We start from the raw sequence: 57,494 nt of genomic DNA on the forward strand, positions 1-57,494 counted from the left end.
TCTGCAAGGCGTGGGTCTCACAACCGGAACGTTTCAAACTCAATCCGCTCCAGCAAATGCCGGGACCAAACAACTAGTCTGGGAAAATTTCAGCGAACGGCAGCTTCACGTCTCCATGCCGGCACAGAGTTAAGCTTCGTCGTGCCTGAAGGCAGACAGCGGGCCAGCACCTTTGACGCGCAGGGTCGGGCTCTCAAGTTTTATCTCGCCGATAAACCATCAACTGGTTGTCGCCCTCCTGCACGATCCGTCCCCACTGATTGCGAACGACGAAACGCAGGCGAAGGATCGCGCGGGCCGGATCGCGTGTGGTCCGCTTGTCGGCGACCGCTACCTCGGCGCGGATGGCATCGCCGGCGAGCAGCGGGGCCGAAAACCGCCACGTCCAGCCGAGCGACGCTACCGCCCTGAACCGGGCGACGGCATTGTTCTTCAGTCCATCGACAAGAGACAGCACGAGCAAGCCATGAGCTACACGGGCCGGGAAGCCATGCCGCCGCGCCGCCTCGTCGCTCATATGGATTTCGAACCGGTCACCGGTTATTTCCGCGAATGCCTCGATGACAGTTGCCGTTACTTCTCGGGAAGGCGTTTCGAAATGGTCGCCGATCTCCACGTCTTCGTAGCTCAACCCGAAACCTGTGAGCGATTTCCCCTTGGGCTCGACACTCATGCCGGCACCGGAGCATCCTCTCGCAACAGTCCCTTCTTCTTCAGGTCCCTCCAGAAATCGCCCGGGATAGAGTAGCTGAACCAGGAGAGATTCTGCTCGAGTTGCTGGACGGTGCGGGTGCCAGCGCAGAAGGAGGGGATGGCCGGATGCGCTACCACGAACTGCAAGGCGGCGGCCGGCAGCGGCACGCCGTGTGCGCGGCAGACCTCTTCGATTTTCGCGACTTTTTCAACGATGTGGCTTGGCGCGGGTGAGTAGTTGTACTTGGCGCCGGGAACGGCACCCGTGGCCAGAATGCCGGAATTGAATCCCCCGCCGACGAGCACCGCCGCGCCACGTTCGACGCAAAGTGGAAGAAAAGCGTCCAGGGCCTGCTGTTCGAGAAGCGTATAGCGACCTGCCAGCAGGAAGCAGTCGAAGTCGCGCTGCTTCAGGGCTTCGTGGCAAACCTCCCATTCGTTAACGCCAACGCCGATCGCCTTTATAAGGCCTTCCGAACGCAGCTTCTCCAGCGCCTTCCAGCAGCCATCCATCGCCTGCCGGAAGACCTCCGGCTGCTCGTCCCCGCGGGTGAACCGATCGATGTCGTGGATAAAAAGCATGTCGATGCGTTCGAGGGCCAAGCGCTGCAGCGAATCCTCGAACGACCGCATGGTGCCGTCGTAGGAGTAGTCGAAATTCATGGTGTTCGGCGCGGCGTTCGACCACGGCGCGAAGTCGATCTGCGAGCGCTTTGCCGGTTTCAGCATCCGGCCCACCTTGCTGGCGAGGACGAACTCGTCGCGCTTCTTCCACCGAAGCGAATGCCCGGTTCGCAGTTCCGAGAGGCCGTGGCCGTACATCGGCGCGGTGTCGTAGAAGCGCACGCCCGCATCCCATGCGGTCTGGATCATGGCGTCCGCGGTCTGCTCCTCTATGGGCTGAAGGAAATTTCCGATCGGAGCGGTTCCGAACGCGAAGGCCGTAACCTCGAGCCCGGACCGGCCGAATACACGCTTGCCAGACGGCTTCATGGTATCCTCCATTAGTAACCATCTGGTTATTTATATTTAAGTTCACGCGGCGCCGCAAGCACTTGATAGCGGCAACGCCTCGCGATGCAAAAATCCGCCGCTTGACGTCGGCGGCGATTCCGGCATAGTAGTAACTAGATAGTTACATACGGAGGTCGACCGTGCCGCTGAGCGAAACGCAGCAGCAGGTGCGCGAGATGGCGCGCCAATTTGCCGAGGATGTCATTCGTCCGGTTGCCGAGGCGCTCGATCGGGATGAGCGCTTTCCCGGCGAGATATATGAGCAGATGGGTGAGCTCGGTCTCTTCGGGATAGGCGTCCCGGAGGCCATGGGCGGCCCCGGCTTCGACACGCTTACCTATGCGCTGGTGATGGAGGAACTGTCGCGCGGCTATGCGTCCGTCGCCGATCAATGCGGCCTCGTCGAACTGATCAGCACCTTGCTTGTTCAGCATGGCACCGAGGCGCAGCGGCAGCAGTGGCTGGGGCCTGCGATGCGCGCCGAGAAGAAGGCTGCCTACTGCATCACCGAGCCTGAAGCCGGCACCGATGTTTCCGGGATACGCACCACCGCAAGGCGCGACGGAGACGGGTGGCGACTGAACGGCGGCAAGATCTGGATCCACAACGCGCCGGTCGCCGACGTCGGTTTCGTGCTGGCGCGCACCGACAAGCGTGCGGGCCATCGCGGCATGTCGATCTTCATCGTCGATCTGCATGCCAAGGGAATAGAGCGCGGGCCGAAGGAACATAAGATGGGTCAGCGGGCCAGCCAGGTCGGCGCGCTCAATTTCAACGATGTCGTCCTGGGTCCTGAAGCGCTGCTGGGCGAAGAAGGTCGCGGCTTCCACATGATGATGAGCGTGCTGGACAAGGGGCGTGTCGGCATTGCCTCGCTGGCCGTCGGCATTGCCCAGGCCGGGCTTGAGGCCGCGGTCGACTATGCGCAGCAGCGGCGCCAGTTCGGCAAGGCGATCGCCGATTTTCAGGGCGTGCAGTGGCTGCTTGCCGACATGGCAAAGGACATCGAGGCGGCCCGTCTGCTCGTTCGCAGCGCCGCCGAGAAGATCGATGCAGGGGAGAATGCAACCAAGGCCTGCTCGATCGCCAAATGTTTCGCGGGAGACATAGCCGTGGCGCGCACTGCCGATGCCGTGCAGGTCTTCGGCGGCTCCGGCTACATACGCGGCTTCGAGGTCGAGCGCCTCTATCGGGATGCCAAGATCACGCAGATCTATGAAGGCACCAACCAGATCCAGCGTATGATCATCGCCCGCGAACTCCTCAAGCATGGAGCCCGGGCGTGACCGTCGGATCGCGTCATGCGGCTTTCGTCACCGGATCGAGCCGCGGCATCGGGCTCGCGGCTGCGTTGGAGCTCGCCCGGCGCGGATTCGGCGTGGCGCTCAACGGTCCGGCCGATGATGAGGAACTGAAATCCGCCGAAGCTGCTGTCGCTGCCCTCGGCGTTCCGGTCGCGCGTGTCGCAGGCGACGTCGCCGATCTGGGCGGCCACGAGAGTATGCTCGTCGCGGCCGAGGCCGTCATCGGGCCACTGTCGACGCTGATCAACAATGCCGGCGTGTCGGTCATCTCGCGCGGCGACCCGCTCGACGTGACGGAGGAGAGCTATGAGCGCTGCCAGGCAGTCAACACGAAGGCGCAGTTCTTCCTGTCACAGCGCTGGGCCAGGCGGCTGCTTGCCCGCAAGCGCGATGACGGTCGCTTCTACAGCCTGATCAACGTGTCCTCCTCCAATGCCACGGCGGTGGCGGAGCCGCGCGCCGAATATTGCGTGTCCAAGGCCGGATCCGCGATGGTCAGCCAGATCTTCGCCGTTCGCCTTGGTCGCGAAAACATCGCCGTCTACGACATCAGGCCTGGTCTGATCGAAACGGCCATGACCAGGGCGGTCAGCGAGACTTACCAGCGCCGCATCGACGAAGGGCTGACATTGATCCGCCGCCTCGGCAAACCGGAGGATGTCGGTCGCGTCATGGCCACGCTCGCCACAGGCGAGCTGCCATATACAACCGGCCATGTCATTGCCGTCGATGCGGGCATGCTGGTGCCGCGGTTCTGACGGCGGCGCAACGCCAGGGGAGAACGCTATGATCATCCAGCTGCCGGATAGCATGGGCAGACTTTCCGACTACCGGCTTCAGGGCAAAACGATTCCGGCCGCGCGATTGCCGCCCGATGCGCTACGTACCGTGCTGTCGGCGGCCCATGTCGTGGCGGATCCTTTCAGCGCCAGCGATCCCGGCGGCAGCCCAGCCGTCGACTGGAAGACAACGATGGCATTCAGGCGTCACCTTCACGGGCTCGGCCTCGGCATCGCCGAAGCAATGGACACCGCGCAGCGTGGCATGGGCCTCGACTGGCCTTCGGCATTGGAACTCATCCGCAGGACCAGGAGCGAGCTGCCCGATGCGCTCGTCTTCAACGGCGCCGGCACCGATCAGCTCGGACCGACCGATGCACGTTCGCTCGACGATGTCCGCCGAGCCTATTTCGAGCAGATCGAGGCCATCCAGAAGGTTGGCGGCAGATTGATCGTCATGGCCAGCCGGGCCCTGGCGGCCGTGGCGCGTTCGCCGGACGACTATGTTTCGGTCTATGGCGACGTGCTCGCGCGCTGCGACAGGCCGGTGATCCTTCACTGGCTTGGAGAGATGTTCGATCCGGCCCTCAAGGGTTATTGGGGAGCCGACCGCTTCGAGGACGCGCTCGAGACGGTCTTGGCGATTATCGGAAACAACACCGCCAGGGTCGACGGCATCAAGATTTCGCTCCTCGACAAGGAGAAGGAAATCGCGATGCGCCGCCGGCTGCCCGCCGGCGTGAAGATGTTTACCGGCGACGACTTCAATTATCCGGAGCTGATCGCGGGCGACGAACAGGGATTCTCGCATGCCCTTCTCGGCATCTTCGACCCTTTGGCGCCGGCCGCCGCCTACGCCATCGATCGGCTCGGCCGGGGCGATATCCAAGGCTTCCACGCCACGCTGGATCCGACCTTGCCGCTCGCGCGCCTGATCTTTCGAGCGCCCACGCAATATTACAAGACAGGGGTCGTGTTCCTAGCCTGGCTGAACGGGTTCCAGGATCATTTCATCATGCTCGCGGGCGCCCAGTCGATGCGGCCGCTGCCCTATTTCGTGGAGGTGTTCAAGCTGGCCGACGGGTGCGGCCTGCTTGGAGATCCGGAACTGGCGGCCGCACGCATGCGCAAGCTGCTAGCTCTTTATGTTCTCCATTTAGGATGATGCGCGATTTTGCGAAGGATCATTCCGGGCTGGCGCTGAACACAGCGACGCTCGGCCATAATCTGGACGGGCGCGGGGCGGGCTGGTCGGTCGAGCGTGTGATCGAAGCCTGTGCCGAACGAGGGTTCGGCGGCATTGTCTTCTGGCGTCGCGAAATCGGCGGCCGTGCCGTCGAGATCGGCGAGCGGGTTCGCGCGGCCGGCCTGAGTGTCGTCGGCCTGTGCCGCGCGCCTTACCTCACCGGCCCGCTGGCGCTGTCCGGCCGCGCGGCGATCATGGACGATTTCCGCGCCGCGATCGACATGGCCGCCGGTCTCGGCGCGCCTGTCCTGACCATCGTTTGCGGCGGGGTCGAGCCGGGAACGAAAGGCATCGGCGAGAGCCTCAAGCTGGTCGCGGATCGTGTCGCCGAAGCCGCGGCCTACGCGGCGGCCAGCAACGTTCGCCTGGCTCTCGAGCCGCTGCATCCGGTTTATGGTGGCGACCGCTCCTGCCTGGTGACGATGCGCGACGCGGTCGATCTTTGCCTTGCCATTCACGCACCCAATGTTGGCGTCGCCGTCGACGTCTATCACGTCTGGTGGGATCGCGCGCTGGCCGGCGAGCTGCTGCGGGCCGGGCCGAAACGCATTTTCGGCTATCACCTATGCGATTGGCTGGCGCAGACACGAGACGTGCTGCTCGACCGCGGCATGATGGGAGACGGCGTGGCCGACCTGAAGGCGATCCGCGCGGCGGTGGAAGCGGTCGGCTACGACGGACCGTGCGAGGTGGAGGTGTTCTCGGCGCAGAATTGGTGGAAGCGTGACCCCGGGGACGTGCTGGACGCCTGCGTGGAGCGTTTCCGCTCCGTTTGTTGAAGACAGAGGCGAGGCAGCCGGGGCAGTACTCGCAGCCATGCGGGATCCCAGGTTCGAGGGACTCTTGAGCGGTCAGCCACCCTGCGAAACAGACTGCTACCGCGTTCAGATCTGTCCCGGGATCAATCTCTCGACCGGAGGCCCTTTTCCCGGAAGGCAGCCAAGCCCGCCCGAAGGTCGTCGCTGCCGGCGGCGATACGTCCGGCAAACGCATCCAGAACACGCTCCCGTTCCTCGCCTTCGGCAGCGTTGATGAGCATCTTGGCAAGCTCCGTGGCGGTAGCGGACCTGCCTGCAACGATGGCGGCAAGGTCCTCGGCCGCCGCGAGGCCGCTCCCCTTGTCGACCACCTTGTCGACAAGCGACAGTCTCAAGGCCTCGTCGGCGGAATAGACCTCGCCGAAGAGCGACATGCGCCGGACCAATTGGGGGCCGAAACGGCGAGCCGTGCGCTGGGTGCCCGACCAGCCGGGTATGATCCCGAGGCTGGTTTCAGGCAGGCCGATACGGGCGTGGCCTTCTGCAATCCGATAGTCGGCGCAGGCCGCCAGTTCCAGGCCTCCGCCGAGGCAGTGTCCGTTCAGGACGGCAATGACCGGCTGCGAAAGCCTGGCGAGAGCGTCTAAGCCGGCGTGGCCATCGCGGATCCAGTGGCGTGCGAACTCCGCTGGACCGAGGGCGCTCCAGGCGGCGACATCGCCGCCCGCGCAGAATGACTTGTCGCCCTCGCCGGTCAGGATCAGCACCTTCGCCCCGGAACGCTCCACCGCCCTGCACAGCGGCACGAGCGCATCGACCATTGCGGCATCGAGCGCATTGAGCTTCTCCGCCCGGCGGATGGTCATACGCGCGACCGCTCCGTCGAAGCTGAGGTCGAGACGGGGATCGCTCACAGCCGCAACCCGATCGGCTGGTCGAGGAACAACGCCGCGTCCATCAGCTTCAGTGCCGGCGAGACCGCGAGAGGAGCCGCCGCCTGCCGCAGGATGTCGCGTTCCAGGTCGAGCCCGGGGGCTATTTCGGTGACGACCAAGCCGTCGGCCGCCAGCCGGATGACGCATCTTTCCGTCACATAGGTGACGTCCTGGCCCTGGCTGCGGGCGCGCGCCCCCGAGAAGCTGACCTGATCCACCTTCGGCACGATCTTGGCGACCTTGCCTTCCTTGTCGATGACCAGATTTCCGTTTTCCAGCCGCATTTTCGCGCCTGCATTGAAATTGCCCGAGAACACGATCTTACGCGCCCGCGAGGTGATGTCCACGAAGCCTCCGGCGCCGGCTGTGCGGTGCGGCGTCGACGAAAGCCGCGAGACATTCACGGACCCGTCGGATCCGATCTCGAGAAACGACAGCAGGGAACAGTCAAAGCTGCCGGCCTGGAAGTATGTGAAAAGGTGGGGGGAAGCGACGAAGGCCTCTGCGTTGGAGGCGCAGCCGAATTTGAAATCGAGCAGCGGCACGCCGCCCACCGGACCTTGTTCTATCACCCAGGTGACTGCACCGTGCAGGCCCTCCTCGATCAGGATGCGAGGCACGTTGGCGGAGATGCCGAAGCCGATGTTGACGGCCCAGCCCGCTCGAAGCTCCTGCGCGACCCGGCGTGCGATGACCTTGGAGACATTGTATTCAGGCGTACGGAATGTGCGCAGGGGCCGGAACAGTTCGCCCGATATGGCTGGATCGTATGCGGTTCCCGTGGTCTGCAGTTGATCCGGAGCTTCGACAATGAAGTCCACCAGGATTCCGGGGACCCGCACCTCATGCGGCCGCAGCGTACCTTGAGCCGCGACCCGCTTGACCTGGGCGATGACGATGCCGCCGCAATTGCGCGCCGCAAGCGCCATCTCCATCGCACCGAGAGTTGCCCCTTCCTGCTCGAAGGTAAGATTTCCCTTCTCGTCCGCCGTCGTCGCCCGGATGATCGCCACGTCCGGCTTGAGGGGTGGGAAGTGGAGCCATGTCTCGCCGTTGAACTCCACACGCTGCACGATCGGTGACTTCCGTGCCGCGTCGTTCATGGCCCCGCCTTCGAGTGCCGGATCGACAAAGGTGTCCATGCCTACCTTGGTCAACACACCCGGTCGGTGCGCCGCGCCCTCGCGCAGCATGTCGAATACGACGCCTGAGGGGAAATTCCAGGCCGCCACCTCGCCAGCGAGAATGCGCTGCCAGATCAGCGGTGGCTCGGCATTGGTAGGCCCCGATGGATATGAGCCGCCGATGATGCGGCTGATCAAGCCCGGCAGGGCGATGTGGTCGACGCCCTTGGTGCCGAACATGTCGCCCGCGGCAATCGGATGGATGGTGGTGATATTGCGCGGCGCTCCTTCGGCCGCGAAACGTTTGCCGAGCGCTTCAAGCACGGCGTCCGGGCAAAGGAGACCGGATGACGAATTGACCGCTACCACCGCTCCGTCTCCTATCGCGGCGACGGCCTGCGCTGCGGACCTGACCTTGCTCACGTTTCCTCTCCATAAGGCTTGGCAATAAGTAACTAGATAGTTATATCTTTTATAACCGTCTGCCGCGTTCAAAGCAAGCTCCGCGCCGACGGCAACCAGTGGGAGGATTTCGATGAACATCATGTTCCAGAAGACGAACCAGCGGATGTTTGGAACTTTCCCTCTTAAGGGGGATACGCTCCGTGCGGCGATCGAGGCTGCGATCGATGCAGGTTACCGCGCCTTCGACACGGCCCAGGCTTATGGCAATGAAGCCGATACAGGTCTGGCCCTGGCCGAGAGCGGCATAGCTCGGGACGAGCTCTGCATCACGACAAAGGTCACCGTGGAGAACTTCTCGCAAGAGCGGTTCATGTCATCCGTCGAACAGTCTTTGCGGGATCTGAAGTTGGATCGTGTCGACATCCTGCTTCTTCACTGGCCGACGCCAGGAGGCGACATCAAGCTCTCACTTGAACTGCTTCGGGAGGCGCAGGAACGGGGTTTCGCCAGCACCATCGGAGTTTCGAACTACACAGCGGCGATGATGCGGCAGGCGAGGCAGATCACCGGCGTGCCGCTCGTAACAAATCAGGTTGAATTCCATCCGCTTCTTGACCAGCGCAAGCTGCTGGCGGCCGCGAGTGAAACGGGCATCCCTCTATCGTCCTACTGCTCGGTCGCGCGCGGCGAGGTTTTCAAGCATCCGCTTTTCGCCGATATCGGCGCCACATACGGCAAGTCGGCCGCCCAGGTCGTGCTGCGCTGGATCCTGCAGAAGGGTTTGCCGATCAACACGATGTCCACCAAGCCAGACAACATCCGCGCGAATTTCGACGTGATGGACTTCACCTTGTCGAGTATCGACATGGGCCGCATCGACGCCATGAATGCCGTCGGTTACCGCGTTGTTGGGAAGCGGCTGATCCCTTATGCACCGGATTTCGACGCCTGAGCGCGCGAACAGGGAGAGCGAGCAGATCCGAGGTGACTGGCAAATGCTAGCGGTTGCCTCGGATCAGGTCCGACGCATGCTCGCCGATCATGATTGTCGCTGCATTGGTGTTTGAGCCGACCAAGGACGGCATTGCCGAGCTATCGCAGATGCGGATGCCATCCAACCCGTGCACTCGCAGTTGAGGGTCGACCACGGACATCGCATCCTTCCCCATCTTGCAGGTGCAAGTCGGGTGATACGAGGTCCGACCGTAGCGCCGTGCATAGGCTTCGTAATCCGATTGCGAGCGCACGGCGGAATCCGGGAAGCGGAGCTCCCTGATGAATTTGCGCAGCGAAGGCTGATTGAATATCTCCCGGCTGATCTTGATGCCTTCGACCGACACTCTCAGATCGTCGGGCTCCGCGAGGAAATTGGGGTCGACGATTGGATTGTCGCGTGGATCCGGCGAGCGGAGCGTCACGCTCCCGCGCGATTTCGGGCGCAGCGTATAGCTGTTCAATGTGATGCCGGACGATCCTTTCGGAACCGACGGCACGCCTGCCTCCGCGCCGGCTCCCGCCAGGAAATGGAACTGCAGATCAGGAACCGTACCCATATGGTTCCCCGAGGAATGCCAGAAGGCGCCGCCCTCGACCACGTTTGACGTTATCGGCCCGGTCCTGAACAGCGTGTATTGGATGCCGGCCCACAGCATCCAGTGGGTCTTGTTGTATTTGTCGAGTGAATCGTGGCCTTTCAGCTCGGCCACGATGTCGATGCCGAAATGATCCTGAAGGTTTTGCCCGACACTCGGCAGATCCTGGATCGCTTCGATGCCATGGTGACGAAGGTGATCGGCAGGGCCGACGCCTGACAGCATCATCAGCTTCGGCGTGCCTATCGCCCCGGAGGTGACCAGCACTTCGCTGTCGGCGTTTATGACCTTCAGCGAGCCGCCGACCGAGCATTCGACGCCAACGGCCCGGCGGCCCTTGAAGACGACGCGATGGACCAGCGCCCCTGTGATCAGCGTCAGGTTTGGGCGTGTCAGGGCAGGCTTGAGGTAGCCCACGGCAGCCGAGCAGCGGCGGTTGTTGCGCGTCGTGATCTGGTAGATGCCGGTGCCTTCCTGCTTCGCACCGTTGAAGTCTGGATTATAGGGCAGCCCGTATTCCTGGCAGCTCTGGACGAATGCGCGCGAGACCACGTTCGGATCGGGTATGTTCGACACCCCGAGAGGTCCGTCGGTGCCGTGGAGCTTGCCGGAGAGTATGCTGTTGCCCTCGGAACGGAGGAAATATTTCCGGACGTCCTTGAACGCCCAGCCGTCCGCGCCTTCCTCGTTCGCCCAGCGGTCGTAATCGGTCTCGTGCCCGCGGGTATAGACCTCGGCATTGATGGACGAACCGCCGCCGAGAACCTTCGCCTGGGCATAAAGAATTTCCCGGTTGTCGGCATGCTTCTGCGGCGCCGTCACCAGCCCCCAGGTGAGCGGCCCCGTGGTCATCTTGGCGAAGCCGACCGGCATATGGATGTAGGGATGGCTGTCCTTGCCGCCGGCCTCGATGATACAGACCCTTACAGCCGGATTCTCGGACAGGCGCGCGGCAAGCACGCAACCCGAAGAGCCTGCGCCGACGATCACATAGTCGAAACCTGTCGTCATCACTTGATCCAGTGCGCACGCTTGCCGACCTCGATGTGGACGGACTTCACCTGTGTGTATTCCTCCACGCCGTACATTCCGGCCTCTCTTCCCCATCCGGACTGCTTGAACCCGCCGAGCGGCATCTCTGGCCCTCCGGCCATGATCGTGTTCACCCAGAACCGGCCGGCGCGCACGCGCCGCGTCACCACCAGTGCCTTGTCTATGGTCTTTGTCCACACGCTGGCAGCCAGGCCATACACCGTATCGTTCGCGAGACTGATGGCCTCCTCGACCGTGTCGAAATGGAAGGACGACAGGACGGGCCCGAAGATTTCGTCGCGAGCAATCGACATCCCGGGTGTGACCCCCGAAAACAACGTTGGCGCGATATACTGGCCGCCGCCAAGATCCAGGGCCTGCCCGCCGGCGACAAGCGTCGCCCCTTCGGCCTTGCCCTTGTCGATATAGCTCAGGATGGTTGAATTCTGCGCATCGGTGGTGATGGCTCCGACCTGCGTCTTCGTCTGCAGCGGATCGCCAACGACTATCTTGGCCATCTTGGCGGCAAGGATTTCCTCAAACTCGCGAGCGACCGAGCGCTCCACGATGACGCGGCTCGACGACACGCAGCACTGGCCCGTGTTGAAGCTTATGCCGAAAGCCGCGCCGTCCGCCGCATCCTTGAGGTCGCTGTCCGCGAAGACAATGATCGGATTCTTGCCGCCCAGCTCCAGGCCGAGCTTCTTGAAGTTCGAGTCGGCAGCCGCATGGACGCATGAGCGTCCGACGGATGTCGATCCGGTAAAAGACAGCATGTCGACATCGGGATGCTCGCTCAAAGCCTGACCAATCGTCCGGCCCGATCCGGTGACGACGTTATAGACGCCGTCCGGCGCGCCGGCTTCGGAAAGGATTTCGCCAAGCAAAAGCGTCGTCGCGGACGTGACCTCGGAAGGCTTGACGACCACGGTGCAGCCGCTGGCGAGGATGAACGGAACGCGTTCGCAAAGGATCAGGAATGGGAAGTTCCATGGTGTGATGAGCCCGACCACGCCGACCGGCTCGCGCAGCACCATGCCGAAAAGGCCGTCGCCGAGACTGTTGAAACTGTCGCCGTGCAACAGCCTTGCGGCGCCCGCGCCGACCTCGAAACCGGCGATGCAGTGATCGATCTCGCCGCGCGCCTGGGAGATCGGCTTGCCGTTCTCGAGGACTTCCCAATAGGCGATTTCATCACGGCGGCGGCGCAGAATGTCGGCCGTCCTCAGCAGCACGCCGGCCCGGTCGGCCCCTGGCAGTCCGGCCCACCGGCGGTCCTCGAATGCGCGGCGCGCCGCGGCGACGGCGGCATTGAGGTCGTCCACCGTGCATTTGGGCGTAAGCGTCACCGGCACGCCGTGGCCCGGCGACCGGCGCTCGAACATGGCGCCGCCTTTGCGCCAGCATCCGTCCGACCAGAAACCAAATTCGCGCGGTGCATCCGGGAGGGCTGCGCGGTCAGTGAAATCGAGCATGGAATGCCTCCGTTCTGGCTGCGCGCCGGCCGTCCGCGATCCGTTGCGGGCGGAACGCGCCGGCGCCTAGTTCAATACGATTTGCGTCTTGAGATCCTGGGGCCGCTCGGTCAGGGTCTCGAAGGCGCGCTGGATGTCATCGAGCGGGAAAGTCGCGCGTGTGAACGCCTCGGTCCGAAAGCGGCCGTGCGACAAAAGTGTCAGCGCATCGTGCATGTCTCCTCCCATGCCGGCGACCGAGCCCTTCAAACTGTTCTCCTCTAGGATGGTGCGCAGGATATCGACCGGCACCGTGTCGTGCGGCCCGGTAAGGCCGAAGAAAGCGACATGGCCGCCCTTGCGGATGAGCTCGAAGGCGAGCGCATAGAGCCGTGCGGAGCCGACACTCTCGATCACCAGGTCCGCCCCCCGTCCACCGGTCCTTTTCAAGACCTCTGCCTTAAGCAGGGCAGGATCGGCAACGGCTGCATCCGCACCGGCTTCAAGGGCGAGACGGCAACGGTCTTCCGACAGGTCGGCGACAATGATTGGGGCGGTGCCGCACAATCGCATCATCTGGACATGGAGATTGCCGATCGGTCCTGCTCCGAGGATCACGACCGACTGGCCGAAACTCGCGCGCGCCTTGCGCGCGGCGCGCACCACGCAAGACACTGGCTCCGTCAGGGCAAGCACCTGAACCGGCACATCGTCCGGCGCCTCTATGACGAGCCGCGCCGGCACGCAGACATATTCGGCGAACGCGCCGTCGCGCCCGATGCCCACCTGCGTCATCGAGGGGCAGTTGAGGATCTCGTTGCGGCGGCACCAATAGCACTCGCCACAGCCGATATTGACGTCCGCGACGCAGGTCGTACCTGGCTTGATATGCTTCACACGCTCGCCCGTCGCAGCGACGGTCCCGGCAAACTCGTGGCCAGGCACCAGCGGCAGCCGGTCGGCGGCATAGTGACCGTTGAAGATATGGATGTCGGTGCCGCATATACCGGTCCGCGAGACGCGGATCAAGGCGTCGTCGGGGCCAATCTCCGGTATGGCGATCTCACGCAGGTCGAAACGGTGCGGAGCTGTCAGAACGGCCGCGCGCATTGTTGCCATGGCGTGTCTCACTTCACGGTGCGAAGTTTGGAGCGGTCGATGGTCAAAGCGATCGCGACGATCAGCACTAGACCAAAGACCATTTGCTGCTGCGTCGCGGCGATGCCGAAATAGAGCATCGAGGCACGGATGACCGCCACGATCAGCGTGCCGATCGCGGTGTTGAGTACACCGCCGACGCCGCCCGTCAGCGGCGTCCCGCCGACAAGCACCGCGACGATGGCCGGCAGAAGGAAGCCGTTGGCAATCGTCGGCGCGCCGCCCGACAGCTTGACGGAAAAGAGCAGCCCAGCCACTGCGGCCAGCGCTCCCGATATGGCAAAGGCGAGGATCTTGTAGCGGGCGACGTTGAGGCCGGACGCGGCCGCGGCCAGTTCGCCGGCGCCCACGGCCTTCAGCGCCCTGCCGAGGATGGTGCGCCGTTCTATGATCAGGCAGATTGCCAGCAGGCCGAGCGCGATGAAGAGCTCGTGCGGCACGATGCCGGTTCGACCGATCATCCAGCCGAAGGTTTCGTTGCGCTGTGTTGCGTCCATGTTCAGGGCTCGATTGCCAGACAGCCATTGCGCCACCGAGAAGCACACGCCGCCGACGGCCAGCGTCGAAATGAAGGAGGGAACGTACATGCGGGTGGTCAGGTAGCCGGAGAGGGTGCCCAGCGCGAAGCCTGCAAGGATGCACAGCGCGGCAACCCATATGCCCAGCGACGCCAGATAGACCGAGGCAACCACGGTGATCATGTTCGCCATCGACTGTGCCGACAGGTCGATGCCGCCGATGTAGATCGCGAAGGTCAGTCCCAGCGCCATGATGAACAGCGGCACGATATCGCCTGCAAGGCTCAGCAGATTGGCCGGCTTCAGGAAGCTCGGATCGGCGATGCCGACGATCGTGACCAGGACCAGAAGGGTGATCCAGGGGAAGTGTGGCTTGAGGCGTTGGATGTCCATGCGGCCTCTCAGATCATGTAGTGCAGAAGGTCGTAGAGCGTCGGCTTGGAGCCGGGAACGCAGTCGAAGCGCTTCTGGATCTCACCGTCCTTTATGACGACGATGGTGTGGGAAAGACCGATCGCCTCCTCGAGCGTGTCGGCGACGAGGATGACGCCGACCCCATCGTCGCACATCTCCCTGATCATATCGTACACATCCTCTTTGGCGCCGATATCCAGGCCTCGGGTCGGATGGTCGAGAAGCATGATATCGGAGCCGCCCGACCGCCATTTGGCGAGCACGACCTTCTGCTGGTTGCCTCCGGACAGGTTGCCGCAATCGGCGTATTCTGAACTTGCCTTGATGGAGAGCTTGCTGATCCATGTCCTGGCAAGGGCACGCTCGTCGGCCACGTCGAGCCAACCCATCCGAGCGTAGCGCGGCATTTGCGATAGCGTCATATTCTCGTAGACATTCATGCCGGCCACGATCCCTTCGACCTTGCGCTCGCGCGGTACATAGCCGACGCCCCGTTCCACCGCAGCGCGAGCCGTCAGCCTGGGGATGATCTCGCCTTTGACCTTCAGAGTGCCCTTGATGGGCGCGCGCATGCCGTAAATGGTTCGAAGGATCGCTTCGCGGCCGGAACCCTCGGTGCCGACCAGGCACAGCACCTCGCCGGCATGCAGCGTCAGCGAGATGTCGCGGACCCGTCCGGGCAGGCTGACATCCGACAGCTCGACCAGAGGCTTCGTTGCGTCGTAGGGCTTTTGCCGCTGCTCACGATAATATTCCTTGTCGACGTGGCGGCCGACCATCTTGTGCTGAATCGCCACCGGCGTCGCCGCGCCGCGCGAGACGACGTCAACCACCTGACCGTCCTTCATCACGTAGATGCGGTCCGAGAGCTCCATCACCTCGTCCATGCGATGGGACACGAAGATGAATGAAGCGCGCGCCGTCAGCTCCCGCACGAGCTTGAACAACAGCTTTACCTCTTCCTCCGCCAGCACCGAGGTCGGCTCGTCGAGCAGGACGACCAGATGACCCTGCACCCGTTCCTCCAGGGTCAGCACCTTGGCCAGTTCCACAAGCTGCCGCTGCGCGAAGGAAAGACTTGAGGTGACCGCGCGCGGGTCAATATCTAGCTTGACCTTGGCGAGCTGCTTCCTGGCGGCTTTAGCCATTGCCTTCCAGTTGACCATGCCCAAGCGCGAAAACTGGTCTTCGTAGCCCAGGAAGATATTCTCCATCACCGACAGGTTGGTGATCAGCGATTGCTCCTGGAACACCATGCCGATGCCCCTTTCCATGGCATCGCGGGGGCCGCTGAACCGCACAGGCTTGCCATCGATGAGGATTTCGCCGCCATCGGGCTGATAGGCGCCGTAAATCACCTTCATGAGCGTGGATTTGCCGGCGCCATTTTCGCCCACCAGCCCGACGATCTCACCGCGACTGATGGAGAAGTCGACGGATTTCAGCGCCCTGACGCCCGGAAACTTCTTTTCGACGGCTCTCAATTCATACATGGCGCCCTCACTTGACGAACGCGACCGAGCGCCGGTCCGTCGACAGGATGACCGCGATGATGACGAGCAGTCCGAGAACGGCGGCCTGCAGGAAGTCGGGCAGACCGATGACCACCATGCCGTTGTTGATCACCGCGACAATAAGGACGCCGACGAGCGTGTTCCACACTCCACCTACGCCGCCCCACAGCGCCACGCCGCCAACCACGACTGAAGTGATCGACATGAACATGAAATTGGACCCCGTGACCGATTCTGCTTGGCCGAGCTTCGCCACCTGCAGGATCGCGGCTATCGCGTAGAAGAAGCCGGCAAGCGAAAACCCCGCCATCCTCACCTGCCGCACCCGCACGCCCGAGGCATGGGCGAGTTCCTCGCCGCCGCCGACCGCGTAGAAATAGCGTCCAAGGCGGGTATGGGCCTGGATGAACCAGGCGAGAACGAGACACAGGCCCGCGACATAAACCATCAAGGGAAACCCCAGGATGCGCCAGGTCAGCAAGGCGCGGAACGTCGGGTCGTTAAATTTGACGATGTCGCCGCCAGTCAGCAGGATGGCGGCGCCCGTGCCAACGAAACCGAGCGCGAGACTGGCCATGAAGGATGGTATCTTCAGCTTGACGTGAACGAGGCCATTCACAAGGCCGATCGCGGCGCCGACGGCCAAGATGACCGGTATCGCTATCCAGCCGCCCGACGCGAGCGTTCCGCCGAACGCCAGCATCAGGAAGCAGAACAGGACCGCCGTCAGCGAAACGACGCCCTCCATCGAGAGGTCGATGGACCCCATGACGATGATGAAGGTCACGCCGACCGCCACCATGAGCGCGGGCGTAGCCGCGATCGCGATGCGCGCGAAGTTGCGCTGCGACAGGAACGAAGGGTTTATCGCCGTAAACAGCACTATGAGCGCGAGAAGCACCAGGAAAGGTGCCCAGCGGATCGCGTTCTCGCGCGTGAGGATACGTGGCAACTTCGGCCTCCCGTCCAAGCGTGCCGTTGTGGAAGGGAGCGGCCCTGAAAAAGGGCCGCCCGATCGAGCTTCGTATTACTTGTACTTAATCTGCCCGTTGCCCGGACCCCAGAAGTCCTTCCAGTTGTAGGACGGAACGGTATCGAGATATTTGGCCTTGAAGTCCGCGGCATCCTTTTTGGAGATGAGGATCGTCGGGCCGTAGAATTCGCGGTGTTCCTTCGGCTCTTCGGAGGGTTTGAAGGCGCCGGTCGCTGCATAGTAAGCGAGCGCCGCCGTGATGCCGCCGCCCCAGTGCGGATTGGTGAAGACCGTCGCCAGGAGCTTGCCGTCCATGACGAGCTTCACCGCCTCCGGATTTCCGTCATAGGCCACTATCGGCATATTCTCGATGCCTTCGGCGCGTAGGGCCTCGATCACGCCATAGGCGATATTGTCATTTGCGCAGTGAACGCCGGTGATCTTGTCGCCGAAACGGGTCAGGAAAGACGCCATCAACTCCGTACCCTTGGTCGTGTCCCAATCGGCGGGCTGGGCATCGAGAAGCTCGATGTTGGGAAAATCTTTCAACGCGTTCTTCAAGCCATTGAGGCGTTCGATGGCCGGATTGTTGGCAGCAATGCCGCCCAGATGCACGACGCCACCCTTGCCTCCCATGGCCTCGAACAGGATACGCGCCGTCTGCTCGGCCGGCTTCTCGTCCGACCATGTCATGTGCGAGACGTAATTGTCGCCGATGTCCCAAGGATGCAGGTCGTCGGTCTTGTTCCAGATCGTGGAAATGTAGGCCCCGGCATCCCGCACCGCCTCGACCACGGGACGGGCGTTCGGGCTGTCGTTGGCATCGCAGGCGATTGCGCATTTGCCGTTGGTTTTGGCAAGAAACGCCTTGATGTCGGCCAGCGACTTTTCGGAGGAGCCCTCGTTGATCAGCGAGACGAGGGAATCCTTCGGTTTGCCGAGGGATTCCACGAAAGCCTCTCCACCCGACACGATCGAGTTCCAGTAAGCCGAGGCGCGGTCGCGGTAGGACCAGGCGATCGCCGGGTCAGTGAGAGCCGCCTGAGCGGCGCCGCCCAAGCCGAATGGCACGGCCATGGCTCCCATGCCGGCAGCCGTGGCGAGCAGGAAATTGCGCCGGTTGATGGTCTCGCGCTCGATGAAATCCTTGATGAAAGTCGACATGCTACCTCCCATTTGGCAACGACCCGCAGGCGCGGGCACCTATTGAGCAACGTCGAGAGCCTGGCCGTCCAAACTGCTCCCCTAGTCACTTAATGCACCATCTAGTTACTTCCTGAACGAGCGAGAGTCAAGCGCCTGCGCAATGCGCGGCCTGTTGACTTTCTCGAACAATTGAAATGACTTTCAGCGTATGATCGATCGTCGCCTACGCGCTGGAACCGGAATCAAGGGAGCGACCAAAGTGGACGCCACGTCCGAAAAATCAGGCAATGTCGCCAAGAAGAAGCGGCTTCGGGATGCCGAAGCGACCAAGCTTCGCATCCTGGAGGCAGCAAAGAGCGATTTCGCCAAGAATGGCCTCGGCGGCGCCCGCGTTGATGTTATCGCAGCGAAAGCCAAATCCAACAAACGTATGATTTATCATTATTTCGGCAGCAAGGACGGTCTCTTTCAGACGGTTGTGGAAAACGCCTATATGGACATCCGCACAGCCGAGCAGAAACTTCATCTCGACGACCTCGAACCCAGGGATGCCCTTGAACGCCTCGTGCGGTTTACATGGCAATATTATTTGAAGAATCCTGAGTTTATCACCTTGGTCAACAGCGAGAACCTTCACCGCGCAAAGCATGTGAAGAAGTCTGAGCTGATCAAGACCGCCAGCCGAAAATTCGTCGCCATGGTGTCAAGCATCCTTGAGAGGGGCGTGAGCAGCGGGGATTTTCGGGCCGGGATCGACCCTGTGCAGTTGAACATTACGATCGCCGCGATCGGATATTATTATCTGACGAACCGCTTCACAGGTTCAATTATCTTCGAGCGTGACCTGATGGACAAGAATGCCCTCAACGAGCGCCTAGAGTTCAATATAGACACCATTGTCCGACTTGTGAGTGCCTGACTTTTACGGGTAGTGCGGATTAAGGCCCGTGCGGTGGGGCCAAGGTTATTGTCAAAATGTATTGAGACGATTCACTGGCGCCCACATCTGGGGATGGAGGGCCGGGACGTGGCCGACTCAGGCTGGACGCGCTCGCTTCTGACCCAAGCACGACCTCACAGTTCCACGGCCAGATGTCAGCCGGTGCTCAACTCCCACGCGCGAAACGCTTCCTGGTGTGCCTCGCTGGTTATTGCCGGCAGCAATGCCGACTGCCCGGTGGAGGCCATGCAATGGTCGATCTCGTCGCCCAAAATGGCGAGAACGACGCCGCGATGAAGCTGCTATATTTCGTTCTTAACCACGCCGCCGAGGAATGGAAACGCGCCCCGCGCGAGTGGTTCGAGGCAAGGACACAATTCGCTGTCGTCTTCGGCGAAAGGTTCGTCAGTCAATAACGACAACCGGCCTCACGCACAAGATTCCTGATCCGGCGACCATACGGACAGACCTCACACACCTTATCGATTTCGCTCCAAAGGAAGGGCGCGTTGCCGCGATTTACAAGTTGAATGGTTGGATCGCGATAAAGGTAACCCTTCGAAAAATAGCGCTCGGACCATTGTTCTGGCCAGGCGTCAAGCAGCACATGTGAAACCTGCTCACGTTTCAGGGCGCGACGTGGAGGAATTGGTCCTGCCAGCAGGTTCGTAGTGCCAAATCGTTCAGCGTAACGAAGCAGGTACCGACAGATTTCTTGTTGAGTTGAGCTTTTGCGAACGTGATTTAGGAAGTCGAACGTGTCGGCAAGGCGCCGATGCCATCGAGCGGTTCCTCCCGTGACTGCGGTAACATTTGGCGACTTGGTTGAGATTGACGGCATCAATCGTCTCGCAGCACTGGACGAGCGATTGCTCGCCAACTGGTGGCGATAAGACAAGGCTGGTGGCGATGCTGTTCGACCCACCCAATTTGCTGTATTGGGCGAGTCGACCAACCATCTCGTTATGGCACCAAGGAAATGCTGAAGGCCCTGTGGTTACTGAGCGTCACTTTGCAGGTCAGTAGGCTGAGCCATCAGGATTTTTTAGGTCGTGGCGTTCGGTACCTTTGAGCGGTGGATTGAAAACACTGACCAGAATCAAATCTTCATTCTTGCCGCCGCGCAGATAGTGCCGGTCATGCTCGTTCAGCACATAGATGTCACCAGGCTTGATTGGGTAAATCGTTCCGTTCATATCTTCGACTTCGCCATGGCCCGCGATGCAGTAGCAGGCTTCCAAATGCTTGCGATATTGCAACAGCGCCTCGCTCCCCGCCTTCACCACTGTGTGGCAGACCCCAAAGCCCATGCCGTCAGATTCGACTAGCAACCGGTAGCTCTTACCGTTCCCCCAATCCACATCTCGCGCGGTGTCGCGCAAGTCATCAATTGATCGTACGAACATCATGCTCTCCTGTAACCCATAGTGTACAAGCACATCTCTGTACATCGGCGATTTATCATTGATTCTTCAGCGATAAAGACCAGTTTAATAAAGCGTGCTGCGCTAATTATGGGGAAAGCGACAGACGTAACAATATGATCTTTTCTATCATATTTGTAATCAGAGCTTACAGAAATGAGCGGAAGTGGACCCTAAGAACCGCTCCAGTTCGGTGCTCGCTTTTCTGCAAAGGCCCGAGCCCCTTCAAGAAAATCATCTGACTTCGACATGCGCTCGTACATAGCTAACCCACTACGCCCGGGTTTGGTCACGCCAAGGGCTTCCACAACCGACATAGACTCGGTATGGCGCAGAACTTCCTTCAGCGCCTGTAGCGCAAGTGGTGCACCATTCGCAATTTGCGCTGCATAGGCTCTGGCTGCGTCACGCAAGGCTTCCTGCGGGTGAAGTTCATGGACAAGACCCCAACCGCGTGCCTCCTCGGCCGATACGCGTCGTCCGCTCAACAGCATCTCGACAGCTGCATTGTAGGGAATCTTGCGGGGCAGCCGCTGTACGGCGCCTGCGTCGGCCAGGAAGCCGCGCTGCATCTCCGGCAGTTGAAAGAAAGCGTTTTCGGAGGCCATGATCACGTCACAGGCGAGCGCTATCTCAAATCCGCCCCCGATGGCTGCGCCATTCACGGCCGCGATCACCGGCTTGAGCAGAGCGTGATATTCGACGATGCCCGCGAATCCACCCTCTCCGTGTCCAAGCTCCGGGTGGTTGTCGAGTTTGGGATCAAATCCTGGTTCGGCCACCTCCTTTAGATCCCACCCGGCGGAAAATATACGCTCGCCCGCTCCGATAATCAGTCCCACGCGAAGGTTTGGATCGTCCTGCAGCATCTTCAGCCCGATGTGCAGCGCCCGGCTTGTCGCGCGATTGATCGCGTTTGCCGGCGGGCGGTTCAACGTGATTTCAAGAACGGGTCCCAGTCTTTGCGCGATAACCGTTGTGTCGGTCATGCGATGGTCCTCATCCGTTTGAGGGGGAGTTCGGCCTGTACGCCGTCCAGCTTGGATGACCGCGTGTCTAGCGCCGCGCGTGTCCCTGGACCGAAGGCCATCGAACGACGCGTCGTCAAGTCAAACGCCAGGTTGACGGTCTCGACGGTGCAGACTACGTGACTGTCGCGGCTTAGCCGATGGAGAAGCTGATAACGTTTGTCGTCGTGGGCAAGAAGCGCCGTTTCGAGCGTCACCACCTCACCCAGGCGAAGCTCGCCGAGGTACCGGACATGGATTTCGAGCAGGACATACTCGGTGCCGTGCCTCTCCTTGAAGCCGAGTCCCCCAGAGACAGCCGTCCAGAACACCTCGCCTCCCTTCTCGGCAACGCGCTGGTAGGCAAGGAAATTGACATGGTCGAGTTCATCGAGCCAGTCGCTCTCGACCTGTCCCTGCCAGGTGATTTCCCACGCCATCAGTGGTTGACCAGCGCATTGCGGATACTGGCGACACCCTCATCACGCAGGGTTTGCAGTTGCTTCTGCCCACCGTGGCCAAACGTCGCGACGACCTCGTCGGCATAGCGTTTCATCAGCGCGTCATCCGGATTGAAATCGCCCGGCGCTGTGTAGCCGCTGTTCAATTCGCACAGTAGGAGGGAAACAAATTCCTGATAGAGGGTCGGGTCGCGCGCGCCCAGGAAAAACACCGCCGATGGACCCAAGGCTGCCCATCGTATCGCCGGTCCAGCCTTGACGGCGCGGTCGAGCGTGGCGAGGTCCGCAACGCCCTTGGACCACATATAGAGGATTTCCTTGAACACCGCGAACTGGATGCGGTTGCCGATGTAGCCGTCGATCTCGCGATCCAGTTCGACCACTTCACAGCCGGTGGCGTTGTAGAATGCCGTGGCTACGGTTGCCGCCTTGATGGCGTTGTCGCCGCCAGCGATTTCCACCAGCGGGATCAGGAACGGGGGATTGAATGGATGGCCGATAATAATCCGCTCGCCATGCTTGGCTCGGCGCCGAATGTCCTGCGCCAGGAAGCCCGACGAACTGGAGGCGATGACAACGTGCCGCGGCAGGATGGCGTCTATCTGGCCGAGAAGTTCTGTCTTCGCGTCACGGTCCTCGATGGCGCTTTCCTGCACGAAATGGGCGCCGGCGAGTGCTTCGCCGAGATTTGAAGTGAAGTGCAGCCGATCGGATGAAGCACCCGGGGCAAGGCCGAGCGTCCGCAAGGTCGGCATGGCCGCGTCCAGATAATTTCGGAGGTAGCTTTCGCGTTCCGGCATCGGATCGTAGACGACCACATCAAGTCCCGCTCGTATGAAATGCGCGGCCCAACCCGCACCGATCAGACCGCCTCCCACGCACACGATGCGCTTAATGTCACTGACGTCCACCACCGGCGGTTTCAAATTCATCTTGGGTCATCCATGGAGTTGGCAGGAAGGATCACCGCATCAACCGCGGTGGAGCCATAGGGCGTGGCAATGAGAGGGTTCACGTCGATCTCGCAGATGCGCTCGGGAAAGGCGGCCACCAGCACCGACAGCTCGCTCACCGCCTTCGCCACGGCGTGCCGATCGATGCCGGGTTTGCCCCGAAGAGGATCGAGCAGCGGGCTGACGCGGAGCGACGCGATCATGGCAAGAGCCTCGGCCTCGCTGACCGGGGCGAGTGCGAAGCGGCGATCCGACAGGATTTCCGCGGCTGTTCCGCCGGCGCCCACCATGACGATCGGCCCGAAAACCGGATCGACCAGCGCGCCAAGGGCAAGCTCGATTCCGCCGCGAACCATAGGCGCCACGAGCGCGCGCGGCCCGAGGCGATGGGCAAGATCATCATAGGCCGCGCGGACCGCCGGCCCGTCGCGCAGGTCGAGGACAACGCCGTCGGCCTCGGTCTTGTGGAGGAGGGCTTCAGCACTTTTCAGGACGACCGGCATACCGAATTCGGCCGCCGCGCGTTCGGCCTGCTCGGCCGACACCACCAAGTGTCGGTCGACGGTTGGAAGGCCGGCGAGCGCCAGAATGTCGAGTGCGGCATTCTCGTCGGCGGGGCGAAGGGCATCGAGCGCGGAAGCGATCCGCTGTCGCGTCTCGGCGGGCATGGGCTCAACCTGCGGCCACGAAGGACGGTCGCGCCATGCAAACAAATGGGCGAGTGCCGTCAGCGATGTCTCGAGCCCGTCGAGCACTCTCAGTCCGGCCTGTTCCATTCGCAAGATCCTGGCAGGCGAAAAGTGCCTCGTCGAAAAGCTGGCGGCAAGAATGGGCTTGCTTGCCCGTTTTGCCGCGGCTACGGCGCCGTCGGCCATCCGGGTGGGAAAGGTGTCATCGTCGGAAACGCCGAATTCGGTCAGCACCAGCCCGATTGCACTGTCGGGATCTTCAAGGGCCGCCGTCAGGCAGTCAGAAACGTGGCGGGGCAGGTCTTCCTCACCGCCCCACATGTCGAGCGGGTTTTGCGGCTCGAGATCGGCGGCGAGGATTGCGCGCAATCGCGCCTCTGTCAGCGGTGAGAAGTTGGAGAGCGGTACGCCCTCGCGCTTGGCGACGTCGATGGTCATGGCGCGTTGCGCGCCTGAATCGGTGACGACGCAAAGGCCTCCAGGGCCGAGATGCAGACCGGCCGACATTAGCCGCAACGTGCACCAGAACTGGTCCAGCGATGCTGTGGCGATAACGCCGTGGCGCCGGAAGACAGCCTCCAGCCCGGCCGTGCTGCCAGCCAGACGCCTTGCATGCGTGGCGATCGCGATGGCCGCCAGCGGGCTTCTCCCGGGGGCCAGCACGACAACGGGGATACCTCCGCGCTCCGCCTCGGCCAGCCCCTCCAGAAAGCGGGATGGATCGGCGACCGTTTCAAGGTAGATCCCGACCACCCGCGTTTCTGGCATTGCGAGCGCATGGATCAGCGCGTCAGAGAGCGTCACGCCGGCTTCGCGGCCAGGCTGGACGGTAAGGCTGAAAGAGAGCCTTGGATCGACGGCATTCGCATAGGAGAACAGGGCGCCCGACTGCAAAATCAGCGCTATCGAGCCGGATGTGCGCTGGCCCTCCGGCGGAGCGATCCAGGTGGAGAGGGATTTCCCCGCATAGTTCACGAAGCCGACGGAATTCGGACCAAGCAAAGCCACGCCGTGTTCAGCAGCCATGCGACCGAGAGCATCGCAGTCTCCCGTGTCGAGATCGCCCAGCACGTGCAGTGCCTTGGCACCTGCCTCGATCGCCGCGGCCGCATCCGCGAGGATACGAGCCGACCCGCTCGCGATAACGGCAAGGTCGACCGTCTCGGGAAGTGCGGCGGCATCCGGCAGGCACGGTATGCCCAGGATGGTGTCGTAGCGCGGAGTGATCGGATAGAGCCTTGGCGCGGGCCCGAGCAAAGAAGCCGCCGCAATGATATCGCATCCTGGTCGCCCGGGCCGTGCGCTCGCGCCAAAGATCGCAATCGAGCGAGGCCGAAACAGCGGTCTCAAGTCGGGGGCGGGGCTCATGATGCCCCGTCCAGCAGGGCGGCGAGGCGAGCGAGATGCCAATCGGCATCGCCATTGCCAAGATCGATCAGCGTCAGCCGGGCGAGCAGGCGCCCGAGCGGATAGTCCATTGTCATGCCGATCGCACCATGAAGGTGCACGGCCTCCTGTGCGACACGACGGCCAGACGGGCCGACATGCGCCTTGGCTGCCGAGACGCGTGTTGCGCGGTCGATCGGGGAGACGGTGGGCGCCAGCGCCGTTGCGGCGTCGACGGCCATCGACCATGCCGTCTCACACGCGGCATACATATCGGCCATCCGGTGCTGCAAGGCCTGCTGGCGTGACAGTGGCGCCCCGAACTGCTGGCGCGTCTTGAGGTAGCCGACCGTCATGTCCAGGCAGGCATCCATCGCCCCGGCCGCCTCGGCCAATGACAGGGCGGCGAGCGCGTCGAGCGCATGGTTCAACGCCTCGGTGGCATCGTCCTCGTCAAGCCGGGCGGTGGCTGGAAGCGCGACATTTGTCAGCATCACATCGGCGGCCTGCTGGCCATCCGCGGTGCGGCAGGGGACCATTGCCACGCCAATGGCGTCGCGAGGGATGAAGAACACGCTGGTCGAGCCAAGGCAGTTCGCCGAAACGAGCAGCCCTCCCGATTGCGCGGCCCAGCGAACCGCCAATTTCAGCCCGGTGATGCGCCATCCATCCCCATCGCGGACCGCCTTGGTCGAGACCGGATGTCGATCCCAGCCTTGATCCGCCTCGGTCCAGGCGATGGCCAGCGGCGCGCCCCCGGCGGCGGCCACTTTTATCAGCTCCGTCAACACGGGATTGACGGGCAGGCGTGACAAGAGCGCGGCCGGGCCGCAGATACCGTCGAGGAACGGCACCGCCACGCCGCAACGGCCAAGCGGTTCGAGAACGATCGCGGCGTCCGAAAGGCCGCCGCCAAGCCCGCCCTGGGCTTCGTCCAGTGGGACGGAAAGGAACGAAAGGTCAGCCAATGCCGCCCACACCGCTTCATATGGGGTCGGCGCGCTTGAAGTCGGCGCCAGTCCATCTTTCAGGCGCCGCGTTACCGCGTCTCGCACAGCCAGTTCCGTTTCGTCCAGTGCAAGGTTGCGGATCATAACTGCAGCACCGCCTTTACCAGGATGTTGCGCTGCACTTCGTTCGTGCCGCCATAAATCATCGTTTTGCGATAGTTGAAGTGGGACCGCAGGGCGTACCGGCCTTCCGGCGGCGCAACGGGACCTGCCGGGGCGGCCAAATCGTCGATGTGATAGGCGATTGCCGGTCCGACCAGATCGGCTGCGGCAGTCAGAATTTCATTCTGCACCTCGGTGCCGCGCAACTTTAGCAGCGCCGCCTCGGCGCCAAGGGCATCGCCGCCTTGCATGAGGAAGCGAAGTTCGGTCCGTTCCACGGATCGCAACGCCACCTGAAGCTCGGCCAGCCGTCTTGCGACATGTGGATCGTCGATCAACCGTCCACCGTTCCTTGGCGATCGATTGCAGAAACGTCGTAGCCGATCAAGGGAAGCCAGGGAGCGTGACACCTCGGCATTGCCAAATCGCTCGGCTGCCAGCAGGTCCTTAGCGATTGCCCAGCCAGCGCCTTCGGATCCTATGCGCTGTGAAGAGGGGACACGGACGCCGTCGAAGAAGACCTGATTGATCTCGATGCCTGTGCCGTCGAAGGTCTGTATCGGACGAACCGAGACGCCGGGGCTTTTCATGTCGAGCAGCAGGAGGGTGATCCCTTCCTGCTTGCGGTCGGCTGTCGCGGTGCGAAAAAGCCCGAACATCCAGTCTGCAATGTGACCTTCCGAGGTCCACATTTTGTGGCCATTTATGATATAGGTATCGCCGTCGGCTCGCGCGGAGCACTGAAGACTGGCGAGATCCGAGCCGGCATTGGTCTCCGAAAATCCCTGGCACCAAAAGACGTCGCCCTCAAGGATCGGAGGCAGGTAGCAAGCTTGCTGTTCGTGCGATCCATGAGCGATCAACAAAGGGCCCAGCATTGTAACGCCGTAGAGCATCGGGCGCGGCGCGGCGGCGAGCGCGAGTTCACGTTCGAGAACATAGCGTTCCGCGTCGGTGAGGCCCGGCCCGCCATGGCTCGCGGGCCACCCAGCACAAGCCAATCCCTCGGCCCGCAGGATCTTGTGCCAGCGCCGCTGGTCCTCCTTGTCGAGGTCCATACGCTCCGTCTCGCCGGCGGCTCGTATTTCGGGCGGCAGGGCTTGCCGCAGAAACGCCCGAACGCGCGTCCGAAAGGCAAGGGTGCTCTCGTCAAGCAGGGAAATATCCAGGTCTTTCATTGTGTGAGCCGCGACCTCTTTGTTCTGACCGAGGTCTAGCATTGCGATCCGCAGGAGACTGTTGGCACTTGCTGTCCGACATGTGAATTCGATACACATGTCGAGATGAAGATGCCGCCCATTCAGTCGATACGCGCGTTTGAAGCAGTCGCTCGCCTGGGCAGCGTCACGGCCGCCGCCGAAGAGCTGTTCGTTTCCCATTCCGCGATCAGCCACCAGATCCACAAGTTGGAAGACTGGTTCGCCATCCCGCTGATGGAGCGCCATGGCCGCGGCATAAGGCTCACGGATGCGGGGGAGCGTTACAAGATCAGCGTTTGCCAAGCCTTCAAGCTGATTCACGCCGAGACCGATCTTTTGAAACGGCAAAGAAATGCCACACAGGTGCGCGTTTCCAGCCTGCCCATGTTCGCTGTGTCGTGGCTGATGACGCAGATGCACGAGTTCTGGGCCAAGCACCCCGACATTCAGGTTGCCTTGCACTATTCGCGCGGCACGATGCAGATCGACCCGGAGACGACCGACGTCGCGATCCGATACGGGCGGCCGGGCGATTTCCCAGGGTTTATCGCCATGCCGTTGCTCGAGGGCTCGGCAATTCCAGTTGCCTCGCCGCTCTATCTGGAGCGCACGGGCTACCGCTCCCTCAAGGATTTCGAGAAGCTGAATCTGCTTCACGACGATGATCGGGATTACTGGACCATGTGGCTTAAACAGGCGGGGCTCAACCTCGGCCTTGCGGAAAGCGGTCCGCTTTTGCCTGATGGAAACCTGACCCTCGCCGCGACAATGGCGGGCGAGGGTGTGGGGCTGCTTCGTCGGGCAGTCATCGCGTCTCAGCTTCGCAGCCGGACATTGGTGCCGCTGTCGGACGTGTCGATCCAGGACGATCTGCATTACCTTGTGCTTACGCCGCAGACCCGCTCTGTTTCCCGAAGCGCCTTGATCTTCTTGCAGTGGCTGCAATCCCTGCCAGGCTCGATCCGACTGGGCGTGCCGCGGGCGTGACAAAGTTCTCAGCGCGGCGTTTCCTGCCGCCCGCTCACACGCAGCCGTAACTGCATCCGAGCAACCGTCCAATCGATGCCTGCGACGAGCAGGAGATAGAACGCGCCGACAACCAACAGCGGCGTAAAGGGGTCGAGATAGAGATTTCCGACCACCGCCGGCCCACCCATCAAATCGTGCACAGTGATCACGCTGGCGATAGCCGAGGCTTTCATGACGGCAACCGTCTCATTGCCGAGATTTCCGAGTATCGCACGCAACGCAATCGGCCCTTCAATGCGTCGGAAGCACTGCCATCCACTCATCCCAACGGCGCGCCCTGCCTCGATCAAGCCACGTCTGACACTGAGCATGCCGCCGCGCACGATTTCAGCCAAATAGGCCGAATTGTTGAGCGACATTACGAAGATAGCGGTTCGGAACGGCGAAATGAGTACGAAATTCCAAAACCACGTACCGCGCAGCCATGCGATCCTGGGAAGACCATAATAGAACAGGAAGAGTAGCATTAGCAGTGGTATTCCGCGCAGCACAAACACGTACGCGCCGGCGAGTACCGAGACGGCTCGATTGCCGTGGACGCGGGCCACGGCCACGCCGGTTCCCAGCGCAAGCCCGATTATCATGCTGGCGATCGTCAAGGTGACTGTCACGAGCAGGCCGGCCAATATGGCTGCCCACAGCTGCGGTTCAAAGAGAATGTCAGCCATGGTCAAGCTCCCACCGCGCCCCGCGCCCGGCTTTCAATCCACGCTTGTATGAGCCCAGCGGTCGCCGAGATGCAGAGATAGAGGACGGCGGCGACGGCGTAGCAAAGGAGAGGCTCCCGTGTGGAACCGGCAATGACGCTGGTGCGGCGGCTCAATTCCTCCACGCCGATGACCGAGGCGAGCGCTGAGATCTTCAACAGAACGAGAAACAGATTTCCCAGCGAAGGTGTTGCCTGACGCAGCAATATAGGCAAGATTATGCGGCGTCGAATCCGTGCTTTGGTCATGCCAACAGCATAGCCGGCCTCTATTAGGCCTGTTGGGAATACACGAAGCCAGTCCGCGAATACAATGCCCGCATAGGCACCAAACTGGACCGCAAGGGCAAGCGCCGCCGCCAAGAATGGGCTTGGACTGGGCAAATAGACACCCGTGACCGAATTGAGATGCTGGAGCAGAATACTGGAGCCAAAATAGAAAGCGAAGATGACCAGCAGTTCCGGCAGCCCCCTGAAAACCGCCAGGTAGGATCGTGCGAGCCAGGTCACCAGCCTATGCTCCGACACATTGGCGAACGCAACAGCAAGACCTACGGCAAGGGCGATGGGAAACACCGCCGCCGCGAGCCCAAGAGTGACCAGCGCCCCGACCGACCAAAAGCCGAGAAATGGCGAGACCGTTTCATACATATCCAAGGGCAGACTATTCGGTCTTGAGTCGCATGCCGAAATACTTCATCGCCAAATCGTCGAACACCGGCTTTGACATCACACCCTTCAGGCCGGTGTCGATCTTTGCAATGAGTTCGGACGAACCCTTTCTGAAGATCCAGGAGCGACCTGCGCCAGTCCATTTGGCATCGAAGCTCGGCTCGGCCACGTATTTGTACTTACCTGTCCCTATGAATTGGCCCTGCAACTGAAAGCTGTCGCTCATGAAAGCGGCGATGCGGCCCGAGTCCAAGTCGAGAACGGCTGCATCCGGGCTCTGGTAGCCCCGAATATCCGCATTCTCACCGATCATGCCGCGGATGAATTTGTAGTATGGTTCCGTACCCGTAATGGTGCCCACGGCCTGGCCTTTCAAAGCCTCGTAACCACCTGAAATATCGGCACTTGCCGGGACGATAAAGCCGTAGCCTACGCGCATGATCGTCATGCTGGCATCGTACTTCGCTAGGCGCTCCGAGCTTTTGGTTACCGTCGTACCCACCATGTCAATCTTGCCCGCCTCCAGGGCGGCGAAGATGCCGTCCCACGGCACGTTCGTGATGTCGCAGGTCGCCTTGATCTCCTCGCAGACCGTCTTGGCGAGTTCGACCTCGAATCCGGCCAGATTGCCTTGCTCGTCGACATAGGCAAACGGACGATAGGAGGCGTCTATGCCGATCTTGATCGGCTCCTGCGCGAAACCGGGTGAGGCCGAGGTGACCGACAACGCCGCGACGAACGCAAGGCCCTTGAGTGCTTTCAGTGGTTTCATTTCAGTTCTCCTCTTTTTATATTGTTGTGATTTTGGTCTTGGATCATCCTGAATAACGCGCCAGGAAGCTTCGCAGCCGCAGTGATTGTGGCGACCCAAACACATCGTCCGGTCGTCCGCGTTCGGTGATTTCGCCGTTGGAAAGGAAGAGCGTTTCCGACGAGACCTCGCGCGCGAACTGCATCTCATGCGTGACGATGATCATCGTGCGGCCTTCGGCGGCGAGCGCCTTCATTACTCCCAGAACCTCGCCGACGAGTTCGGGATCGAGGGCCGAGGTTGGCTCGTCGAACAGGATGACATCCGGCTCCATGGCAAGCGCCCGGGCAATCGCGACACGCTGCTGCTGGCCACCGGAGAGTTCTGCGGGATACGCACCCGCCTTTGCGCCAAGGCCAACCTTATCGAGGTAGTATTTTCCCTTTGACTCGGCTTCCCGCGCGGCAAGCCCACGAGCATGAATCGGCCCTTCGGTTATGTTGCCCAGTGCCGTCCGATGCGGCCAAAGATTGAATGCCTGAAAAACCATTCCAACGCGTTGTCGAAGCCGGACCAGCCGCGCCCGTTCATGTGCCGTCCGTCTGGCTTTGCCGGAGCTTTGAAAAACCTCGTTACCGACGATGACCTGGCCCGAAGTCGGTTCTTCAAGGAAGTTCAGACAGCGTATGAACGTACTTTTACCCGACCCAGAACTGCCAATAAGGGTCACAACGTCGCCCGTTGCGGCGGCTAGATCGACCCCTTTGAGAACTTCATGGCTGCCGAACGACTTGCGAATAGCCTTCGCTTGGATCAGTGCGTGCTGGTGTTGCGGCCGGCGGTCGGGTTTTCCGATCATCTAGCTGCCCTGCTCCCTTTCGCTCCCAACGCTTTCACAATTGCTGCTTATGGACGATTGAAAAAAGGCGAGCGATTTGTAACTTTGGTGCACATGTCCGCCCTAAATTCACCACAAGAACTATCTTTCCCCGTGCGGCGTTTCGTTGGAAAGCCTCAACAAGGGGCGTAAGATGGTATTTGGCTGACAGCTAAGTCGCCCGGACGCCAGTGAGCAGTTCTAACAGGTTCAAACGCCCTACGGCCTAGTGGCTAAGCGAAGCTTTTGGCGTGTCTCGGCGGACGAGAGCACGCGCGCACCCATCCGCTCGATGACTTCTTTTGCCCTAGTAACCAGCTGCGCGTTGGTTGCCAGAACGCCCTTGTCCAAGAAGAGATTGTCTTCCAATCCAACGCGCACATTGCCACCCATCAAGACCGCCTGCACGGCCATCGGAATCTGTAGTGACCCAAGCCCGAAGGCAGCCCAGATCGCGCCGGGTGGAAGCGCGTTTCTCATCGCCATCATCGCCTCGGACGTTGCTGGAGCGCCGTATTTGATGCCTAGGCACAACTGGAAAACGGCCGGCTCGTCGATAAGCCCTTCCCTGATGAGTTGCTTGGCAAGTTCGATATGCCCCAGCTCAAAAACCTCGAGCTCCGGACATACGCGTGCCTCACGATAGCCGGTGCACATCTGGCGCAACCAGCTAGGTGTTGTCGCGTACAGCGTTTCGTCGAAGTTAAGCGAACCTGTGTCGAGACTGGCGAGCTCAGGGCGCAGCTCGATAATGTGCGCCATTCGATCTTGCGGTCCAACAAAGTCCGTGGCTGCCATCGGCGGGAGAGGTCGATCTGGCTGGCTAAACAGGATCTCACCACCCATTCCACCTGTGAGGTTGAGGATCACGTCAGTGCTTCGCTCGCGGATGATCGCGACGAGTTCGCGATACAATCCAGGATCTCGGCTTCCGAGGCTGGTCCTGGGATCACGAACGTGAAGATGCACAATCGCCGCGCCTGCAGAATGCGCTTCTAACGCCGAGTCAGCTATTTGCTGTGGTGTCACCGGAACATGTGGACTACGCCCGGCGGTATCGCCGCCGCCAGTCACTGCGCACGTTATGAAAACTTCTCTATTCATGGTGCCACCGTTGCATTCGTGAAGTGCGTGGTCGTTGCAGCGCTCCATACCAAGCGACAGGAAGGCAGAACAATTGAATACGGATAGTGATATGTGAATATGAATCACAAGCGGCACAGACAAATCACGGGCTATAAACACGCTTCTTGTGATAGAAAACGTTTGGGTTGTCCGAGGCGCTTTTGGACCTTGCCCAGCTTTTCGGCAGAGATGATGGGCTCATGGAACCGCTTTGGATGCTATTTTTTGAGAATGAGGCCCTTCCAGGGACCATAGCTCGATCCTATCAGACATCCACTATGCTACAGTTGTCCCGCCTATCGGTAGCGGTTCCCTGGGCGAACCGATTTGCTGCGATGATTAAGTCCGCGTTTACAACGGGCTTGTAGTTCTGTTCGAATTTGCTTGAGATGGGTCGGATAGAAGTGTCTTAGGTGAACATGTGCCAACGAACCATTTGGTAAAGGTGGTTACCGCCCTGTTTTGCTCGCTGGAGCTGACCAAGTAGTAGGCATCATTCTCCTGGGTCGATATGTTCGAGAGGATGACCAGGTCGCCTTGAACGATTTCACGCCGGAAGACCTCTATTGGGCATAGAGCGATGCCGTGACCGGCTATGACGGCAGTTGCGAGCAGATTAAAGTCCTCATAGACCGGGCCGTTCGATAGTGTCTTGGGGCGAAAGCCAGCCTTGTTGAACCAGTCCTGCCAGGCGTCAGTTGTTTGGTCGTGGAGAAGGCGCGCCCCATCCAATCCGTTGTCAAGTAGGTCGGGCTTCCGTTGGAGGTACCCTGGGCTCGCCACCGGTTTGTTTACGCGGGAGAACAACTTTGCGCTCAGCAGTCCAGCAGTCGTAATGCGCAGATATGTAATCAAAACATCGTAGCGCTCGGGGTCGAATTCTTCGAGGGCATGCGCGTAGGATACCTGCACGGGGATGTCTGCGTGTTTGCGCATAAAGTCTGGCAACGCAGGCACCAGCCATCGGGTGGCAATGGATGGGATACACGCGACAGATATTGCCTTCTTCTCATGGCCACGTCGTAACTTTTGACTGGACCTGGATATTTCGGCGAGTGCAGCATCCACAGCCTGCTGGAATTCCCGCCCGGCTGGCGTCAGGACGATGCCACGTCCAGCCCGCTGGAAAAGCTTTCTACCAAACCAACTCTCTAGCCTCTTGATCTGGCTGCTGACCGCGGCGTGCGTTACATGCAACTCCTCGCCAGCTCGCGAAATATTAGATAGGCGGGCGGCAACTTGAAATGCGTGGAGTGTATTTAGAGGAGGTAGAAGCATCTATACTCTCCACCAAACTTCAGCATCCGGCTGGCATCGTTGCAGGTGAACTAAGCGCGATAGAAAATTCTGCTTCCGTTTTTGCCCGGATCTCATCCACTGTCACGCCCTCCGCCAAACCTGTGAGGGTCATGTTGACCGCGCCGCGTTTTTGGATTTCGAAAATACCTAGATCGGTTATGACGAGATCCGCCACGCGCCTACCGGTCAGAGGAAGTGTGCATTCGGATAACAACTTTGGATGGCCCTTGGCCACGTGTTCCATGACGACGACAACCCGCTTGACACCCGCCACTAAATCCATCGCGCCACCCATGCCTTTGACCATGTGACCAGGGATCATCCAGTTCGCCAAATCGCCGTTCGAGGCAACCTGCATCGCTCCGAGGATAGAAAGGTCAATATGGCCGCCTCTGATCATCGCGAAACTATCTGCACTCGAAAAATAGCTGGTCGACGGAAGCTCCGTGATTGTTTGTTTCCCGGCATTGATCAGATCCGCGTCTTCTTCGCCTTCGAATGGAAAGGGGCCCATGCCCAGCATGCCATTCTCGCTCTGCAAATTTACGCTCATGCCTGCGGGGATGAAATTTGCAACGAGCGTCGGTATACCGATGCCGAGATTTACGTAGTATCCCTCCCGCAATTCCTGAGCCGCCCGGGCTGCCATCTGTTCTCGCGTCCAGGCCATTATGCCACCGCTTCCACAGTTGCGGTCCGCACGCGTGTTGTCCTTTGCTCGATGTGTTTTGTTGGCGTCGCGACCTGAATGATTGCCGAGACAAAAATTCCCGGCGTGTGGATCTGGTCGGGCTCCAATTCACCGATCCGGACAAGGTGCTCGACCTCAGCAATGGTAACCTTGGCCGCCGTGGCCATCACTGGATTGAAATTGCGCGCGGTCTTTCGGTAGACGAGGTTGCCTTCAGCATCGCCCTTGTAAGCGTGGACCAGCGCAAGATCGGCGACAAGGCTGCGTTCCATCACATAAGTCTCACCTTCAAATTCCTGCGTCGGCTTCCCCTCCGCGACGCAGGTGCCAACGCCGGTCTTGGTAAAAAATGCGGGAATGCCCGCGCCACCAGCGCGGATACGCTCTGCAAGTGTTCCCTGTGGATTGAATTCGAGTTCAAGCTCACCCGACATGTACAGCTGCGCGAAGAGCTTATTCTCTCCGACATAAGAGGAGATCATTTTGCGGATCTGACGCGTTTGGAGCAGCCGGCCGAGACCGAGATCATCGATGCCGCATTGTTTGAGATGAACGTCAGGTCTCCGCGCCCGGACAGCCGCTCGGCTTCGATCAAGGTTTCCGGAATACCGCAAAGCCCGAAGCCGCCGGCCATAATAACCATCCCGTCACTGATGATTTCAGCCAGTGCTTCAACGGCTGTCGAGCGAATTTTATTCACCTATTCCTCCCAAGTATTAGATTGTGCCGGATTGAAGCGTGATGTTGTCGACCATTTCAAACTACAATGCTTGCGCCGTCGACCGGCAGCGCCACGCCGGTGATTGACCGCGCGGCCTCGCTGCATAAGAACAACATCGCAGCTGCAATCTCTTCAGTCTCCACAAAACGTTTCGTCGGAAGGTCACGAACGAAATGCTCGCGCACAGTGTCGTCAAAACTCAACCCGAGGGCTGCAGCCTTCGCCTCGACTTGTCGGCGCACCAGCGGCGTGAGCACCCAACCTGGACAGATCGCATTGCAAGTTATGCCCAGCTCCGCTCCTTCCAACGCGATTTCGCGGGTTAGCCCGAGTACGCCATGCTTGGCCGACACGTAGGCCGCCTTGCGCGGTTCTGCGATCATTGCGAGCGTCGATGCAGTATTGATGATCCGCCCCCACCGGCGATCGCGCATTCCCGGCCATGCCGCGCGAATCGCGGTAAATGCCGCCGTCAGATTTACAGCAATTAACCGATGCCATTCGGCGTCAGGAAAGTCTTGAATGTCAGCAACATACTGAATGCCGGCGTTGTTAATGAGGATATCGACGCGCCCCATGGCCGCGATCACTTCGGGTACAAGGTTGGCGCCTTGCTCGTGGGCCGAAAGATCATGTCCAAAGTGCCGCGCAGCCACGCCCAAGTCGCCGATCTCGTCAAGAATCGTTGCAATGTCGGCGGGGTCGCCCAAACCGTGTAGCGCAATCGAAGCGCCGTTTCGCGCAAGCACGCGCGCTGTCTCCAACCCCATGCCGCTGGTTGACCCGGTGATGAGTGCGATCTTGCCCTGCAGGGGTACGGAGATATCGACGGCCATGGTGTTCCTTTCAATCAGGCAAGAATTGGTTGTGGCTCGGCCAGCTTTCGGCGGCGGCGCCGGAGGCGAGCAGGCTCGAAATCTGGTCTTCGTTCATCCCGAACCGTGCCAGGGCGGCGCGAGTATCAGCACCGTACTTGCTCGGATGGCCGGGCGTGACGAGAGGCGCTTCCTTGAAGGAGATGGCGCACTGCGTAACCAGTTCGATCGGCAAGCCCGCCGGGTGATCCATATGGCGAACAAAACCTACGTCGGTCGGCCCCTCCGTTCCCGCCAGGGCAAGTCGTGTGCGCAGATTGGCGTAGCGTGCCAAAGGCTCGCGTTTGCCACTTGGGGCGACGTAGGTGTCTCCTTCGATATGTCCAGCAGGGGTTGATGCGGCAGGATTGGAACTCTCTAGGTCCGGTGCGGCTCCCTCTGTCGCGCTGGTCCACAAAAATGGCATCTGCACGGCGGCAGCGCCAGCTGCCAATGAGGTGCCCACCTGCCCGCCGGTACCTGTTGCCATTGCACCGATCAACCCCGCCACGGCCGCCGCAGCTCCCCAGACACCGGTCGCGACATCGATCGTGCCGTAGTGCGCGTATTCCTCGGGTGGGGCGTCCTTGGGCTGGAGTCGTTGCATAACGCCGGTAGCGGCCTGCAACACTTCGTCCACCCCTTTTCGCTCTGCCTCCGGGGCTGCGATCGGGCCGCCGAAGGCGCTGACCTGTGCGAGAACTATTGACGGGTTCAGCCGGGTCAGACGGTCGATTCCTAGGCCCAAGGCGTCGATTTGCCTCTGAGGACCGTTGAAAGTGACAAGCTCGGCAGACGTAACCATATCGGCGAAAGCATGCTGCCCTTCGCTGCTTGCAAGATCCAGAAGCATGCTAGCCTTGCCGCGTGCCGACTGCAGCGACAGCACCACTGTGATGAACGGATCGAAATCAACGCGGGTTGGGTCAATCTTTATGACTTCTGCCCCGAAGCGGGTGAGACATCCAGCAACCGTCGGTCCAGCGATTACGTTGCACAGGTCCAAGACTGTCACTCCAGATAATGATGGTTTCAGCCCACCCGGAGCAGGTGCGGGCACACGCCATGCTTCTGCGCGCCATGACAGGCCGGCGCTGCCTACAATCTCGCGCGGTCTTGGAGCCATGCCACTGCCTGCCCAGGCAAAGGGGCCGGGGCAGGCCATCAACCCAGCCAAAGGATCGTTCAGACTAATGGCAAGGCCCGTAGCGCGAGCTTGGTGTGAGGCCAGCCATGCGGCACTGGACTGCACGCGACTGCCGCATAGGCCATGCGCTACAAACTGCTCCTCCCAATATGCCACCGGACGTGCGCGCACAGCGTCCGCAATGCCGGCTCGGATACGGTTGCGCCACCGCGGCGCAAGTTGCGGGTAGGCAAAGATCGAACCTTCCACGCTATCTGTCCAATCGCGAGTGGACACATAAGAGTCATCGTTCGGCAAGCCAGCAGCCAGCAGATCGTCCCAAAGCCCGAAGAGCCGCAACTCGCGTTCGATCATTCCGCGATGAGGAGGTGTCGCTATATAGAACCAAACGTCGTCGGCGCAGAGGAATGCGCGATACATGGGATCAATCAATGCCTGGATCTGCGACTCCGGCAAAGGTAGGGTGGCGTCGGCAACCGCGCCGCGCGGGTCTGCATAGCGAGATGGAAGACCATCAATTTTCACGTGATTGTAGGAGAATCCTTCCATGAGGGCGCCGAAAAGCGAAACCTCGACTGCGTCGCCGCGCCCCGAAACCTGCCGCCCGAAAACGCTAGCCAGAATGCCCAGCGTCCCGAAGGCAGCCGCGTATGCCGAGGCGATGGGCATCTGCACAATTGCGGGTCCCAGACCCCGCAGGCGGTTACTCGGACCGCGTTCGGCCAGTATCCCGGCCGCAGCGAGCACCGTGCCTTCGTCCGCTGCTTTGCCTGCAAATCGTGGATCCTGCGTAGGAAAGGCTGGGAGGGACAGTACAATGGCGGTTGACTGTAATGTGCGCGCAAGGCCACAGGGCGCGGTGCCGGGCGCAATTACCACATCTGCCTGGCGCGCCAGTTCATGCAACGTATCATGGTCAGCGTCGAAATCGACCACCCGCTTGCCCCGCTCAAGCGCGGCGGAAAATGGATGGTCGGCGGGAGTGCCGCAGCAGACCACGTCGGCTCCAAGATCGGCCAGCGCCAATCCGACCATCTGCGGTGCCAAAGCCTTGCCGAATTGAAGTACTCGCAGTCCAGCTAGGGGGGTCATTGGATGCCTTTGAAGAGATCGTGCTGGGTCTCTGCACAGTTCGCGTTCAGGTCAGCCACACCAAGGTTGCCAATTCGGGGGGCCAGGTATGCGGGTAGGCACGTTCAATGGCACGGGCGACGCGCAGAGCGACATCCTCGCGATGCGGATGGGTTGTTATGTGAAGGCCGATCGGAAGCGCGTCGCTTGAAAGCCCCGCTGGAACGCTGAGGGCCGGACACCATGGCACCCAGTTGAAGACGGAGGTCATGTCGAGCCCGCGCTTTCGGCCATTTGCTGTCAGGGTGTGGTAACTGGCGTCGTCCTCGTCGACACCCACTGCGGGGCGGGTCATCGTAGGGCTTAAAAGGACGTCATACTCGCTGAACAGGTTAGCTAGGACGTCCCATTGACGCTTGCGCAACAGATCAAGCTTCTTGATGGACACAGCGCCATAGGAGCGACCCTTGGCGACTGTCGCGGCAAGCCGGGCATCCGCCAACGTCCCGATGCTGTCGAGGGCGTCACCGAAGAACGTGGCGAGATAGACGCGCCAGTGCCTCACCCAACCGTCTGCTATGGAACGATCCCAGGCTAGTCGAGGACGCGAGACATTCGCCCCCACTCTTCCAAGAAAGCTTGCAGCTTGTTCAAGTCTGTCTCGCACCTCGGGCTCGATGATGAAGAAACCAAGGTCATCCGTGACTGCGATCCTTAGCTCCCGCAGATCCAACTCCGACGGGAGATCGGGCAGCGGCGTCATGAGCGTCCTGGGATCTGCCCATGTGTCACCGCACAACGTCGGGAGGGCTCTCGCAAGATCGTCTACCGTTCGAGTTAATAGGCCCTGGTGCTGGATGTCATCGATAAAGGAGGGTTGATCATCCAATGGGAGGCGTCCGGCCGCCGGCTTGATGCCGACTACTCCAGGAAAGGATGCGGGAATGCGAACCGAGCCGCCCATGTCCGTGCCTTGAGCGATCGCCACACACCCCGTTGCCACTGCGACAGCCGACCCACCGGAGGATCCTCCGGGAGTTCGGTCTGGATTCCAAGCGTTTCGTGTAATGCCGTATAGCGGACTGTCGCAGAAGCTAGTGGCGGCAAACTCCGATAGCGTCGTCTTCCCCGGAATCAGCGCGTCGGCCTGCCGAAATCGTTTTACGATCTCAGCGTCTTCGTCGGCCACATTGTCGGCAAGTGCGAACGATCCGAAACGATTACCGAGCCCTGCGACGGGCGTGCAATCCTTTATTGCCGCCGGCACTCCAGCCAAAGCCCCTAACGATTCACCAAGTTCTCGCCGCCGGTCGATTTCATGAGCAGCCAGCAGGATGCCGTCAGCGCCGATTTCCGCAAAACAGTTTAAGGCCGCCTGCGCTTTGAAAGCGCGTTCGATGGCCGATTGCGCCATGTCTGCTGTCTTCACCTGTCCTGAGCTAAGGGCGGCCGTGATGGCCTTGATCGATGACCAGGGGCCAATTTCCAAGCGCAAGTCTTCCTCTCCCTTTACTCTGGCTGAATGGGACGAAATCACTCTTTGGCTTCCGCCAATTGGAGCCGGTTGCGGTGCCAACGGCCCAACAAGTGTGGTGTCCCCTGTATCGGTTCGAACGATGCAGAAACGTTTCTTCAAAGAAAGCTCAGGCTCGACAGGATGTCAAGAGCCTGTTACCTCAACGGCCATGTCTGGAATTAAAAGAACAACGATCAGAGACGTGGCCGCCGCCGCGGGCGTTTCGGTAACCACTGTGTCGGATGCGCTTTCCGGAAAGGGGCGGCTGCCAGAAGAGACCCGCAAAAAGGTGCAGGCTGCGGCGGAGAAGTTGAGTTATCGACCAAGCGCGATCGCACTGGGGTTGCGCGAGCGTGGGCTTGGCCTGGTGGGCCTTTGCATCGCACCTGCAGGCGAGGCGATGCTTACTGATGTAGGATATTGGGCTACAATCGTGACCCGCATAAGTCAGACGGTTTTGTCAGAAGGGTTGGCGCCTGTTCTGCTGCCGCACAACGTTGACATGCTCGCTCGACTGAAGATCCCGCTCGACGGCGCCATCGTTATCGATCCGCTTGAAGGCGATTCAGTCCTGACCTTTTTCGAAAAAAAAAGGATTCGGTACGTTACGATCGGGCGTGACCTGCGTCGTGACAACAGGTCGTGGTTGGACGATGACAACGCGGACGGGGTTTCGCGTTTGCTCGAGCAGACGGTCGCGCCAGGAACGGCTGTTGCCTTCGTGACGATCGGTCCGAAGAAGAGCTACGTCGTTGACGCGCTGGACGGAGCAAAGCAATGGGCTTGTAGCAAGGGCTCTTCAGTTGAAGCCTATCATTGTGAGAACATTGACAGCCACAATGTCGAAGCGGCGCTCGGGCTGGCACTGGAAAGGGGCGCCACAGCCATAATTGCGCAACACGACCGACTTGCGCTTCGCCTCCTGGCGGCATTGAAGGCCCGCGGGATACAAGTCCCAAAAGACGTGCGGCTTTTGTCGGTGGTGGATACTCCGGAATTGGAACAAGCTTCTCCTTCGATCACCGCCGTCCGTCAGCACCCGCGCCAACTTGCCGACATGACCGCGCACGCGCTTATCGACCTGATCAGAGGCAAATCTGAGCTACAGGCGACGTTCCTGCCAATGGAAATCATGATCCGAGAGTCAGCGCCGATACGCATTGGATAGTCCCGATTTGCAATGACCTGCATCGCTTGGGGTCGTGGCATAGTTGGCGCGCCGCAGCGATCGACACGAATTCCACAATTGGATCTCACGACAACCTTCGTCCATAGGCGGTCTTGAAGACATCACGAGCACCGTAGGGACACCGGGCGATGGTGGATCGCAACAACCCTCCGATCTCCTCAGCTTTAGGCCCACCTATCCCGTACGCCACCGGTGTCACAAAAAGCCCTTGACAAAAGAGGGGAATTGAAGAAACGTTTCTGCAAGGCGAAATTGGTCGGTTTAGTCATCTCGTTTCGCAAAGTCAGGGAGAAGAAATGCCGATGGCTCGCAGTTCGATGCATACCGCCGCCGGCGTTCAATTCGTAGGTGTATCGAAATCGTACGGTGCACTTCCAGCAATAGCTGCGCTCGACCTTGACATTAGACCAAGGGAATTTCTTACCCTTCTCGGCCCAAGTGGGTCCGGCAAAACCACCGCCCCGACTGGAATACGGTTGATGCCAGGATTCGCGACATCGTCTATCTCGGCTCGCTCAGGAAAGTAGTTGCCGACCTTGCATCCGGCGGTAGCGCTACGGTCGTCTGCCAACCTGACGACGACATCCCGGCTAGTCCCGAAATCACCATAGGCTTTCCAGTCTCAGCCACGATGGTGGTGGCTGCGAAAGAACCGGGCGCAACTGAGCAACCCCTGCAATCAGACACTTATGTCCATGAGCAGATGTTCTAAATAAGACAAAGTCGTCAAGAAAAATTTAAGCGAAGTGAAATGAAAGGCAATTAGTTGCCTATTTGAAGAAACGATTCTTCAGATAGATGAAGAAGACAAAAGAAGGGTGAACTCAAATGGCATACAAAATTACCAGAAAAATGACTATGGGATATCTGGCCGCCATCGGCGGCGCCGTCATGAGCACTTGCGCCATGGCGCAATCATTGCCCGACCTGCACGGGAAGTCCTTTTCGTTCGCTGGGTTTGGCGGCGACCTGCAAAAGAATCAGGACGAGGCTTGGCTTAAGCCATTCGCTGCGGCGACAGGCGTCACAATCGACCAGACGGACTCGCCGAACATCGCCGCACTGAAGACCCAGCAGGAGGCGAACAACGTCGGCGTCGATGTCGTGGAGATCGAGTCCAGCACGGTCGACGGAGGCTGCGGATCGACCTTTCAGATGGTGAAGATTGATCGCTCCCAGTTGGATCCGGCGCTAGACCATAACAAGTGCGGCGTTCCTGTGGTCAAGTTCTCATTTGTGCTCGCATACAACTCCGCCAAATTTAAAGTCGCACCGACCAGCGTGGCGGATTTCTTTGACGTCAAGACGTTTCCAGGGGTGCGCGCGGCTCCAGGTGGCGCCGGCAATGTCGGCCTGATCGAGCCAGCTCTCCTGGCCGACGGTGTTGAGATGTCGAATATCTATCCGATCGATCTTGATCGAGCTGTCAAGAAGATCGAGTCCGTCAAGACTTCCATAGCGTTGAAGTCCACTTTCGCTACGCTCCAAGATGGCCTTGCGAACGGCGAATACGACATGGCTATCCTGCCCAATGGTCGGGCTTTCAACGCCACGAAGACCAATCCCGACATCAAAGTCGTTTTCAATGGGACCGTCACTCTTTACGACAACCTGGCCATCCCGACTGGAGCAAAGAATGTCGAGGCCGCGACGGCATTCCTGCAGTATGTAGCGCTGCACAGCACCCAATCCGCACTGACGGAACGCTTCCCGTATGGCATGGGCACGGTTGGTGATGCCCCGAAGCTGGATGACCAAGCCAAAGCCTTCTTCCCCGACACTTACGGCAAGCAGCTTCTGGTACAAGACAACAAATGGTGGCAGGGCAATGATCAGGCCGTCAACGATCGCTTGACCGCGCTGTTCGCACAGTAAGGAGTGGACAATGACCGAGAGCGGTAATCCTCCCTCCGGTATCTCGGTCGTGACAGCAACCGACCGTGCAAGCCGCCGGTTGCTGGCTACCAAGGATCGCTGGTGGCTCGTATCGGTGCCGGCGTTGCTCTTCCTTGTCGTTTTCTTTGTATACCCGACGACATTGATCCTTGTGAGGACTTTTACCTCCTTCAACCCGCCGGAGATCAGTGGATTCGACAACCTCGTATGGTTTCTTGGCAACGAGGCGAACCGAACCATTCTGTTGCGGACTTTCGTGGTCGCACTGCTTTGCACGGCGATCACCTGCGTCGTCGCCTTCCCCTATGCCTATCTAATGACCACCGTCGATCGGCGCTGGCGAACAGTGATGATGGGTGTGCTGCTCATCTCGATGTTCTTTGGCATCCTGTTGCGGAATTTTGCGTGGGTCGTGCTTCTGCAGATGCAAGGGCCTCTCAACGACCTGCTCGAATGGCTTGGCTTTGAGCGAATTCGGTTTCTTGGCACGACGACCGGCGTTTTGATGGGAATGACGCACATTCTCTTTCCCTTTATGGCCCTACCGCTTTTTGCGGTGCTGCGTGGCATCGACCGGCGCCTTGTCCTTGCTGCACAAAGTCTTGGTGCAACGCCGCTGCGTGCTTTCTGGCAAGTTTACATTCCGCTTGCTGCCCCTGGGATTTTCGCCGGTTCACTCCTTGTCTTCGTGCTGGCGCTCGGATTCTACATCACCCCTGCGGTGTTGGGTTCCCCCCAGCAGGCTTTGATGTCGCAGCTCATGTATTCACAGTTTCAAAGTCACGCCGCCTTTGGGCGTGCGGGCACCATGGCCCTGGTCTTGCTTGTCACGACGCTTGCCTTCGTCGCCATGGCGAATGCGTTTCAACGCCGGGGTCGGGCATATGAGGCTCCAAAATGATTGGATCAAAAAGCAACTGCGGAATTTCCCTTTCCCACCGCATACTCCACGCTGCAGTGGCTCTGATGGCGGTCTGGCTATTGCTGCCTTTGGCTATCATCGTGCCGATCAGTTTTAGCGGCGAAGACAGCTTCCGTTTTCCACCGCGAGTCTGGACCCTGGCGCGGTACGAAAACCTAGCTGATCCGATTTGGTATACGGCATTCCTGAATAGCTGCTGCATTGCGGTTCTGGTAGCCTTGGTGTCGGCGCTGCTCGGCGTCTTTGCGGCTTTCGGCATTACGCGCAGTCGATCATTCGTCACTTCTGTCCTGCGGGCGATGGTACTTGCCCCGCAGGTGGTGCCGATCATCGTTTTCGGTCTGGGTCTCTACCTCGTCTTTCTGCGATGGAACATCACCGGCACCATGCTCGGCTTTGTGGTTGCCCATACTGTGCTGGCGATCCCCTTCGTTGTGATCCCCGTTACTGCGGCGCTCGAGACCTTTGACCGCAGCCTGGAGAAGGCATCTGCCAGCCTCGGGGCCGGCCCGTTGGCGACGTTCCTTCAAATCACCTTTCCAATCATTCGCCCCGCCATCCTCAGCGGTACTTTCCTGGCCTTTCTTGCATCCTTCGACGAGCTGGTTCTGGCGCTCTTCCTGAAGTCGCCGTCCTTCTACACACTACCGGTCCTGCTCTACCGGCACATGACGGACTCGATCGATCCGACAGTCGCAGCCGTAGCAACCATCGAATTGGTCGTCGTCGGCAGTTGCGTAGTTCTGGCCTTAATCATGCAATCCCGCTGACCCGAGGCGAAAAAGCAAACCAGGCGAGTTCGGCAACGCACAACAGCCGGCGCCCGTCTCTAGCCATGGTGACGGCGGAGCTACAGTAAATCGGAGTTCTGGAAGAGATGACGCAAATTGTTGCGCGACCGACATGGCTGTCTCGCCCGCGAGATGAGGAATTCGCTGAAAGGCGCGCGCGCTTGAGGTTGCGCTTCGCGACGGCTTTGCCGGGCTGATTGTCTGGGGAAGAGGCTCGACGAATTCCGACGGCAGCCAGGATCTGCTCTACCTGACGAACCACATATCAGCCGTGAGTCAGATTCCAGACAGCCATGCCCACCGCGCCCGAGGGCACGCGGCTCTGGTTCTGGCTCCGGATCACGAGCCGGTTTTGATCACTGATTCCTATGACATCGACCGCGCCGAAGTGGTGTGCGCGACATCCGTCTGTCTACTTTCGTTGATCGAGACACTGCAAGGGTTGCTGCGGAACTTGGCCTCAGGGAAAAGCGGGTGGGCCTTGCAGGCCAGACAGGGCTACTCCATAGCGCCGCGGTCTGCATCGGTAGCGAGCTAGGACCATCGATCTTCTCCGCGAAGCCTCGCGGATCGGCTGCGAGTGGATGCAGGTGATGATGGAGGCGTCGCACCCCGGAGTGACAGAAGGTGAAATTGTGGGCGAGGGGCTGCGCTGGCTCGCGGCCTCAGGTGGATTTGCCTACGACGTTGCCGTGTCGAGCGGCGCCTATGTCCACCGTTACCGACATAGGCAGGCGCTGCCGACTTGGGATAGCCGCCGCCGAATAGAGGAAGGTGACATGATTCACTTCGATCTCTGGGGGCCGGTCGCCCATGGATACTATTGCGATTTGACTCGCTCGACAGTGGTTGGAGCGAAACCCGGTTCTTCCCAGCTCGCCGTGATCGAGGACTCGATCAACATTGTCGAAAGCATTATCGCCGAGGTCGAGCCTGGCCGTCGTCTGTCCGAACTTCACGCGGCCGGCACGAAAGCGGTTGCCAAGCGGGGTGGTGGAGATTCGAATGTCTCCGCCATGATACCGTTCTTTGGCCATTCGATGGGCCTCGATTGCGATACGCCATTTATCACTTCTTATGCTGAGGAGATCATTTCGCCAGGCATGGTGTTTGCAATCGAGTGCTTCCTCACCGGCAAGAGCGGGGAGGGGGCAGGATTCGAACATGTCATCCACGTCGGTGACAACTCAGTTGAGGTTCTTACTGCCCAGGCGCCGGCTCGCCCTTGGATGGTTAACTGATCTTAACCGCGACAGGTTGCGATCTCGATCGATCCTTCGAGATGGATGTGTATCTCAGCTTTGGGAAGTGTCTGAAATTGCGCTGGAGTCATCTTCCGCTCCTACGATCCGGACTATTTGGAATCAGATGACGGTCCGGCCACGATACAAGATTCTATCAGCCAGCCACGGCCAAACCGCAGCACTGTTTTCCAAGCGCCCCGATGCCACCGAGGCGGCACGTTGGTGATTCCAAGATCTGTCCGATTTGCGTGTGTGCGGCCCTCTGATGAAGTCTGTCGTTACTCTCGCCAGTTCAGGCGACAACCCCCCGGGCGGAATATTGCCTTCAGTCGCCATTCTTCGCATATCAGCACGGAGCCAAAAGGCACAACATTCCTCACTACGAGCGCGCCACACATCCGGGATGGTTCAATCATGGAGGAAACCAAAGCCGCGGCAGCGCCAGTTCCCCTCATCGTTTCTGGCGCACCCGTGTGATCGGCGCTCCTCTTCGTGAAGGTGATTTCGGCTTCTCCGTCGATCCCCTCTATGCGGGCAACATAGCGCCCATGCCGCTCGCCGGTGTGTTCCTTGCTGATTTCGATGTCAGCCAGAATCTTCTCCGTTGTTCCCGCCAAACCATTCCTGTGCGATCAACGTATCCTCCGGGACAAGCTCATGCCCTGCATCGATAGTGTGCACCTCCAGCATCGCGCCGGATGCTGCGAGCCAATTCGCCAGCCGGGAGCCGTCACCCAACGGATCGTGCGAGCCGGACACTATCAGAACGTCAATGTTGCCCCGGTCGGCCGTGGGCAAGGTCTCCAGCACCGGCATTGATCGCAACAGGATCGCCCGACGGATGACACCCGGTTGCAGGCCAATAACCGCAGCCGCGAAATTCGCGCCATTGGAAAATCCGAGAAAGGTTATGCGCCCGGATTCGAGCCCATAACCTGTGACGGCGCCTTCCACGAAGGCCGCGAAGGCTTCGGCCTCGGCTTGGATGTCGGCTTGGTCGAAGGTGGTGGCCGTCATCCGGCGGAACCAACGCGCGCTTCCCTCTTCGTGGCTGCGTCCGCGCACGCCGAGCAATGTCGCGCGCGGCGCCACCCGATGCGCTAGGGGCATCAGATCCGCTTCCGTCCCGCCGCTGCCATGCAGCAGGATGATCGTGCTGCCGTCCGGATTCTCGGGTGTGTGAAAGCGATGCACGAATGGCAGGTCGCGCCGTGGCAAACGCGCCTCTCCGGGCAGGGCGAACTGCGGCAACATGATCCGAAGATCATCGGCGCGGTCCTTCTCTACCGGAGGCAGCATCAAGGTCGTCCCCAGTTGCTCCGCCGTTTCGTCGACGGTGAAGCCCGGCCCGTCCGTTGCCACTTCCAGCAAAGTGCCCGCGGGATCGCGCACATAGAGCGACGTGAAATAGCGCCGGTCGTGGACATTGGTCGGCGACGAATTGAGCCGCGACAGTTGCTCCCGCAATGCATCAATGGCCGCGGTGTCCGAGGCACGGAATGCAACATGGTCGGCCGTACCGGTGCCGGGAATGCCAGGGACATAGCCAGAGCCGTCGCGGATGTCAACGGCATCGGTATCGGACAGAAGACGCATGATATTGCCCCCGCTGGGACCACGCCGATAGCCGAACCTCTCGATGAAAGCGGCGGTCTTTTCCGGAACTTCCGACAGGATCGTCACGGCCCGCAGCCGCCGCAGGGCGATCTCGGCTTTGCCCCATGGCTGCGTCGCAGAAAGATCGGAAGCGACCAGTTTCACGATGATGCCATCCGGGTCCTTCAGTCTCAGGACAGCCTCGCCGAATTCGTGCGTCGGCCCGTCAACCGCGACGCCATATTTCAAGGCGCGCGTCATCCATTCGCCAAGGCTGGCCGGAGGAACCGCGAAGGCTATTTCAAGAACCTGGCCATTGCCCACGCGCCCCGGCGCGCCGTCTTCCCAGACAAGGAAGGTGACGAGTGAACCTGGAGATCCAAGCCTATCACCATAGAAAAGATGGAGCTGTTCGGCATCCTCATAACCGCCTGTGCGCTTGACCACCCGCAAGCCAAGGAAACCGGCGTAGAAATCGACATTCGCCTGCACATTGCGGGTGATCAGGGTGACGTGATGGATGCCGCTTGGCTGATGGCTGCTCATTTCGGCATCCTGTCTGTCGGGTTTATCTGCATGAAGGCGACCTCGTCGGCGCATCGAGGGAATGGCATTGCTTAAGATCAGTGACCTGAAGCGTCGATATCCGGGAAGGGAAAATTTGGCGTCGTCTCCGGGCGGCAGGCGGGATCCAGACCTGTCTTGCCGCATCGAGCCTCTCACCTGCCCCGCCTCAAATCTCTGGCCCGCAATCGAAGTGGATACTCGCGTTCTCGATTATCGGTCAAACTTGGGGTGGCAGCGACCGGTGGGGTATTGAGGAAACCGGTCGCGCCTTATGGGCCGCGGGTCAGGAAGGTGGCGACGGCATCGATCTCCTGCTGCCTGACCTCATGCCCGCCATCGTGCAATTTTAAATCGACCTTTGCGCCCTGGCCTTCGAGATAGCCGGCCAACGCCTCGGTCAAGGGCAGCGGGCAGATCGGATCGCGCCTGCCGGCGGTGATCAGAACCTCAAGCGATCGAAGACCCAGATTGGGTCGCGGCGACCAGGGGATCAACGGGTGCATCAGCACCACCCGGTCGAAAAGCTCTGGTGCATCGAAGATCACCGAAGCGAGAATGTTCGCGCCGTTGGAGTAGCCGAGTCCGAAGACCTTTGCGCTTTCATGCGCTTCCCGGTGGGCACGGATGAAATCCGTCATCTTCCTGGTACGGGTCGCAAGGTCCGCCATGTCGTAGACACCTTCCGCCTTGCGGCGGAAAAAGCGGTTTGCCCCATGCTCGGACACGTCGCCTTGCGGCGAGACGATGCCGGCTCCGGGCAGAATCTGCCCTATCAGACCGGTGAACTGATGTTCGTCGCCGCCGGTTCCGTGGAATGCGAAAACAAGCGGAGCCCCGACATCGGGCTGCTTGGCGAAATGGGGGTAAGCGTCGCGAGACATGATGTCCTCCTGTTTCAAAGGCCGCCGGCCGCAGCCGGCGGCGGGATTTCCGATGTCAGTCGACGATGGGCGGGAGGATCTCTTCGATCCGGTCGCGCAGGTTGGCGTGCTGAAGCGGCAACTTCAGCGCCTCGCCGAGATGCGCGGTGTCCTCGTCGCGATTGAATCCGGGTTCGTGGGTCGCCACCTCGAACAGGACACCTCCGGGCGTGCGGAAATAGATGGCCCAGAAGTAGTCGCGGTCGATAACCGGGGTGACGTGATAGCCCGTGTCCATCAGTGCCTTGCGCACCTCGGCCTGGGCCGCCCTGTCCTCGACCGCGAAGGCGACGTGATGCACCGAGCCGGCACCCTGGCGCGCCGCCGGCGCGCCGGGCAACACCTCGATATCCACGAAATCGGCGCCATTGCCGCCCTTGATGGCGTAACGGGTCAGCGCCCCCCGCCGATCGGCTTCCTCGTAGCCCATGTATTTCAGGAGTTCGCCTGTCGCGCCGCCGTCACGCAGCCGCATGGTCACCCCGTGAAATCCGTGGACACCCTCGTCGGTCGGCACCGTTCCGCCAGCGAAGGGCTGACGCTTGTCGCCATCGACTTCAGTCAGGGCAAATCCGTCGCCATCCGGGCCGAGGAAGCGCAGGCGCTTCTCACCGAAAGCCTCGTCCTCTTGCAGTCCGAGCACGCCCTTGCCGGCAAAACGCTCTTTCCAGTAGCCAAGCGTTTCCTTCGGCACCGAAAACACGGTCTCGGAGACCTCACCGGCGCCGCGATTGCCTTTGGCGATATGCGGGAAGGGGAAATAGGTCATGACCGTGCCGGCGGAACCGACCTCGTCGCCATAATAGAGGTGATAGACGTCCGGCGCGTCGAAATTGACGGTCTTCTTGACCCGGCGCAGGCCCAGCGTCTTGGTGAAAAAGTCATTGTTTTCCTGAGCATCGGCAGCCATCGAAGTGACGTGATGCAGTCCTTTGATCTGGGTAAGCATGGTGGTGTCCTCGCTCTTGGTTGTCTTCGTCGAGCAACAGATAGCCTCCCTCTTTCGCTCTCGGAATAGGCATAATCTTGCATTGATTGTTGCTTTTATCGTAATAATCTCCGAATGGGTGAGCTTGAATCTCTGCGCGTATTCATGGCGGTCGCCGAACAAGGCAGTTTCGCCGGCGCGGCGCGCCAACTCGGCATGACACCAGCCTCGGTGACACGCACCATCGCCGGGCTTGAACAGCAACTCGGCGTGCAGTTGCTGGTGCGCACAACGCGGCAGGTGTCCCTGACATCCGCCGGAGCCGTCTACGCGGCGCGCGTGGCGCCTCTTTCCCAAGGTCTCGTCCGTGCGGCGGAGGAAACCCGCGAGGCTCAGGGGATAACGTCCGGTGGCATCCGCATCAGCGCCCCGCTTTCACTGGGGCTGAAAGTGTTACCCCCCGTACTCTCGCAATTCGTGACTCTGTATCCGCAGACCCACGTCTCCCTGGCCCTTTCCGACGGGTTCGTCGATATCGTCGAAGAGGACTACGATCTCGCGATCCGGATTTCCGGGCCGCCCGTCGACAAGTCGACCATCTGGCGCAAGATAAGGGAGGTGCCGCGGGTGCTGGTTGCGGCGCCAAACTATCTGATCTCCCGTGGTACCCCGCAGTCGCCCGACGATCTGGCGGAGCATGATTGCCTCAGCTACCGGTCGGATGCGCGCGACGAGCATTGGGAACTCTCGAAAGGCGCCGGTCGCCGAACCCACAAGGCGACGGGCGCCTTCAGCTCCAACAGTGGCGATCTGCTCGCCCGCCTTGCCCTCAACGGCGAAGGGATCGTGCTCTTGCCCCGGTTCATAGTCGACGATGATCTCGCCGCCGGAAGGCTGGTGGAAATTCTTGCGGACTGGACCACTCCGCAGATCTGGCTCACGCTCTACTATCCGCCTTACGAAAAGCTACCGCTCCGGGTCGCCACCTTCTCCGATTTTTTCGAAGCTTACATCCAGGAAATCCGCTCGTTCTGAGCCGGAGAACGCAGGCCGATGTCATCGTTTCTACCTGAATTTGCATTCTCTCAAGCAGCGGTCCGGGTCCGGTTTGCCCCAGGGGTTCGCCGTGACACCGGCGCTGAGGTCGAGCGCCTCGGCTGCAATCGCGCGATCATAATTTCGACTCCTGGCCAGGTCGCGATGGCGCATGCTCTGCGGACGGATATGGGCGAACTCGCGGCAGGCATATTGCCGCTTGCGCAAATGCACACGCCCGTGCCGGTGACCGAGGAGGCCATGCTGCAAGTCGCACAAATGGACGGGGATTGCCTCGTAGCGATCGGCGGCGGATCAACCATTGGGCTTACCAAGGCGCTTTCACTGAGAACCGGACTGCCGCAAATCGTGCTGCCGACGACCTATGCCGGCAGCGAAGCCACTCCGGTGCTCGGTCAGACCGAAGACGGGGCCAAGACGACGTTGACGGATGCCCGGGTGCAGCCCCAGGTCATTCTCTACGATGCCGAACTTATCCGTTCGCTGCCGGGTTCGACGGCCGTAGCTAGCGCGCTCAACGCGATGGCGCATGCGGTCGAGGGGCTCTATGCGCGCGATCGCAATCCGATATCGACGCTTCTCGCGACAGAGGGTCTTCGAGCGTTCCGGAGGGCATTGCCGCAGGTCTGCCGCAATCCTCGCAATCTCACGGCGCGTGGCGAGACCCTTTATGGAGCATGGTTGTGCGGCACTGTGCTCGGGCAGGTCGGCATGGCCTTGCACCACAAGCTATGCCATGTGCTGGGTGGCTCCTTCGGTCTGCCTCATGCCGAGACCCACGCTGTAATGCTGCGCTATACGATCGCTTTCAACGCGACCGCCGCAGGTATCCTCCTGGATCCGATGCGCGAAATCTTTGAGGACAGCGACGTCGGTCATGCACTTGCAAACTTCGCGGACGGCGTCGGAGCGCCACGGGCCTTGCGTGACCTCGGAATGCGCGAAGCGGATCTCGCCGGCGCCGCCGATCGTGCAATGTCGGCCGCCTATTGGAATCCGCGGCCGCTGATACGCGACGAAATTCTCGGTCTGCTGAGATCGGCGTGGGCCGGGGAGAAGGTAGCCAAGGCGGCAAGGGCTGAAAGACAGTCCCAATGACAAATGGGTGCGGCCGCCGGTCGTGACGGATCTGCAGAGACGGCGATGTATCCGGCCGCTTGAACCTGCGGCAATATGTGCCTAATTTAAGCACATATTGGGTCCCTCACCGTGAACAGCCGTTTCGCCGTCGCCACGCACATCGTTGCCTTCCTGCTGTATCAGCAGGGCCAGCCGGCTTCGTCCGAATTGATCGCGTCGAGCGTCAACACCAATGCCACCTTCATCCGCCGCTTGTTGTCGTTGCTCGCGCGGGCCGGCCTCACAAAGTCGATGATGGGCAGCGGCGGCGGTGCGCTGCTTGCCCGGCCCGGTGATCAGATATCCCTGCTCGACGTCTATCGCGCCGTGGACGAAGGGGGAACGCTGTTAGCGCTGCATGAGCATCCGAATCCGGCCTGCCCGGTGGGCCGCAGCATCAACGAGGTGCTGTCGGACGAGGTGAACAAAGCCCAACTGGCGCTCGAGCGCCAGCTTTCGGCGACCACCATCGCCGACCTTGCGGCCAGGATAGCGGTCCGCAGCGCCTGATCGCGCCGCCGTCGCGTCCCTGAACCGTCCAGTCCGGCTGTAACCGCATCACCAGAAAAGCGCCCGCAGCGCTTGACACAAATATGTATCTGATTTAGGTACATATTCACTGTACCTAAATCGGATACATAAATGCGCCCAATAACTCGATCTCTCACCGCCGCATTCGCAGCCTCATTCGTCTCGTTGGCATCGGTCACGGTGCTCGCATCTTCCGCAACCGCACATTAGGAGGGTAAATTGACTGAACAGGAACAGCAGGTCGTCGACCTGCTCAAGTCGATCGAGACCGGAGCCACTGGCCCGGTGTCCGTTATCAATCCCAAAAAGTACATCCAGCACAACCTTGCCGCGGCCGACGGCCTGGCTGGTTTCGGTCAACTGATGGCCTTGCTTCCCAAAGGCTCCGCCAAGGTCAATACCGTCCGCGTCTTCCGGGATGGCGATTATGTCTTCACCCACACCGACTATGATTTCTTCGGACCGAAGATCGGCTTCGACATCTTCCGCTTCGAGAACGGCAAGATCGTCGAACACTGGGACAATCTGCAGGAAACGGCCGGGCCCAACCCGAGCGGCAACACCATGACCAACGGTCCGACCGCGCCGAAAGACCAGGAGAAGACCGCCGACAACAAGGCGCTGGTCCGCGCCTTTGTACAGGACATCCTCGTCGGTGGGCAATTCGACAAGCTTGGCGGCTACATTGAGGGCGAGAATTATACGCAGCACAACCCGGCCATCGGCAACGGCCTGTCGGGCCTGAGCGCCGCGCTGGAAGCCATGGCCAAGCAGGGCATCACCATGAAGTACGACATGGTCCACAAAGTACTCGGCGATGGCAATTTCGTGCTCACTGTCAGCGAAGGTTCCTTCGCCGGCAAAGCTTCGTCCTTCTACGATCTCTTCCGCGTCGAGAACGGCAGGATCGTCGAGCACTGGGATACAATCGAAACCATCCCACTACAGAGTGACTGGAAGAACACGAACGGCAAGTTCGCTTTCTAAAGCAAATCCAGGAAGGGCGCCTGCGGTTTTCGTCCGCGAGTGCGAGAAGGCAAATACTCGGAGCAGGCCGGCGTTACGGTCGAAGGCTGGCCCGCTCTCGTACTCTGGCCGTAACGTTCGGCTGTCGGTTCGCGACATGTCGTCCAGGCGGCAGCGCACCGCCGCCCATCTCCGCGATCCGATAGTAGTGAGCGACGGAGAAACCAGCTTCAACATAAAACGCGATTCGCCCCTAGCTTGACAGCGTGCAATCGATCGCATAGGTAGATGCAATCGATTGCATAGACAATTCGAGCTAACGCGTCGGAGGAGACGATGAGCGCAGGAACAGCAGCCAGGGAAGACACGATTGGACGTCGCTCCCACATCATCGGGGATCAGGGCGCGGTGACGGACATCGTCCTTGACGCTATGTCGCGGGCGCCGAACGCCCGGCTGCGCGAGGTCGCCGCAGCCTTCGTGCGGCACATGCACGCCTTTGCCCGCGAGGTGAAGCTCACCGAAGAGGAGTTCGAACTCGGCGTCGATTTCCTCAACCGCATAGGCCAGTCCACTCACGACGCGCACAATGAAGGCGTCCTGTTCTCGGATGCCATCGGCTTCTCGACATTGGTCTGTCTCCTGAACAACGGTCAGAACGGCGCCACCGAGACCGCCTCGGCCCTGCTTGGTCCGTTCTGGCGCATGCATTCCCCGGCGACCGAGAACGGCGGCTCGATCGTGCGGTCCGAAACGCCCGGACCGGCCCTATTTGCCAATTGCCGCATCGCCGACCCAGACGGTAACCCGCTGGCTGACGTCGAGGTCGACATATGGCAGGCTTCGCCGGTCGGGCTCTACGAGAACCAGGACCCTGGCCAGGCCGACATGAACCTGCGCGGGAAGTTCCGGACCGACGCGGAGGGGCGCATCTGGTTCCGCTCGGTCAAGCCCGCTGGTTATCCGGTGCCGACCGATGGCCCGGTCGGCGATCTCCTGCGTGCCCAGCTGCGCCATCCCTATCGGCCGGCGCATTTGCATTTCCTCTGCTACAAGCCCGGCTACAAGACGCTGATCACCCAGGTCTTCGTCGATGACGACCAGCATCTCGAGAGCGACGTGGTCTTCGGTGTCACGCGCCACCTCATCGGTGATTTCCAGCAAGGTGTCGGTGCCGCTCCGGCCCCCGGGGTCGACGGCCCGTGGTTCCGATTGACCTATGATTTCGTGATGGAGGCCGGCGAAGCAAAGCTGCCGACCCCTCCTATCCGCTAGTCGCCCTTCGAACACGCGAGAGAGCAATCATGTCGAATTCAGTCCAGTTGGGGGCCGCCGCCTCCTCGTCGGTCTCGGAGCGTCCGCGACCATCCTATCCCCGCTCCCTTGCCGGCAAGGTGGCGCTCGTCGTCGGCGGCGCCGGCGCTATTGGCGCGGCCACCAGCCGCATGCTGGCCGCCGCCGGGGCAACGGTGGTTGTCACGCATCTCGATAACGAGCGCGATGCGGCCGCTGCCCAGGCGCTGATCGCCGAACTGGGCGGCGATCATGCCGCCTATGCCGCCAACGTCGTCGATACTCCTTCACTGGTCGCGCTGCGTGCGCAGCTCCACGACCGTTACGGAAGACTCGACATCCTGGTCAACGCCGCCGGCTTCACCAAGCCGGTGCCGCATGCCGACCTGGACGCGCTTACAGACGATCTGATCGATCGCATGCTCCAGGTCAACTGGCGTGGTCAGTTCGCGGCGATCCGCACCTTCGCGCCGATGTTGAAGGCCTCCGGCGACGGGCTCGTCGTGTCGATCTCGTCTATTGCCGCCTTCACAGGCGTTGGTTCCTCGATCGCTTACTGTGCCGCCAAGGCCGGCATCGATGTGATGACCAAGGCGCTGGCGCGGGTGCTGGCGCCCGAGGTGCGGGTGCTGGCGGTGTCGCCTGGCGTCGTCGACACCGAGTTCGTGCCCGGCCGCGGCAACGATTTCAACGACAGGGTCAGTGCCTCGACGCCGCTCAAGCGGATCGGCGAGGCCGAGGACATCGCCGCCGCCATCACCGCATGCGCCACCATGCTTGGCTATTCGACCGGACACATCGTTCAGGTCGATGGCGGCCGTGCGCTCTAGGACGGAGGCCTCAGTGATGCGTTCGCCGCTGCCAAAAGTCATCATCACCTGTGCGATCACCGGCAATCTGACCAAGCCGGAACAGACGCCGCATTTGCCGATCACGCCGCAACAAATCGCGGCCTCGGCGCTCGCCGCCGCCGAGGCCGGCGCGGCGGTCGTGCATATCCACGTGCGCGATCCGCGGACCGGGCGCCCGTCGATGGAACTCGAGCTCTATCGCGAGGTGCTGGATCTGATCCGCGGTTCGAACCCGGAGCTGATCATCAATCTGACCACCGGTCCGGGCGGCCGCTTCGTGCCGTCGCAGGAAGATCCCAGGGTCGCCGGCCCGGGCACGACGCTGTTGGCGCCCGAGCGCCGCGTCGAGCACATCGCCGCGCTCAAGCCCGACATCTGCACGCTCGATCTGAACACCATGAATTCCGGCGGCGAGGTGGTGATCAACACGCCGGGCAACGTACGCCGCATGGCCAAGGTGATCGCCGAGGCCGGCGTCAGGCCGGAGATCGAGCTGTTCGATTCGGGCGACATCGCGCTGCTGGCCGATCTTCTTGCCGACGGCACGCTGCAGGGGCCTCCGCTTACTTCGTTGGTCATGGGCGTGCGCTACGGCTTCCAGCCGTCGCCCGAGACGGTCCTCTACGCCCGCAACCTTCTGCCGCCGGATGCCGCCTTCACCGCAATCGGCATCGGCCGCTCCGCCTTCCACATGGTGGCGCAGTCCTACCTTGCCGGCGGTCACGTGCGGGTCGGCCTGGAAGACGCCATCTATCTCGGCCGCGGCGTGCTGGCGCCGTCGAACGCCGCAATGATCGAGAAGGCACGCCGTATCGTCGAAGACCTTGGCGGCCAGATCGCCGATCCGCACGAGGCGCGAGCCATTCTCGGCCTGCCCGCCCGGCCGGCCAACACCAAGCGCGTCGCCTGATACCGAACGGAGTCGACCATGTCACTCACCACCGAACATTCACGCCACCTCCCGGTCTCGGCGAGAGGACTGCGCCTGCACGAGAAAGCGCCGGACTATGCGGCGATAAGGCTCGCTGTCGAGGAACACCCGCTGCGCGCCGTCGCGGGCCACGAGGTCGTGGTCGAGATCCATGCCGCCGCCGTGAACCCTTCGGATGCCAAGGCCGCCACGGGGCTGATGCCCTATGCGGTGTTTCCGCGAACACCAGGGCGCGACTATGCCGGCAAGGTGGTGGTCGGCCCGGAAGCCCTCGTCGGCAAGCTGGTGTTCGGCTCATCGGGCGATCTCGGCATCCGCCAGGACGGTTCGCACGCCAGCCACCTGATCGTCGAGGCGGACGCCGTCGTCGAGGTCCCGCAGGGCATCGACGCCCGCCAGGCCGCCGGCATCGGCGTGCCGTTCGTCACCGCCTGGGAAGGGCTGCGGCGTGCAGGCCTGCCTGCCGCAGGCGAGACCGTGATGATCCTCGGACTCAACGGAAAGGTAGGGCAGGCAGCGGCACAGATCGCCAGTTGGCGCGGCGCGCGTGTGATCGGCGTCGTACGGCGCGAAGAACCCTATGCCGGCCACGCCAATGGGCCGGTGGAGGTGATCGCCGCGAACACGACGGATGTGTCGGCGAAGGTCCGCGAACTTACCGGCGGCAAGGGGGCCGACATCGTCTTCAACACCGTCGGCGACCCGTTTTACGAGATCGGCCAGAAGTCGATGGCGGTCGGCGGTCGGGCGATCTTCATTTCCGTCATCGACCGCTTTGTCAGCTTCGACATCCTCGCTTTCTACAAGGGCCGCCACACCTATGTCGGCATCGACACCATCGCGCTCGGCTCGGTCGAGACCGGCGCCATCCTCAAGGCGCTGACCCCAGGTTTCGCCGATGGCTCACTGCGGCCGTTTCCAATCGTCGACGATGCCGTCTACCGGTTCGATGACGCCTACGCCGCCTACCAGGCTGTGATGGGCTCGTCGCGGCACCGCGTCGTC

Annotated in this window: 51 protein-coding genes and 2 pseudogenes (1 of these 53 running past the window's edge); 21 read left to right on the forward strand and 32 right to left on the reverse strand. The window is 60.9% G+C overall.

The window, feature by feature from the left end; translation table 11 throughout:
* Nucleotides 1-193: 193 nt before the first annotated feature.
* Both FJ957_RS21320 and FJ957_RS21325 read right to left on the reverse strand, forming a co-directional pair.
* Nucleotides 194-673: a MaoC family dehydratase gene (locus FJ957_RS21320; protein WP_140834823.1), complete on the reverse strand. Its 480-nt coding sequence runs from the start codon at nt 671-673 to the stop codon at nt 194-196.
* The gene (locus tag FJ957_RS21325; RefSeq protein WP_140834824.1) at nt 670-1,686 is read right to left on the reverse strand and encodes an aldo/keto reductase; all 1,017 of its coding nucleotides are present in this window, start codon (nt 1,684-1,686) and stop codon (nt 670-672) included. The genes FJ957_RS21320 and FJ957_RS21325 overlap by 4 nt, the downstream gene beginning before the upstream one ends.
* Nucleotides 1,687-1,847: 161 nt before the next feature.
* On the opposite strand from FJ957_RS21325, the gene FJ957_RS21330 reads away from it, so the two are divergent.
* The 4 genes from FJ957_RS21330 to FJ957_RS21345 are packed head-to-tail and all read left to right on the forward strand — an operon-like array spanning nt 1,848 to nt 5,815.
* Nucleotides 1,848-2,993 carry an acyl-CoA dehydrogenase family protein gene (locus FJ957_RS21330; RefSeq protein ID WP_140834825.1) on the forward strand — a complete coding sequence of 382 codons (1,146 nt, stop codon included), beginning with the start codon at nt 1,848-1,850 and terminating at the stop codon, nt 2,991-2,993.
* Entirely contained in the window at nt 2,990-3,769 is a 780-nt protein-coding gene (locus FJ957_RS21335) for a 3-ketoacyl-ACP reductase (protein WP_140834826.1), read from the forward strand. The genes FJ957_RS21330 and FJ957_RS21335 overlap by 4 nt, the downstream gene beginning before the upstream one ends.
* A gap of 28 nt (nt 3,770-3,797) precedes the next feature.
* Nucleotides 3,798-4,955 (forward strand): dihydrodipicolinate synthase family protein, encoded by a 1,158-nt coding sequence (locus FJ957_RS21340; RefSeq protein WP_140834827.1) that lies wholly within the window; start codon nt 3,798-3,800, stop codon nt 4,953-4,955.
* A complete protein-coding gene (locus FJ957_RS21345; RefSeq protein ID WP_140834828.1) occupies nt 4,955-5,815 on the forward strand; it encodes a sugar phosphate isomerase/epimerase family protein in 861 nt (286 codons plus the stop codon). The genes FJ957_RS21340 and FJ957_RS21345 overlap by 1 nt, the downstream gene beginning before the upstream one ends.
* 122 nt (nt 5,816-5,937) lie before the next feature.
* Here FJ957_RS21345 and FJ957_RS21350 read toward each other — a convergent pair whose 3' ends face one another.
* Nucleotides 5,938-6,708 (reverse strand): enoyl-CoA hydratase/isomerase family protein, encoded by a 771-nt coding sequence (locus FJ957_RS21350; protein WP_210243252.1) that lies wholly within the window; start codon nt 6,706-6,708, stop codon nt 5,938-5,940.
* Complete coding sequence (locus tag FJ957_RS32080; RefSeq protein WP_246685924.1) at nt 6,705-8,276, reverse strand: acyl CoA:acetate/3-ketoacid CoA transferase; 1,572 nt, start codon at nt 8,274-8,276, stop codon at nt 6,705-6,707. The genes FJ957_RS21350 and FJ957_RS32080 overlap by 4 nt, the downstream gene beginning before the upstream one ends.
* 112 nt (nt 8,277-8,388) lie before the next feature.
* Between FJ957_RS32080 and FJ957_RS21360 the strand changes: the two genes are divergently transcribed.
* A complete protein-coding gene (locus FJ957_RS21360) occupies nt 8,389-9,210 on the forward strand; it encodes an aldo/keto reductase (RefSeq protein ID WP_140834831.1) in 822 nt (273 codons plus the stop codon).
* A gap of 46 nt (nt 9,211-9,256) precedes the next feature.
* Here FJ957_RS21360 and FJ957_RS21365 read toward each other — a convergent pair whose 3' ends face one another.
* The 7 genes from FJ957_RS21365 to FJ957_RS21395 form a co-directional block, all read right to left on the reverse strand.
* Nucleotides 9,257-10,861, reverse strand: coding sequence for a GMC family oxidoreductase N-terminal domain-containing protein (locus FJ957_RS21365; RefSeq protein ID WP_140834832.1), 1,605 nt, complete (start codon nt 10,859-10,861; stop codon nt 9,257-9,259).
* A complete protein-coding gene (locus tag FJ957_RS21370; protein WP_140834833.1) occupies nt 10,861-12,357 on the reverse strand; it encodes an aldehyde dehydrogenase family protein in 1,497 nt (498 codons plus the stop codon). Before FJ957_RS21370 ends, FJ957_RS21365 begins: the two co-directional genes overlap by 1 nt.
* Nucleotides 12,358-12,423: 66 nt before the next feature.
* Entirely contained in the window at nt 12,424-13,455 is a 1,032-nt protein-coding gene (locus FJ957_RS21375; protein ID WP_140834834.1) for an alcohol dehydrogenase catalytic domain-containing protein, read from the reverse strand.
* A gap of 8 nt (nt 13,456-13,463) precedes the next feature.
* Nucleotides 13,464-14,405 carry an ABC transporter permease gene (locus FJ957_RS21380; protein ID WP_140643808.1) on the reverse strand — a complete coding sequence of 314 codons (942 nt, stop codon included), beginning with the start codon at nt 14,403-14,405 and terminating at the stop codon, nt 13,464-13,466.
* 8 nt (nt 14,406-14,413) lie between these two features.
* Nucleotides 14,414-15,919, reverse strand: coding sequence for a sugar ABC transporter ATP-binding protein (locus tag FJ957_RS21385; protein WP_140834835.1), 1,506 nt, complete (start codon nt 15,917-15,919; stop codon nt 14,414-14,416).
* Nucleotides 15,920-15,926: 7 nt separating this feature from the next.
* Complete coding sequence (locus FJ957_RS21390) at nt 15,927-16,892, reverse strand: ABC transporter permease (protein ID WP_140834836.1); 966 nt, start codon at nt 16,890-16,892, stop codon at nt 15,927-15,929.
* 75 nt (nt 16,893-16,967) lie between these two features.
* Nucleotides 16,968-18,077, reverse strand: coding sequence for a sugar ABC transporter substrate-binding protein (locus FJ957_RS21395; RefSeq protein WP_140834837.1), 1,110 nt, complete (start codon nt 18,075-18,077; stop codon nt 16,968-16,970).
* 190 nt (nt 18,078-18,267) lie between these two features.
* Between FJ957_RS21395 and FJ957_RS21400 the strand changes: the two genes are divergently transcribed.
* A complete protein-coding gene (locus FJ957_RS21400; RefSeq protein ID WP_140834838.1) occupies nt 18,268-18,978 on the forward strand; it encodes a TetR/AcrR family transcriptional regulator in 711 nt (236 codons plus the stop codon).
* A 305-nt stretch (nt 18,979-19,283) separates the two neighbouring features.
* Nucleotides 19,284-19,415, forward strand: a pseudogene (locus FJ957_RS21405) (IS256 family transposase); the annotation flags it as partial.
* A 603-nt stretch (nt 19,416-20,018) separates the two neighbouring features.
* Here FJ957_RS21405 and FJ957_RS21415 read toward each other — a convergent pair.
* The 7 genes from FJ957_RS21415 to FJ957_RS21445 all read right to left on the reverse strand — a co-directional run bounded on the left by FJ957_RS21415 (nt 20,019) and on the right by FJ957_RS21445 (nt 27,209).
* Nucleotides 20,019-20,405: an ectoine synthase gene (locus FJ957_RS21415; RefSeq protein ID WP_140834840.1), complete on the reverse strand. Its 387-nt coding sequence runs from the start codon at nt 20,403-20,405 to the stop codon at nt 20,019-20,021.
* Between the two features lie 191 nt (nt 20,406-20,596).
* Nucleotides 20,597-21,412, reverse strand: a complete 816-nt coding sequence (locus FJ957_RS21420) for an enoyl-CoA hydratase-related protein (protein ID WP_140834841.1) — start codon at nt 21,410-21,412, stop codon at nt 20,597-20,599.
* The gene (locus FJ957_RS21425; RefSeq protein ID WP_140834842.1) at nt 21,409-21,870 is read right to left on the reverse strand and encodes a thioesterase family protein; all 462 of its coding nucleotides are present in this window, start codon (nt 21,868-21,870) and stop codon (nt 21,409-21,411) included. The genes FJ957_RS21420 and FJ957_RS21425 overlap by 4 nt, the downstream gene beginning before the upstream one ends.
* A complete protein-coding gene (locus FJ957_RS21430; RefSeq protein WP_140834843.1) occupies nt 21,870-22,823 on the reverse strand; it encodes a 3-hydroxyacyl-CoA dehydrogenase NAD-binding domain-containing protein in 954 nt (317 codons plus the stop codon). Before FJ957_RS21430 ends, FJ957_RS21425 begins: the two co-directional genes overlap by 1 nt.
* Nucleotides 22,820-24,901: an acetate--CoA ligase family protein gene (locus tag FJ957_RS21435; RefSeq protein ID WP_140834844.1), complete on the reverse strand. Its 2,082-nt coding sequence runs from the start codon at nt 24,899-24,901 to the stop codon at nt 22,820-22,822. Before FJ957_RS21435 ends, FJ957_RS21430 begins: the two co-directional genes overlap by 4 nt.
* The gene (locus tag FJ957_RS21440) at nt 24,898-26,013 is read right to left on the reverse strand and encodes an acyl-CoA dehydrogenase family protein (protein WP_140834845.1); all 1,116 of its coding nucleotides are present in this window, start codon (nt 26,011-26,013) and stop codon (nt 24,898-24,900) included. Before FJ957_RS21440 ends, FJ957_RS21435 begins: the two co-directional genes overlap by 4 nt.
* Nucleotides 26,010-27,209: an acyl-CoA dehydrogenase family protein gene (locus FJ957_RS21445; protein WP_181180652.1), complete on the reverse strand. Its 1,200-nt coding sequence runs from the start codon at nt 27,207-27,209 to the stop codon at nt 26,010-26,012. Before FJ957_RS21445 ends, FJ957_RS21440 begins: the two co-directional genes overlap by 4 nt.
* Before the next feature lie 105 nt (nt 27,210-27,314).
* On the opposite strand from FJ957_RS21445, the gene FJ957_RS21450 reads away from it, so the two are divergent.
* On the forward strand, nt 27,315-28,217 hold the full coding sequence (locus FJ957_RS21450) for a LysR family transcriptional regulator (RefSeq protein ID WP_140834847.1): 903 nt from the start codon (nt 27,315-27,317) through the stop codon (nt 28,215-28,217).
* Nucleotides 28,218-28,225: 8 nt separating this feature from the next.
* Here FJ957_RS21450 and FJ957_RS21455 read toward each other — a convergent pair whose 3' ends face one another.
* From FJ957_RS21455 to FJ957_RS21505, 11 genes and pseudogenes are all read right to left on the reverse strand, one after another.
* Nucleotides 28,226-28,927 (reverse strand): amino acid ABC transporter permease, encoded by a 702-nt coding sequence (locus tag FJ957_RS21455; RefSeq protein WP_140834848.1) that lies wholly within the window; start codon nt 28,925-28,927, stop codon nt 28,226-28,228.
* Nucleotides 28,928-28,929: 2 nt separating this feature from the next.
* On the reverse strand, nt 28,930-29,616 hold the full coding sequence (locus tag FJ957_RS21460; protein ID WP_246685925.1) for an ABC transporter permease subunit: 687 nt from the start codon (nt 29,614-29,616) through the stop codon (nt 28,930-28,932).
* A gap of 13 nt (nt 29,617-29,629) precedes the next feature.
* Complete coding sequence (locus FJ957_RS21465; protein ID WP_181180653.1) at nt 29,630-30,409, reverse strand: transporter substrate-binding domain-containing protein; 780 nt, start codon at nt 30,407-30,409, stop codon at nt 29,630-29,632.
* A 43-nt stretch (nt 30,410-30,452) separates the two neighbouring features.
* Nucleotides 30,453-31,247 (reverse strand): amino acid ABC transporter ATP-binding protein, encoded by a 795-nt coding sequence (locus tag FJ957_RS21470; RefSeq protein ID WP_140834851.1) that lies wholly within the window; start codon nt 31,245-31,247, stop codon nt 30,453-30,455.
* A gap of 237 nt (nt 31,248-31,484) precedes the next feature.
* Nucleotides 31,485-32,417, reverse strand: a complete 933-nt coding sequence (locus FJ957_RS21475; protein ID WP_348642567.1) for a 3-keto-5-aminohexanoate cleavage protein — start codon at nt 32,415-32,417, stop codon at nt 31,485-31,487.
* Nucleotides 32,418-32,741: 324 nt separating this feature from the next.
* A complete protein-coding gene (locus FJ957_RS21480) occupies nt 32,742-33,668 on the reverse strand; it encodes a LysR substrate-binding domain-containing protein (RefSeq protein WP_140834852.1) in 927 nt (308 codons plus the stop codon).
* Between the two features lie 19 nt (nt 33,669-33,687).
* The gene (locus FJ957_RS21485) at nt 33,688-34,359 is read right to left on the reverse strand and encodes a 3-oxoacid CoA-transferase subunit B (protein WP_140834853.1); all 672 of its coding nucleotides are present in this window, start codon (nt 34,357-34,359) and stop codon (nt 33,688-33,690) included.
* Nucleotides 34,359-35,080, reverse strand: a pseudogene (locus FJ957_RS21490) (CoA transferase subunit A). Before FJ957_RS21490 ends, FJ957_RS21485 begins: the two are co-directional and overlap by 1 nt.
* A gap of 56 nt (nt 35,081-35,136) precedes the next feature.
* Nucleotides 35,137-35,937: a 3-hydroxybutyrate dehydrogenase gene (locus FJ957_RS21495; protein ID WP_140834854.1), complete on the reverse strand. Its 801-nt coding sequence runs from the start codon at nt 35,935-35,937 to the stop codon at nt 35,137-35,139.
* A gap of 10 nt (nt 35,938-35,947) precedes the next feature.
* Entirely contained in the window at nt 35,948-38,194 is a 2,247-nt protein-coding gene (locus FJ957_RS21500; protein WP_140834855.1) for a CoA transferase, read from the reverse strand.
* 46 nt (nt 38,195-38,240) lie between these two features.
* Nucleotides 38,241-39,662, reverse strand: a complete 1,422-nt coding sequence (locus FJ957_RS21505; RefSeq protein ID WP_181180655.1) for an amidase — start codon at nt 39,660-39,662, stop codon at nt 38,241-38,243.
* Between FJ957_RS21505 and FJ957_RS21510 the strand changes: the two genes are divergently transcribed.
* From FJ957_RS21510 to FJ957_RS21535, 5 genes are all read left to right on the forward strand, one after another.
* Nucleotides 39,628-40,857 carry a LacI family DNA-binding transcriptional regulator gene (locus FJ957_RS21510; protein WP_181180656.1) on the forward strand — a complete coding sequence of 410 codons (1,230 nt, stop codon included), beginning with the start codon at nt 39,628-39,630 and terminating at the stop codon, nt 40,855-40,857. The genes FJ957_RS21505 and FJ957_RS21510 overlap by 35 nt on opposite strands.
* 849 nt (nt 40,858-41,706) lie before the next feature.
* Entirely contained in the window at nt 41,707-42,753 is a 1,047-nt protein-coding gene (locus FJ957_RS21520; protein ID WP_140834858.1) for an extracellular solute-binding protein, read from the forward strand.
* A 10-nt stretch (nt 42,754-42,763) separates the two neighbouring features.
* On the forward strand, nt 42,764-43,675 hold the full coding sequence (locus FJ957_RS21525; RefSeq protein WP_140834859.1) for an ABC transporter permease: 912 nt from the start codon (nt 42,764-42,766) through the stop codon (nt 43,673-43,675).
* Nucleotides 43,676-43,740: 65 nt separating this feature from the next.
* On the forward strand, nt 43,741-44,466 hold the full coding sequence (locus FJ957_RS21530) for an ABC transporter permease (protein WP_181180657.1): 726 nt from the start codon (nt 43,741-43,743) through the stop codon (nt 44,464-44,466).
* Nucleotides 44,467-45,029: 563 nt separating this feature from the next.
* Nucleotides 45,030-45,728, forward strand: coding sequence for a M24 family metallopeptidase (locus tag FJ957_RS21535; RefSeq protein ID WP_281407690.1), 699 nt, complete (start codon nt 45,030-45,032; stop codon nt 45,726-45,728).
* Nucleotides 45,729-46,316: 588 nt separating this feature from the next.
* On the opposite strand, the gene FJ957_RS21540 is transcribed toward FJ957_RS21535, so the two are convergent.
* The 3 genes from FJ957_RS21540 to FJ957_RS21550 all read right to left on the reverse strand — a co-directional run bounded on the left by FJ957_RS21540 (nt 46,317) and on the right by FJ957_RS21550 (nt 49,763).
* Nucleotides 46,317-47,873 (reverse strand): VOC family protein, encoded by a 1,557-nt coding sequence (locus FJ957_RS21540; RefSeq protein WP_140834862.1) that lies wholly within the window; start codon nt 47,871-47,873, stop codon nt 46,317-46,319.
* A 290-nt stretch (nt 47,874-48,163) separates the two neighbouring features.
* Nucleotides 48,164-48,775 (reverse strand): alpha/beta hydrolase, encoded by a 612-nt coding sequence (locus FJ957_RS21545; RefSeq protein ID WP_140834863.1) that lies wholly within the window; start codon nt 48,773-48,775, stop codon nt 48,164-48,166.
* A 55-nt stretch (nt 48,776-48,830) separates the two neighbouring features.
* Entirely contained in the window at nt 48,831-49,763 is a 933-nt protein-coding gene (locus FJ957_RS21550; protein WP_140779786.1) for a ring-cleaving dioxygenase, read from the reverse strand.
* Between the two features lie 114 nt (nt 49,764-49,877).
* Between FJ957_RS21550 and FJ957_RS21555 the strand changes: the two genes are divergently transcribed.
* From FJ957_RS21555 to FJ957_RS21590, 8 genes are all read left to right on the forward strand, one after another.
* Nucleotides 49,878-50,777 (forward strand): LysR family transcriptional regulator, encoded by a 900-nt coding sequence (locus FJ957_RS21555; RefSeq protein ID WP_140834864.1) that lies wholly within the window; start codon nt 49,878-49,880, stop codon nt 50,775-50,777.
* Between the two features lie 18 nt (nt 50,778-50,795).
* Nucleotides 50,796-51,896 carry a maleylacetate reductase gene (locus tag FJ957_RS21560; RefSeq protein WP_140834865.1) on the forward strand — a complete coding sequence of 367 codons (1,101 nt, stop codon included), beginning with the start codon at nt 50,796-50,798 and terminating at the stop codon, nt 51,894-51,896.
* 111 nt (nt 51,897-52,007) lie between these two features.
* Nucleotides 52,008-52,427 carry an Rrf2 family transcriptional regulator gene (locus FJ957_RS21565; RefSeq protein WP_140834866.1) on the forward strand — a complete coding sequence of 140 codons (420 nt, stop codon included), beginning with the start codon at nt 52,008-52,010 and terminating at the stop codon, nt 52,425-52,427.
* 240 nt (nt 52,428-52,667) lie between these two features.
* Complete coding sequence (locus FJ957_RS21570; protein WP_140834867.1) at nt 52,668-53,435, forward strand: nuclear transport factor 2 family protein; 768 nt, start codon at nt 52,668-52,670, stop codon at nt 53,433-53,435.
* A 411-nt stretch (nt 53,436-53,846) separates the two neighbouring features.
* Nucleotides 53,847-54,689, forward strand: a complete 843-nt coding sequence (locus tag FJ957_RS21575) for a dioxygenase (protein WP_140835027.1) — start codon at nt 53,847-53,849, stop codon at nt 54,687-54,689.
* Nucleotides 54,690-54,718: 29 nt separating this feature from the next.
* The gene (locus tag FJ957_RS21580) at nt 54,719-55,537 is read left to right on the forward strand and encodes an SDR family oxidoreductase (RefSeq protein ID WP_140834868.1); all 819 of its coding nucleotides are present in this window, start codon (nt 54,719-54,721) and stop codon (nt 55,535-55,537) included.
* A gap of 16 nt (nt 55,538-55,553) precedes the next feature.
* The gene (locus tag FJ957_RS21585) at nt 55,554-56,468 is read left to right on the forward strand and encodes a 3-keto-5-aminohexanoate cleavage protein (protein WP_140834869.1); all 915 of its coding nucleotides are present in this window, start codon (nt 55,554-55,556) and stop codon (nt 56,466-56,468) included.
* Between the two features lie 18 nt (nt 56,469-56,486).
* Nucleotides 56,487-57,494, forward strand: partial view of a zinc-binding alcohol dehydrogenase family protein gene (locus FJ957_RS21590; RefSeq protein ID WP_140834870.1) — the 5' portion only. 18 nt of this gene lie beyond the right edge of the window; the window shows 1,008 of its 1,026 coding nt (coding positions 1-1,008); it begins with the start codon at nt 56,487-56,489; its stop codon lies beyond the right edge, outside the window.

Origin of the sequence: Mesorhizobium sp. B2-4-6 (genome assembly GCF_006442775.1) — a bacterium.
Classification (GTDB): domain Bacteria; phylum Pseudomonadota; class Alphaproteobacteria; order Rhizobiales; family Rhizobiaceae; genus Mesorhizobium.

Bases quoted from the DNA above. Each gene is read 5' to 3' on its own strand.
- FJ957_RS21320 (WP_140834823.1), bottom strand. From the start codon at position 673: ATGAGTGTCGAGCCCAAGGGGAAATCGCTCACAGGTTTCGGGTTGAGC.
- FJ957_RS21325 (WP_140834824.1), bottom strand. From the start codon at position 1,686: ATGAAGCCGTCTGGCAAGCGTGTATTCGGCCGGTCCGGGCTCGAGGTT.
- FJ957_RS21340 (WP_140834827.1), top strand. From the start codon at position 3,798: ATGATCATCCAGCTGCCGGATAGCATGGGCAGACTTTCCGACTACCGG.
- FJ957_RS21345 (WP_140834828.1), top strand. From the start codon at position 4,955: ATGCGCGATTTTGCGAAGGATCATTCCGGGCTGGCGCTGAACACAGCG.
- FJ957_RS21360 (WP_140834831.1), top strand. From the start codon at position 8,389: ATGAACATCATGTTCCAGAAGACGAACCAGCGGATGTTTGGAACTTTC.
- FJ957_RS21365 (WP_140834832.1), bottom strand. From the start codon at position 10,861: ATGACGACAGGTTTCGACTATGTGATCGTCGGCGCAGGCTCTTCGGGT.
- FJ957_RS21370 (WP_140834833.1), bottom strand. From the start codon at position 12,357: ATGCTCGATTTCACTGACCGCGCAGCCCTCCCGGATGCACCGCGCGAA.
- FJ957_RS21375 (WP_140834834.1), bottom strand. From the start codon at position 13,455: ATGGCAACAATGCGCGCGGCCGTTCTGACAGCTCCGCACCGTTTCGAC.
- FJ957_RS21380 (WP_140643808.1), bottom strand. From the start codon at position 14,405: ATGGACATCCAACGCCTCAAGCCACACTTCCCCTGGATCACCCTTCTG.
- FJ957_RS21385 (WP_140834835.1), bottom strand. From the start codon at position 15,919: ATGTATGAATTGAGAGCCGTCGAAAAGAAGTTTCCGGGCGTCAGGGCG.
- FJ957_RS21395 (WP_140834837.1), bottom strand. From the start codon at position 18,077: ATGTCGACTTTCATCAAGGATTTCATCGAGCGCGAGACCATCAACCGG.
- FJ957_RS21400 (WP_140834838.1), top strand. From the start codon at position 18,268: ATGATCGATCGTCGCCTACGCGCTGGAACCGGAATCAAGGGAGCGACC.
- FJ957_RS21415 (WP_140834840.1), bottom strand. From the start codon at position 20,405: ATGTTCGTACGATCAATTGATGACTTGCGCGACACCGCGCGAGATGTG.
- FJ957_RS21420 (WP_140834841.1), bottom strand. From the start codon at position 21,412: ATGACCGACACAACGGTTATCGCGCAAAGACTGGGACCCGTTCTTGAA.
- FJ957_RS21425 (WP_140834842.1), bottom strand. From the start codon at position 21,870: ATGGCGTGGGAAATCACCTGGCAGGGACAGGTCGAGAGCGACTGGCTC.
- FJ957_RS21430 (WP_140834843.1), bottom strand. From the start codon at position 22,823: ATGAATTTGAAACCGCCGGTGGTGGACGTCAGTGACATTAAGCGCATC.
- FJ957_RS21435 (WP_140834844.1), bottom strand. From the start codon at position 24,901: ATGAGCCCCGCCCCCGACTTGAGACCGCTGTTTCGGCCTCGCTCGATT.
- FJ957_RS21440 (WP_140834845.1), bottom strand. From the start codon at position 26,013: ATGATCCGCAACCTTGCACTGGACGAAACGGAACTGGCTGTGCGAGAC.
- FJ957_RS21445 (WP_181180652.1), bottom strand. From the start codon at position 27,209: ATGAAAGACCTGGATATTTCCCTGCTTGACGAGAGCACCCTTGCCTTT.
- FJ957_RS21450 (WP_140834847.1), top strand. From the start codon at position 27,315: ATGAAGATGCCGCCCATTCAGTCGATACGCGCGTTTGAAGCAGTCGCT.
- FJ957_RS21455 (WP_140834848.1), bottom strand. From the start codon at position 28,927: ATGGCTGACATTCTCTTTGAACCGCAGCTGTGGGCAGCCATATTGGCC.
- FJ957_RS21460 (WP_246685925.1), bottom strand. From the start codon at position 29,616: ATGTATGAAACGGTCTCGCCATTTCTCGGCTTTTGGTCGGTCGGGGCG.
- FJ957_RS21465 (WP_181180653.1), bottom strand. From the start codon at position 30,409: ATGAAACCACTGAAAGCACTCAAGGGCCTTGCGTTCGTCGCGGCGTTG.
- FJ957_RS21470 (WP_140834851.1), bottom strand. From the start codon at position 31,247: ATGATCGGAAAACCCGACCGCCGGCCGCAACACCAGCACGCACTGATC.
- FJ957_RS21475 (WP_348642567.1), bottom strand. From the start codon at position 32,417: ATGGAGCGCTGCAACGACCACGCACTTCACGAATGCAACGGTGGCACC.
- FJ957_RS21480 (WP_140834852.1), bottom strand. From the start codon at position 33,668: ATGCTTCTACCTCCTCTAAATACACTCCACGCATTTCAAGTTGCCGCC.
- FJ957_RS21485 (WP_140834853.1), bottom strand. From the start codon at position 34,359: ATGGCCTGGACGCGAGAACAGATGGCAGCCCGGGCGGCTCAGGAATTG.
- FJ957_RS21495 (WP_140834854.1), bottom strand. From the start codon at position 35,937: ATGGCCGTCGATATCTCCGTACCCCTGCAGGGCAAGATCGCACTCATC.
- FJ957_RS21500 (WP_140834855.1), bottom strand. From the start codon at position 38,194: ATGACCCCCCTAGCTGGACTGCGAGTACTTCAATTCGGCAAGGCTTTG.
- FJ957_RS21510 (WP_181180656.1), top strand. From the start codon at position 39,628: ATGGCCTTGATCGATGACCAGGGGCCAATTTCCAAGCGCAAGTCTTCC.
- FJ957_RS21520 (WP_140834858.1), top strand. From the start codon at position 41,707: ATGGCATACAAAATTACCAGAAAAATGACTATGGGATATCTGGCCGCC.
- FJ957_RS21525 (WP_140834859.1), top strand. From the start codon at position 42,764: ATGACCGAGAGCGGTAATCCTCCCTCCGGTATCTCGGTCGTGACAGCA.
- FJ957_RS21530 (WP_181180657.1), top strand. From the start codon at position 43,741: ATGGCGGTCTGGCTATTGCTGCCTTTGGCTATCATCGTGCCGATCAGT.
- FJ957_RS21540 (WP_140834862.1), bottom strand. From the start codon at position 47,873: ATGAGCAGCCATCAGCCAAGCGGCATCCATCACGTCACCCTGATCACC.
- FJ957_RS21545 (WP_140834863.1), bottom strand. From the start codon at position 48,775: ATGTCTCGCGACGCTTACCCCCATTTCGCCAAGCAGCCCGATGTCGGG.
- FJ957_RS21550 (WP_140779786.1), bottom strand. From the start codon at position 49,763: ATGCTTACCCAGATCAAAGGACTGCATCACGTCACTTCGATGGCTGCC.
- FJ957_RS21555 (WP_140834864.1), top strand. From the start codon at position 49,878: ATGGGTGAGCTTGAATCTCTGCGCGTATTCATGGCGGTCGCCGAACAA.
- FJ957_RS21560 (WP_140834865.1), top strand. From the start codon at position 50,796: ATGTCATCGTTTCTACCTGAATTTGCATTCTCTCAAGCAGCGGTCCGG.
- FJ957_RS21575 (WP_140835027.1), top strand. From the start codon at position 53,847: ATGTCGCGGGCGCCGAACGCCCGGCTGCGCGAGGTCGCCGCAGCCTTC.
- FJ957_RS21580 (WP_140834868.1), top strand. From the start codon at position 54,719: ATGTCGAATTCAGTCCAGTTGGGGGCCGCCGCCTCCTCGTCGGTCTCG.
- FJ957_RS21585 (WP_140834869.1), top strand. From the start codon at position 55,554: ATGCGTTCGCCGCTGCCAAAAGTCATCATCACCTGTGCGATCACCGGC.